This is a genomic window from Sphingomonas sp. NPDC019816 (assembly GCF_050274375.1).
GTDB lineage: Bacteria > Pseudomonadota > Alphaproteobacteria > Sphingomonadales > Sphingomonadaceae > Sphingomonas.
The window spans coordinates 1-43,959 of the sequence record NZ_JBNNOB010000013.1; the positions used below are offsets into that span (position 1 = coordinate 1).

Sequence of the window (43,959 nt, forward strand, 5' to 3'; positions counted from 1 at the left end):
CTTCCTCCTCGAATTCCTTCGTGAAACGTCGCTGCTTCGTCATCGAGTTCGCCTTTCACCTCAAGGGAACTCTCCACTTTTCCGGGGCAAGTCCAATCAGCATGTCGCCGCGTCGGTTAGTGAGGTTCTTCTGGAAATTGCGGGTGCGGCTGTCGCGGAAGTTGATCGTCTTGATCGATATGCCAAGCAGCAGGCCGGATTCTTCGGTCGCCCAGGTCACGTCGACTTTCTTGGCACCGATACCGCCAGCCATCCGACGTTCGGCGCCTGACCCGCCCAGCTCGCCCGGTTCGGCCGGACGGGCTTCCTTGCAACCGCGGCGTCGCAGCTCGGCACCGATCGTGTTGGCAACGGCGGCCGACATGGCTTCGCTGTATGCCTTCTTTTTGTCCGAAGAGGCTGTGTCGTCGGGTTTGGGCTGTAAGGATCGGAGCGCGGCGTCGATCGCCTTCTCAATCGGTGACACGTTCGCTCCTGCTACGGGTGACACGACGCTGGAACAGCAGATCGCGGGCACCACGGAGGCCGGCGACTTCCGCAGTGCTTAGGCCGAGGTGTCGCTCGAGGATGATGGTATCGACAAGATCGATCGCGCGCTGCGGCTTTGCACTGCGTAACGCTCGCCCAATCTGCGGCCGGATCGCGCGCAAATCGTCGGCGACGGCCTCGAGGGTGGCCGATGATGGCACCGGGAGCCGGTCAGCCTCTTTGGGTTCGTGCTTCAACATGCCGCCGCCATAGGCACGGCCGACAACTTCGGCGCCCAACAGCGTCGCCGAGTTAAGACAGGCGAGCGGCAGCAGCTCGCGGCCGATCGCGCGCACTGTGGGCTTCAGCTTCACGCCATATAGCGAGTTGAGGAGCTGGGCGTCGGCATCGTTTGTGATGAGACGTGGACGATCATGGTTCATGTAGGTGAACAGCAGATCGGGCCGTTCCACTATCGGCACCCGCCACCACGGCGAGCGGACACGGCATTTGTAAGCGTGATGGACGCCGGTGGCTTCGCCGTGCGCGATATAGGCGCGTGCCGCTGCGCTTGGCTTCGCACCAGGTGCGAACAGGAAGCAGCGCTTGCCCTCCTTGGCCAGCTCTTCCCACGCCGCCTGCCCGAAGGTCAGGCCACGTAGGTGCTTCGACCCCGGCGGTGAGATTGCCAGCAGCTCGCTGGCCTTCAGCTTGAGGCGAGCAATGTCGCTGCGGCTGAGCGAGAAGAAGTCGTTGTTGCCGGTGACCGCGCCCAGATAAGTTTCGCCCCAGTCGAGCAGCGTCGCGAAGCTCGATCCTTCTGTCAGGCGTGCATATATGTCGAGCGCCGCGGCCGGCAGGAGGGCTGGCGTCCATTTCTGATCGCCGGAAGGCGCATAGCCGATCCAGGAATTGGCGCAGATGCGCTCGAGGTCGGAGATATTGCGCGCCTGATAGACTTCGAAGCTGGGAGCCCCGCCCGTTCCTTCCGCAAGGAGCAGTACCACCTCCTCGAGCACGTCCGGGAACACCAGCTCTTCGAACAGGACCAGGCGTACCTTGGCGAAGCGGGACAGCAGGAAGCGGCGGACCTGTGCGGCATAATTGACGGTCAGCAATTCGGCCGGAAGCACCAGGCCGAGCCGGCCACCTTCGTTCAGGAAGTCGGAGGCGTGGATGGTGAACGCCGCCCAAGAGCTGGCGAGGCCGGTCAGTCGCACCCCCTGCGCGAGCGCCGCCTGGAGGCTTTTGGCTCGAGCGTCGCCGGTGAATTGCTGATACCGAACGTAGGGAGGGTTGCCGATCACGGCATCGAACTTCGCCGCTGGCGGTGCTTGGTCGAAGAAGTCGCCGACAGCGACCCTTCCCTCGACCTTGTGCCTCGAGAGCTGCGCGAGTGCGGCTTGAGCCGAAGCGTCATGGATTTCGATGCCGTGGAGCTGATCCGCTAGGTTTGGCGAGGCGCCGAGGCTACGCAGCCGTTCGATCGCTGGCAGCAGGAAAGCGGCATCGCCGCACGACGGTTCGAGCACGGTGTCTGTGTCGGTGCGGATCGCCCAATCGGCAATGAAGCGGGCGAGCGCCGGCGGGGTGAAGAATGCCCCTCGGGCCTTCCGCAGCGCCGGTGTGTCCATGCCTTCTTCAACCCCTCGTAACGTCGGCACCTAGCCGCGGTAATCAGATATGCCGGCTAGCATACGTTCTACTTGCGTTCCAATGGTGGTGAACAAATATACCCCACCTATGCGTGATGACAGCCGATCAGCTCGAGGCGCTGTGGGAGGCATGGGCGACCTATAGGAGGGTGCGATGGCAATGGACGTGCATATCAGCAACATCAGCGGGCACGGCGACGCCGAAAAGGAGTACGTCTATATCAAGGTCGATAATGACTGCGATATCGGCCACTATCTGCTTGGCGATACGACCTACACGGCTGAAGGCTCGGTTTCCAACAAGCTCCGCCATATCTACTGGTTTCCAGACAAGAAGGTGAAAGCTGGCGACGTTGTCGTGCTCAGGACCGGAAAGGGCACGAACACGTCAGAGAAGATGGACGATGGTCATACCAAGCATCGCTTCTACTGGCAGCTTGAATCTGCTGTTTGGAACAATGACGGCGATGCGGCAGTGCTTCTCCGAGCGCCGGAATGGAAGCACCGTAAGGTCAAATAACCCCAGAGAGAAACGCACATGCAGCCGACTACGAAGAGTGTTGAGGTTAAAACCCACTTTGGGCATCGCGTACAGGTCATTCAAGTGCAGCATTGGATCGATGCGTCATCAAAGGACGATCCTCATGGGCGTATGCCTGGACGCAAAGAGCTGCGGACCGCTGGAGGCCAAGGCATTGCGTTCGATGGATCGGTCTTCACCCTTCCGAATGGCGATACCTTCGACCCGCCTGCCTGACAAAGCGGTCTGCTGGACACTCGCAAGGCATGACGACAGGCAGGAATTATCCTCGCTTTCCGGGATCGATCCGTCGTTTTGACGATCAATTATTCTCGCTTTTGTTCAGGATTTATCGTCATTGAAGCTACTGTTTTGTTTGCTGATATTGCGGTCGGCACAGGAAAGGACCGGCAGATGAACAATGCAGCAAAGCGCGGACGCGGCCGACCAGAAGGATCGGGTCTGAACGATGAACCTGTCCTTGCCAAGATGGCGGACATGATGATCGCGGCACTGACGCTGAAACCGACCACGGCAGCCAAGCGGGTGCTGGACGCACCGGATGAGGCAACGATCCGTCGCCTTCAGGCCAAGTGGAAAAAGGCTGGCCAGCGGTATCTGGATCAGGCTCGCGCCCGGCGCGATGCGAAGATCAACCGGCAGGCGGAATCCGGCCCGGGTTTGCGGGTTGCCCGGAACATCGCGCTTGCGCAGCTCGCAGGCGAACCCATTTCGGGTGGTGCAATGTTGCTGGCTGGTATGGACACCCCTGCCCTTCGTGCGATCCGCGCGGCGCAGGAGAACCCAACGGTTCGCCTGATGCAGGAGATTTATAACAGGCCGGAGATGCGCCTGATGCGCGAGCTGTACGACAGTCCGCAGATGCGGCTGGCGCGGGAAATGGACAAGATGCGTCGGCTCGCCGGGAGGCTTTGATAACAAGACAGGATTATATGTCGGTAGTGGCTGCTTCCGGGCGGTCGCTCGCCGGGAACTGCCGGTAGAAGGTCGAGAGGCCGACGCCCAGAAGCCTTGCGATCCGGGCCGGCTTTTCGCCCACGGCAAGCAGCTTGCGCGCCGTGTCGATCCTTTCGGGGGTCATCACCAGCTTGCGCCCTCCCCCCGTGCTGCCCTTCTCGCGCGCTGCCGCCAGCCCGGCGATCGTCCGCTCCTTCACCAGCTCGCGTTCCATCTCGGCGACCGAGGCGAGGATGTGGAACAGCAGCCGGCCCGATGCCGTTGATGTGTCGAACCCGTCTGTCAGTGACCGAAAGTCGATCCCCCGCTCCGACAGGTCCGCGGCCAGCGCGATCAGACCATGGATCGAGCGGCCGAGCCGATCGAGTTTCCAGATCACCAGCGTGTCGCCGGCGCGTGCGAAGCCCAGCGCCTCGATCAGCCCCGGCCGGTCGATCTTCGCGCCGCTCGCCTTGTCGGTGAACACCTTCTCGCACCCGGCTTTCGTCAGTGCATCCAGTTGTAGCGTCAAATCCTGATCGGTCGTCGAGACACGCGCATAGCCGATCAGCATCTTTCCCGTTTCCCCGTCAAAATCGGCAGTTTTGGGAATTGTAAATCGGGAACAGGTTTTGGGAAAGCGGAACCCGCAGGCGGCCGTCAGCGCGATCGGCGCGGTGGGATTCTCGTCACAGGTTCCCAATCGGGAAGGCGTCGCAGCGGAAATCACTAATTCGGCATAACGACTGGTGTTTGGCGATCAGAACGTGCCACTGGTCGCGGGGCACAGGGGGGCTACAGATGCGCGCACTTATAATGGGATTGGTCTGCCTTTCGCTGGGAAGTGCAGCTATCGCGCGAGACCCGGCATTTGATCCGCGTGCCTGGAAGTCCAAGGTGGCCGGGGAGAAGACGCAGGTTTCGGTGCTGGGTTCGGTTCACCTCAAGAATCTGGGTGCGTTCAAGCCTGATGACCTGCTCCCCGGAAATCATGCCATTTGTAGGTTAGCTCGTCAGATGGAGACGAGCGATGCGGCGAGGCCGTTCTACCCTGCCAAGGCTATTGGCTATGGCAGTCACCACCGCGGTTACGAATCATGCCGTATGAAGAGCTTTGCCAAGGCCTTCATCCAATCCTCGCTGATAGGCTGATCTGACTCAGGAGCACGCAGCATGTTCTCCGCCCGACCGATCAGACATTGCAACAAAGCATGACGGAACGTCGCAAGATCGAGATTCGCTAGCGCGATCGCGGCTCCCGGATGTGCTAGCAAGGCATCAATTGCGCGCAGACCGACAGCATAGGTAGAGGTCCAGGCATCATGCCGCGCGTCCGGTAGTTCCGCCAGCACCGCTGCGATCGCCTGACGCTCCGCGCTGATCAAGAAGGCCAGGATACGCCTCCCGACGCTGCAGAATGCATCGCGAAAGTCTTCCGCATCCACGTCCTCATGAAGTCCGCTTTCTTCCAGTTCAAGCTTGCGCCGCAGAAGGCGCATCAAGAGATCACTGCGGCCATGAAAGCGTGTGTAGATCGTCTTCTTGCTGACAGCAGCCGCACGTGCGATCCGTTCGACCGAGAGTTCGCGGGCACCCTTTGCGAGCAGCAAGTCCCAAGTGGCGGCCAGGATCCGGTCTTCCAGACTGGCCGCCTCTTTGGCACTCGGCCGGCCTATCCGACCGCGTTGGCTTTTCGGCATTCTCTTTTCACCGACCATCGCGGCTCTTCCTTACATCGCTCCGAGCTTTGATCGGTCCCGGTCAGCGTCGGCGACGACCGCTCGAGCCGTTCCGACGATGCCCAGAGGCTGAGCATGATCGGCCGTGGCGCAGCTTGCTCGCGGGCTGCGCCGCACCATCCGACCCAAGCTGCTCGCCAGGGTTAACCGCCCCTCATAGGCCCGGCGTGTTACAGGCAGAACGGCTGCGCAAGGTCCGGAGTGATGCGGACGAGTTGACCCGAGCTCGCGTCGAGACAGCATAACGTCGAGTGCACCTCGGCGACCGTCTCGCCGTCCCTGCCGATATGCGTCGAGAACCATGCTCGCGACGCTGTGTGCTTGGTAATCTGAACCGTCGCGATGAGACTATCGCGGTGATAGGCCGGTTTTCGATAGAAGATCTCGTGACTAGCGACGATCCAGCGAAGCCGGTCGACATCTTCCTTCCTCGCCACCGCGCGCCAGTACGCGGTTATCGCCTGCTGCACCCACTGCAGGTACACAGCATTGTTGACGTGGCCCAGTTCGTCGATCGCGTCCGCCGAAACGGTGATGGCATGCCGATGCGAACGGTATTGCGAGCGCCCCTCAGGCCCGCTGGACGGATCAGTGCCAGCCTGCTTCACCGATCCACCGGAGCGCCGTCAGCGACGGCATGAAGAGATATTCGCCGCCCATCAGACGGTTGAAGGTGGTCACGCCGTTGACGCGCTTTCGCGCCGGCTCCTGCGGAATGGTGAAGGTCCCGGGCTCCTCGTGCAGCGCGACGATCGGGTCCTTTTCGGTGCCAAGATCGATGAAGTTGCCCCGGTTGATCCATTCCTGCTGGAGGAACTCGATCGTATCGTACGCCCGCGCGCTGATGAAGATGAAGAAGATGCCGCGATCGTCTTTCGCATCGTCGGCCGCCGTCACGTCCGGAGTCCACTTGGGGCCGAAGGTGGAAGAGCGCCGGATGATGCGGTGAATGTTGACGTCGGTCAGGATCGTCAACTGGCTGTCGCGCGGGTTCAGACGGCGCATGTGCGCTGAATGCGGACAGACCAGTCCCTTGGGATCTTCCGCGAAATTAAAGTCGTTGTTGCGTGATCGATCCGCCCCCAGCGCCTCGTCGTCATGATCCGGTGCCAGGATCAGCGGCGCGCCGCTGCGCCAGCGGCCGAACATCTTGGCCGCCAGCTTCTCCTGGTCGGCTTCGCTGTCGGCGTTTGCGCGGATGAAATCGTTGAAGGCGCCAACCGCGCTCTGATATTTGCGCAGGACCACGAACGATCCGTTGCGACCGAGCGGGGCCGGTTCGGGCATTGCGACTGGCGCGCCGGTCTCGCTGTTTTCGCCCAGGATGAACTCGCCCGCCGCGATCGCGCGCTCGTCGCCCCGCGGGTCCACCCCGCCGCCCGCCACTGTCGGCTGCGAGATGGAGTCGCGAAATCCGAAAGGGTTCTTGGCATCGGCATCCGCCCCGAAGCTGTGCGTGCCGACGAGCGTGACACCATGCGAGGCTTCCAACTCGGTCATGGCAACTTTGATCGCCTTTTCAAGCGCGTCTTCGTCGCGGGCATAGATCGTCAGCGCGATATGGCAGGTGCCGGGCCGAAAGGCATCTTCCCACCGGTCGGGTGCATTCTCGCCGAAGTCGCGCAGTTGCTCGGCTCGGGCCGCCATGCCCTGTTGAAATGGCAGGGGAAAGCTCTTCAGCGATGCCTCTGGCACGCCCAGCGCCTTCAGGCCGGCATGGCTGATCGCGACGCCGGTCCAGGAGTCCATGTCGTCCGTCCAATCGTCGGCCGAGGGGATGTGCGGCGCGAGCCGGCGGACCAGATCGCGACCGCCTTCCGCTTCATCGACGTGCAGCATCGCGTGCAGGCCGACATAGGGCTCGGGCCGCGATCGCAGGATCAGGGCCTGGATGTCGTCGAGCTGCAGCTTGACCCGCTCCCGGCTGAAGCGCGCCCTCAGGTCCGCCAGAACGCTCATGTCAGTAATCCACCCCTTCCGGCTTGGAGATGGCGTCGGTAAGTTGGCCGAGCGCCGCCTTGGTCGTCGGGTCGATGCCCATGTTGGCGGCCTCTGCATCGAGGAACGCGTTGAGCGCCTTCTCCATTCGCTGGAAACGGCGTACGTCGACCACCGTCACCTGCGGATTGGCAACGAACCAGCCGGCAGCGTCGATCTGGTGGTCGGCGATGAAATCCTTCACCTTGGGGCTGTCGATCCCCGGCCAGCCTTCGACGTTGGCGAACAGAAGGTCCATGAGCTCGGGAATTTTGGTCGCAAAGTCATTGATGTAGGCATCCCAGTCGCCGTCGTAAGCGGTCGCGAACAGAATGCGCGTATCATCGTCGAAAAAGACAAAGCGCATGTCGTGCAGGGTGGAGACGCGCTGGGCCCCGTCCATGTTGCCGCCGGTGAGATCGAAGATCCGCCGCAGGCGCTCTGCGCCGCCCGGCTTGAGCGTCGCGATGGCGGTGAGTTCGGACACGTTGCCGGATTGCTTGCCGGCGCGGCCGGCCGACCGGGCGCTGCCCTTCAGATCCGGATTATGTTTGCGGATCATCGCTTCAAGCGCGATCTTGGCGAGGTGGGGTGCATCGGCGGCGACTTCCTCCACCCGGCGACGGATTTCCTGAAGCGTGCTCTCATCCGCGAGGCGCGGATCCTTGTTGTCTGTGGTCATCACGACCTCCTGCTTGTTCAGTCGGGAATGTCATCAAGCTGGTCAGGCTCGATCCGGGCGCGCGCGTTCATCCGATGGCGGTAGCTGGTCGAGCGTTCGTAAGCCGCCCGGCGGATGCGCATGATCTGGCCAAGCGGGCGATGCGCCTCTACGCCGTTCCATGGATTGAAAGACAGGACGTCGTCGCCATACACCTGGCGTGCCGGGGCGTAAGCGTCCTGCGCTGCGAACCGCAGCGTCGCGATCGGGCGATGCGGCGACACCTTCTCGTCCCAGCGTACCGCCGCATCCTCGACCGGCATCTCCGCCAGATCGGTGCAGAGCTGCGCCGACAGGGCATATTCCGCGCCCTGGCCGGCGAAATGCTCCACCATAACATCCCGCATCGTGGAAAAATCCGCCTTGCCCACCGGCTGTCCCGTCAAGGCCCGGACGTTATCGGAAGCTGGGGACAGAGCCAGCTTGGCGACATGGTCACCGAAGCGGATAGCACCTTGCGTATGGTAGCTCTCGCCGAGCGGATGATGGTTGTCGCGCGCCAAACCTTCGAGTGTCGCCCCGGGCGTCATCCCCAACGCCTCCACTGTCTTCTTGGCACCCCGCGCAGTGCCCGCGATCAGCCGCTGGAAGGTGTCGGGCGCATGCGCATTCGCCTCAAGAAGGCTCAGCATCAGCTTGTATTTGGCGATGGTGCCAAAGGCGAGGACGGGAAAGTTCACCATCAGGAAATCCTGGTTGGCGCCCCCGATATCGGGCGACAACCGCTCTCCTTCGACGCCGATCACCTTGATCGCGAAGCCTCGCGGCGCAGGGATCGCGTCCGAATGAATGTCGCTGGGCGCCGAGGACAGCCGTGCGACCACGCCGTAGGTGCATGGGTGTACGAAGATGCCCTGCCGCAGTTCCGGCGCCAGATCGTCGTGAACCGTCAACGTGCCCCTCAGGACGGCATGGGACTTGGCATGCGCGTCGCGGATCGCATGGCGGTGATGCTCGAAAGCGCAGCGGTTCCCGGCCGCCATCTGCTCGACGATCTCGGCCGTCAGGCGCTCTTCATCTTCGGCGATCGTCTCGATGTCGGACGAATAGAGAAGCGGTGCTTTCAAAGCCTGACCTCGTCTGTTGCCCATGTCCCGACGCCGGTTGCGGCGCCGCTTGGCCCAGCCATTTCCCGGCAATTACCCACCAACAACACTAGGGGAACCGAATGGTTCCCTTTCTTGCTGACTCGACCAGGTCTCTACGTGAGGCAACTATCGATGTAGGTGGCAGCGATCAGCGACACGAAGTCTCGTGGCCATGCGAAGCGAGGTCGCAGCCACTACGAGCGGCTAGAATGAGTGCGCGATACACTACAGCCGCGGAAACGGTGGAGCTTGCGCTCCTTGGCGAGGATTGCCCTCCATTCAGGCCTCGGTGGCGGACGTCCCGACCATCGCGCCGAAGCCGACGAGGCGCGAATACGCCAGCATGGCATAGCCGATGGCAAGGCTTGCAAGGGTCAGGGCCGGGATCGTGACCTCGCCCAGGCTCGCATGCATCTGGTTCAACGGGACGAACGTGTGGACGCCGGCGGTGGACGGGATCAAGTGAGATAGGGCGGCGACGAAGCCCGGCATTTGATCGAGCGGATAGGCGGTCCCGGTGAGGAAGAAGAACGGCACCGAGGTCGGTGCCAGGATGTAGGTTGCCCGCTCGGCGCAATCGAACACGCTGCCGATGAGCAGCCCTAGGGCAGCAACCGCCGTGGCGAAGACAGGGACCATCACCATCATGCCGGTAATGTCGCCATCGACGGGCACAGCCTGGAGCCAGAAGATGAACCCGAAGAGGAAATAACACCCTAGAATGCCCACCGACGCGAACGCCGCCAGCGTTCCCCAGAACTCCGCGACACCCATCCGCCATGCGCCGGAGCGGCGTCGTCCGCCCATGAAGGTAGCGGCGCCGAAGAGCAGCGTCTGCTGAACGATGATTACCGCTACGGCCGGAAAGACATAGCCCTTGTAACCACCCGTCCGATTGAACAACGGTTCGGTGGTGACCGCGACGGGCAGCCCGCCGCGACTGAGTTGGGTTCCGGGGATCAGCCGTGAAGTGGCGATGTTCTGGATGACAGCCGTCACTGCTTCGCCGATGGTGCTGGCGCGCAGGAGGTAGGTTGCATTGACCCACACGGCGACGCCGGCGCCGGGCGTTCCGGTGCGAAGCTGACGCTCCAGATTATCGGAAATCAGGATGATCCCGTCAGCCTTGCCGATTCGCATGATCTGCCTGGCCGTGGCCACGTTCGGGACGACCTCGGCAACCCGGATGGCGCGCGTGGCGTCCAGGTCGACGATCATCGCTCTACTGAGGGCGCTGCCATCCTGGTCAACCACGACGACGGGCAGCTTCTGGGCAGCTTCGTGCGAGTAGGGCGCAGGATAGTAGAATGCGTAGAGGACGACGGCGAGCAGCGTTGTGCTGAGCAGCGTGCGCGACGTCAGAATGGTGCGCCACGTTGCGAGGAAGGCGAGATCGAAGCTCATGCTCGGCGAATCCTCGCCATGATCAGAGCGACCGATCCGCCCCAGGCGATGACGACATAGGCTGCCAACGTCATGGCCGGAGCGACCATTGCCGCAACTGACTGGCCACTGACCTCACCCATCTGGAGAGCGATGTAGTGGGTCAGCGGCAGCACGTTGCTCCAGATGTGGGCAAAGGCGTTGGCGCCGTTCAGCGGTAACGTCGCGCCCGAATAGGCAAGCGCCGAACCGGCATAGACGGCGCTCGCCGACAGAGCGGTCGCGGTTTCGCGTGTCACCGCGACGAGCAGGGCCGCAATTGCTGCGGTCGCCGCGTAGAACAGCGTCTGCCCTAATGCGATCAGCGGCAGGCTCCCCTCGATGCGCCATCCGCGCGCCAGAGTGAGATAAAGAAGCCAGACGATGCCCCACAGGCTGATGGCAGCGACATAGGGCAGCATCTTGCCCGCCAGAGCCGGCGCAACCCTGCCGCTGGCCGATGCCCAGTCGGACAGTGATCCGTTCCGCAGTTCGCGGCCGATCGCCATCGCACAGACGCAGGCGGCCACGAGGTGAAGAACCGCCGGAAAGATCAGCAGGCCCAGGAACCATTCGAAGCTGACCGGCGCGTTGCCGAGCGGCGTCGCCTCAACGGCGAGCCGACGGACACGGCTGGCCGGCACGGCATGGTTCATGAGCTGGTTCGCGGCAATCTCGGGGATGGCTTCGCGGATTGCTTCGGCGGCTGCACGGGACACCTGCCCACCGGCGCTCAGGAAGCTGCCGTTATAGAGGATGCGGACGACCGGTTCGCGATGACGCGCGACGCTCTCGCCAAGGCCAGCGGGAACATGCACGAAGCCTATGACGTTGCCCGCGCGGACCGCACGAACGGCCTCGACCTCGCCCGGATAGAGCCCCGTGAGATGAACGAGCGGTGATGCGTCGAGCGCGCGGATGATGGCCCGGCTAGCGGTGCTGCCGTCACTATCTACAACGGCCAGCGGCAGCTGACGCATCGGCCCTTGCCAGAAGGTGGCGGCGACGATGAAGATCAGGATGCCGGGCACCAGAGTCAGCCCCGCCAGGTCCCAGTATTCGTGACGAAGATGACGCAGCTCAAGCGTGAGAGCCTGCCGGAACGCGTTCATTGCGGCCAGTCGAACAGGACGCTCATTCCCGGGCGCAACTTCGCGATCGGCGCAACCGGACGCAGCCGGACCTCGAAGGTGCGCACGTCATAGCCCGATGCCTCGCGCGTCGCGCGCCAGGTCGCGAAATCCCCCCTTGGCGCGATCAGGTAGACCTTGAAGTCGGCATCGCGCCCCAGCGCCGGAACATGGCCGCGCAGTATCGTGCCGACACTGAGGCCGCGATAGTGATCCTCCCGCAGGTTCAGCGCGACCCACGGGTGATCGATGTCGATGACCTGATAGGCCGGGATGACGGGACTGACGACCTCGCCGGGCTGGACGAGCTTGCGCGCCACCTCGCCGGCTATCGGTGAGACCAGCCGCGTTTCCTGCCCGAGTGCCGTGGCGGTTCGCAGCCCGGCCTCGGCAATCCGGACCTGGGCGTTGACGGCCTGCTTGTTCTGCGGACGCGCGCCCGCCAATGCCTTCAGATACTGCTGGCGAGCTGCTTCGGCATTGCGCGCGCTGCTGTCTCGCGCCGCAGCCGCCTCGTCCCGGCGTTGGGCAGCGACCACGCCTTCGGCGTAAAGGTTGGCGGTGCGGCGGCTCGTGACGGCAGCAAGATCCGCTGCCGCCTGAGCCGCCTGCCATGTCGAACGCAGCGTCGCGACATCCTCGGTCCGCGCGCCCTCATTGGTTTCAGACGCGACCGCGCGCGCGGCGTCGAGAGCGCCCTGCGCCTGCGCCTGGCTGCCGGCGATCTCCGGGCTGGACAGGGTGGCAAGCAGCGTGCCCGCTTGCACGCGCTGGCCTTCCTCCGCAATCAGACGCTCGACGCGCGCCAGCGCCTTGGTGCCGACATTGACCTCGTCCGCATCGACCATACCCTGCAGCTGCTCAGGTGCCGGACGGCTCGCCAGCCAGAGGCCCGCCGCGACGACGGCGACGACGACCATAGCGACGAGGATCGCGATCGGTCGCGCGCGTCGCTTCGTCCGGGTGGCTGATCCCTCGCTCACTTATCATCCCCCAGACGTCTATCGGCGCGGGCCAGATAGGTGGTGAAGTCGTCAATGCGGTGACTGGCCGCGAGCAACCCGGCGAGGGCCAGATCATATTCATAGGCTGCCGCGATCCGCTGGGTCTGCGTGGTCGCAAGCGTGGCCTCGGCATCGACCAGCGAGGAGGATGGCGTCTCGCCCTCTCTGAAGGAGATGCGCTGAACCCTGAGGTTCTCCCGCGCTGCCGCCAGATTGCTGTCGAGCAGCAGAAAGGATCGGCGAGCCGTCTCGACCAGGTTCCAGGCCCGGACGATCTCGCCTGCGACATCCTTGCGCGCCTGGGCTGCCGCATCTGCCGCCGCTCGCTCCCGTTCACGCGCCGCGTCGAGCGACTTCCTGCGGTCAAAGTTGGACAGCAGGGTGTAGCGCAGGGTGACCCCTGCGACCCAGTCCGGTTCCGTGGGCAGAGCGTTGTCGCGGTTGGCGTTGTAGCTGCCGAACGCGAAGGCTTGCGGGCGGTAGCGCGATTTCGCCAAGCCGACGCCCGCACTGGCGATGTCGCGTGCTGCGTCGGCGCCGCGTGCCCGGGGCGTCGCGTCTATGCCTTCCAGGAACGTGCCGACGGGAGGCAGTGGCTGCGAATTGACGAACAGCGGCGTCGATGCGCCGACGCCGGCGGGTCGGTCCAGCAACCGCGACAGTGCGTCGGCAGCAGTCGCTTCCTCGAGTTGCGCGCGAATGAAGGCGCGTTCGGCGGCGTCGCGGGCGACCTGAACCTGGAGGACGCGCGCATGGGGAATGACCCCGTTCTGCTCGAGCTTCACGGCATCCGACAGATGCCGATCGAACCCTGCGAGCGTCTCGCGCGTCGACCGGGTCAGCTGGGCGGCCACCTGCTGACCGAAATAGGTGCGGACCAACCCGACGCGAGACAGGTCGCGACCACCCGCCTGCCTGGCGCGGGCCACCTCGACCGCGCCGTCCGCACCCGCCTGGATCGCCGGGATCGCACCGCCCGTGTAGAGCGGCATGGCAGCAGTGATGGCCGGCCGGAAGACAGTGTCGCTTGTCTGATACTGAAGCGTGTCGGGGATCGCGCCGAAGATCGTCGGCAGGGCGGCACCCACCCGCTGGCTCACCTCACCGACCACCTGCTGCAATCCCGCGGGGAACTGGCCGGGCAATTGCGACAGGAAGTTCGTCGCGGCTGCTGCGGCATTGTCCTTCGGTCCGGTCAGGTCGAGCGACAAGGTCTTCTGGTACTCGATGACGCTTGCCGACGTGGTGACCACCGGACGGTTCAGGCTGCGGGTGGCGCCGGCAATCAACTCGCTTGCCCGGACGGCGTGGTCCTCACCCGAAAGCCCGGGGGAGGCGTCATCGACCCGCGCCAGGGCCGCATCGAAGCTTAGCGTTTGCGGGACCTGCTCGCCCTGGGTTTGGGCATGCGCCGTCGCGGCGCAAAGCAGAGCGGCGATCGGGGCACTTTGCCATGCAGGGCGACGCATCATACGGTCGCCTCCGATCCGCTCAAGAACAGATTGCGCACGCTCCGAGCGAGCCGAACCGGCCGAAGCGAGGTGACATCGACGCTGCACCACACGCTCCTGACCTCGGCCAGCACGGTCTCGCCACGTCGTATCGTGGCATCGAAAGACTTTGCACCGACGACGCGTTCCAGGAGCATCTGAACGTCGAAACGCTCCTCGAGAAAAGCAGGGCAACTATAGCTGATCTCGTGCTTCAGGGCGATCCATGCGACCGAGCGCACCACGTCGCCAGGAGCGTTCTGCCTCCGGAAGGACGTCACCGCGTCCTGGATCCACCGCAGATAGACCGTGTTGTTCACGTGCCCCATGTGGTCGATGTCCGAGGCGTCCACCTCAAACGTGCAGATATGGCCTTTGCCGCCGTCGGGCATCTGATCCGTGTCCAGGGCATCGTTGACAACGATCAAACCCTTGCACATATTGTCATTAATGACAATAGCGACGGCCTCCCCGCGACGTCGTCGGCGACATCCGGACGAGCTTCGCGCCGAGGCAATCGCCGCAGCCCGGAAGATCCTCGTCGAGGATGGACCCGCCGCCATTACGCTCCAGGCTGTAGCCGCAGCGCTTGGCATGACGCACGGAAGCATCACTCATCACTTCGGCACCGCCGCCAACCTTCAGGCGGCCGTGGCGGACGTGCTGATCGAGCAGCTGCTGGCGGGCGTTCGAAGCGGTGCAGGTGCGCTGAAGGCCGGGACGATCGATGAGGCGGCCCTGGTCGATCTGGTGTTCGATGTGTTCGAGGAAACCGGCGTCGGCCGACTGATCGGCTTCCTCGCCGCCTTCGGCAGCCCGCTCCTGCGGCCGCTGTTCGAGAAGTTAGCGCGTCTCCCCCGCGACATCTCAACCGACGAGCAGCAAGGCTCGGCGTTCACCGAGCCGGAGTTGCTCGCCATCATCGAGAGCGTTGTTACGCCGGCGCTGAGCGCCTCCCTGATCGGCGCGGAGCTTCTGCAAGCGCTTAATCTCGAGCCATTCACGATCCGCCAACGTGTTTCCCGTAATCTCGCGGTTCACCGCAATATGCGAGTTGTCGAGTCTAAAGGCTCGGTCGGCGGCTAGCCAAACTTCTCTGTCAGTAGGACTGAACTGGGCGCCTGTGCAGATTAATCGGAACCTCTTACTGCGAGCCTGCTTGAGCTGCCGTCCTACGATGCCCTAGGTGTCGGACCCGCAGCCAGCCGTCGAGTGGATCCAGCGGTGTCGCTACCTAATCCAGCGCCCAGACCCATCCACCATCTCGCCACTACCGAGCCAGGCTGCGGATGGGGAAACGGAGTTCAGGCTGGGCGAACGTAGGAAAGTCGGCGCCCCCCACCCCCATTCTCACGCGACGGCTAGCGCAAGATAATCCGTGTATACTTCTGCGCCGCCTCCCGCATAGAATAGGGCGGGCCGCGCCGCGTTGAGCGGCGCGCCCGTGCGCAGACGCTCAATCAGATCCGGGTTGGCCAGCGCCATGACGCTTAGCGCTTCCATGTCGGCGCGCCCTGCCGCCACATCCGCGCCGACCTGCTCGCGCGGGCGGCCTGGGCGATTGAGGATGATCGGCCCGCGATACAGGACCCGCACGTCCGCCAGTATGTCATCGCGCCCGGCATTGAGGACGTGGAGATTGCAAGCCCGAGCGGATCAAGTTCGACGGCAAGGTAGTGGTACAGCTCGTCATTGTCGCGGCCCTCGACGATGCCGCCGGTCGCGAGCCCGGGCGATAGGCGAAGCGCCGTCCGCTCCGGGCCGATCGCGTCGGCAACGGCGCGGACCACCTCCAGCGCGAAGCGCGCAGTTCTCCATCGACCCGCCGGCCGCGACGAGGTTGGCGAATGCCTCAGGCGCGGCGGTCGGCATCATGCGTTGCCCGCCCTCACACATCGGCGTGGCGAGCGCGCGCTTCCGTCAGACGCCGCCGCGACGCGTGCCGCCTGCCCCGCCGTCTGATCCCCGATGGAAAAAGAGTCAGCGTCTACCGGGTTTTTCAACAGCCACGATCGATTTTGATCCGCGCCCATGTGAGAACGTCTAGCAGGCGCGGAGCGTGTATCAAAACACATTCTCGATTGCGGTTGGTCGTGTTAGGCACGTGAGATGAGTTTTGAGAAGGTGCCATGCTGATCGGCTATGCGCGGGTGTCGACCCCCGAACAGGATCTGACGCCGCAACTCGACGCACTACGCGAAGCGGGGTGTGAGCGGACCTTCAGCGACAAGGCGAGCGGTGCGAAGGCGAACCGGATCGGCTTGGCCGATGCCCTGTCACACGCTCGCGCCGGCGACGTGCTGGTGGTCTGGAAGCTCGACCGGCTCGGCCGGACGATGAAAGGCCTGGTCGATCTTGCGGCCGAGCTGGCGGAGCGGGGTATCGGCTTCCGCTCGCTGACGGACGGGATCGATACCGCCGGCACCGCCGGCAAGCTCGTCTTCCACATCATGGCGGCCATGGCGGAAATGGAGCGGGACCTGAACCGCGAGCGCACGACGGCCGCACTGATGGTGGCGAAGCGCGAGGGCAGGGTAGGCGGCCGCAAGACAGTGATGACGCCCAAGCGGCTCGAGGCCGCCCGCAAGCTCCTGGCCTCCGGAATGCCGATGCGCGAGATCGCGCCGGCGATCGGCGTCTCGGTCCCGACACTCTACCGCCACCTTCCCGCGCCGGAATAAGAGGCGATCAGCGCGGAAGGGGTATAGCACCGACCGGATCAGTCGGCGTCGAACGCGGTTAGAATGGGGCAGGGGCCTTCCGAGCCCGACCCACATTCATGAGCAAGCCGCTGGAGTGATGCGCGCACGCGCTTCAGCTCCTGGATCTTCGCATCCAGCGCCGCGATCCGCTCGTTGGCAAGCTGGCGTGCCCGAGCGCGATCGTCGGTCGCGTCCAGCGCCACCAGTTCTCCGATCTGCTCCAACGTGAAGCCAGCGGCCTGCGCCGATCGGATGAACCGGAGCCGGCGAACATCGTCTGCTGTGTAGCGGCGAATACCGCCATTCGAGCCCGATCCTTCAGGCCTCTCCGGCGTCTCGAGCAACCCTCTGCGCTGATAATAGCGGACCGTTTCTACACCGACGCCGCCCTCGCGCGCGAGCCCCGCAATTGTCACGTCGGCCATGCCTTGACTCCGTACCATAGTACGGCCCCTATATAGGTGTCGCGAACATGGTGGAGAAGAACATGGCGACCGCGGCGCCCAAGAAGGCAACGATCTACCGCATGGTGATGCCGACGCACACCTGCCCCTACGGCTTGAAGGCAAAGGACCTGCTGCACCGACGCGGCTACGAGGTCGAGGACCATTGGCTGACGACGCGCGAGGAAACCGACGCATTCAAAGCCGAGCACGGGGTCAAAACGACACCCCAGACCTTCATCGGTGGCGAGCGGGTAGGCGGCTACGACGATCTGCGCCGGTTTTTCGGCAAGACCGTGGCCGACCCCAAGGCGGTGACCTACCGGCCGGTCGCGGTTGTGTTCGCGATGACGGCATTAATGGCGCTGGCGGCCAGCTATGCCGTGCTCGGCACACCCTTCACGGTACGCGCCGGTGAGTGGTTCATCGCCTTCTCCATGTGTGTGCTGGCGCTGTTGAAGCTCCAGAACGTCGAGAAGTTCGCGACCATGTTCCTCAACTACGACTTGCTCGCGAAGCGCTGGGTGCCATACTCCTATATCTACCCCTACGCGGAAGGCGCGGCGGGCGTGCTGATGGCGGCCGGCGTATTGACCTGGTTGTCGGTGCCGATCGCGCTGGTGATCGGGACGATCGGGGCGGTCTCGGTCGTCAAGGCCGTGTATGTCGACAAGCGCGAGCTGAAATGCGCGTGCGTGGGCGGTGACAGCAATGTGCCGCTGGGCTTCCTGTCGCTCACCGAGAACGTGATGATGGTCGCCATGGCGATCTGGATGGTGCTGGGCGTCGCGCACTGATCTGGTGCAGCGTCCCGGCGCAGCCTAGAAGGGCCGCATGAGCTTCGGCCGCCTCGCCCGCACACTCGCGCTGCTCCTGCTGGGCGCGATGCTGTTCGTGCGGATGGGCCCAATGTGCGAGGCCATCGCGCAGGCTGCTCCGCCTGCGGAGGCGCATGCCGGAATGGCCGATTGCGATCGAGCGCCGCCCACGCCCGTGAAAAAGGCCCCTTCGGTGGACTGCGTAGGAGCCTGCATCGCGACGGTCCTCGACGTTCACACGTCTCCCGCGCCGCAGCTCGCCGTGCGGACGAACCTGCCCGCACCCGAGCCTCATGCCCTTGTTGGTCGCTCGGGCGGTCCTGCGCCGCCACCTCCTCGAACCGCCTGATCGACGTGGATTCCAATCAATCAGTGCATTCGAGGAAAATTACACATGAAGACCATCAAGTTCATCGGCGCGGCCATCGCGCTCGCTCTCGTTCCCGCCACGGCCTTTGCCGCCGCTGACTGCTGCGCCGGGAAGGAGTGCTGCAAGGATGGCGCCGACTGCTGCAAGGACAAGGACGGCGCGAAGAAGGATTGTTGCGCCGACATGAAGGACATGAAGCACGGCGAGCACGCCGGTCACGACATGTCGGGCATGCAGAAGAAGTAAGCGGAGAGGGAGGCGTTCGCGCCTCCCTTTTTCAATGGCGGGCGAACACTCTGCGGCCGCTCAGCCCAAACGCGATCACGTCATAGGCCTGGGCCTTCATGCCCGGCATTTCCATGCCGGGTGAGCCCATCGGCATTCCGACGACAGCGAGGCCGGTGACGCCCTTCGGATGCGTGGCAAGGGCGCGCTTCATGTCGGCGATCGGGACGTGGCCCTCGAAGGTCATACCGTCGATGATGGCAGTGTGACACGAGGCGAGGTCCTGAGGTACACCGCGTGCCTTCATGAACGCCGGCCGGTTCGCATCGTCGACGACGCGGACGGCGCGGCCGAACTGCGCCTTCACCTGCTGCGCCCATTTCTCGCAACAGGGGCAACCCGGGTCGCGATGCATCAGGACGGGACCTGCAGCGAGAGCCCCCGCAGGGGTAGCGCACGCCAGCGCGGCGGCGAGAAGGCGAAAGCGATCCATATCTGAGTTCCCGGGTGGCCATCCCCCCGCACGGTGACGGGGGGAGGGACGATAGTCGATTACTGGGCGCTCTTGCCATGCGCCCGCAGCCAGGCGTTCAACTCGCCGATCTCGCGGGTCTGCTCTGCGATCGTCTTGGTGGCCATCTGGCGAACCTTGGGATCCTTGGTTTCGCGCAGCACGATACGCGACATGGCGATGCCGCCACGGTGGTGCTCGACCATCTTGCGGACCCACGTCTCGGTGGCATCCGCACCCATCGCCGACATCATCTTCTGATGCATGTCCATCTCGGCCTGCGGGTACGGGTTCGCCGGCGTCGGCCGCATCATCTGCCCATGGTTCATGCCGGAATGGTCCATGCCCTGCATCTGGGCGACCGCGGGGACCGCGCCGAGGGCGGCCGCGACGGCCAAAATCATCATCTTCTTCATCGTGTCGCTCCTGCGTCAAAGCCCCCGCTCAACAGGGATACGGGCTTCAAACGATTAGCCCTCAAGCGATGTTGCTCAGCGGATCGGCTGAAGCGTGTTGATGCCGACGCTCTCGTCGGTTTCGGGGGGCGGGGGAGGCACCTGCTTGTCGCGATAGGAGGGGAGGTCGGGCGCATTATCGGGCGTCGGGTGCGCCTCGAGCCGAGCGATGTAGCGCTTCATCTGCGCGATCTCGCGGACCTGGGCGTCGATGATCCCGTCTGCGAGCTTGCGCACCTCGGGGTCTTTGATGTGCGCTCGCTCGCTGGTCATGATCGCGATCGAGTGATGCGGGATCATGGCCTTCATATACGCGACGTCGCCGACCGTCTCCTGGCTGCGGACAAGCCACAAGGCGCCGGCGAACACCACGATCGAGGCCGCCACGATGCCGAGATTGGCCTTCCGGTTGGGGTACATGCTCCACATGAAGCCGATCATGATGAGCGCCATCACGGCGCCCATAACGATCGCCATCCATGTCCTGGTCTGGCTGTATTCGACGTGGCTCAGCGCGTAAGTGTTGAGATACATGAGGCCGAACATCACGACCGTCGACGTCACGATCATCGCGGCGAAGCGCCCGTAGCTCATCCCCATAGCGCCGCCCTGTTTGGAATTGGGGTCGTGGTCCATGTCGCGCTCTCCTGTTCGGCCCCACCCACTGAAGGATACGCGGCTCTCTAGCGGACCCCTTGAGCTTTTCTGCGGCGTCGACGGGGCCAGCGCATGAAGAGCAGGATTGCCCCGGCGACGGCGAACACGAGTCCCCCCGCTGCGAAGGCGTTGAGCCACGGCGTGTTGAACCGTTCGTGCTCGGTCCAATCCATGATGTGGAGTCCCCAGAAGAAGTCGTAGAGCCGCCACGTGCCGGTTCGCACCGATGTCAGCCGGCCAGTCTCCGCCGCGACGTAGATGCGGGTTCCGTCGGTGTCGGGGAAGGAAGCACGCCAGGCGGGGAGGGCACCGCGGTACTCGGTGCTGGGGCGCTCGATCCGCTCGACGACGGGCGCCGAACCAGTTTCGCCGCGATACGCCTGCCTTGCGATCAGCGCTGCGGCCGGGCCGTCGACCGGGGGCAGCGGCTTTGCGGTGCGGGCGTCCAGCAAACGCACCTTGCCGTCGCCGAGCTGGGCTTCGACGATCGGCCGCCCCAGCAGCATCCGGTGCTGGAGCTGACGCACCGGCGCTCCGGCCGATGCGAGAAGGGCAGGGACGGGCGCGAAATCCTGAGTGGCGATCAGGGCCGGTTCGACGTTCCGGTCGATCCGGTGATCGCCATGCACGGTGTCGATCGGCAGCAGGCTCATGACGAGCCCGCTGGTGAACCAGACGATCGCCTGCGCCCCGATCAGGAGCGCAAGCCAGCGGTGAACCTTGCTTGCCCCGACATGGAGGCGGAGCCGCGGGCTCAGAACCAGGTCCTCACGCCCGCGACGAAGCTGAAGCCGCCCGTATTGTCACCGCGTGCGCGGGTGAAGCGCGCGGTGTCGCCGAACTGCCGCTCCCACGACACGCCGATGTAGGGCGCGAACTCGCGCCGGCCCTCGTAGCGAAGCCGAAGCCCGGCCTCGAGGTCCGTGAGCCCGGAGCCGGTGCCGGTTTCGGGCACGTCCTGCGCGGAGAAATTGGCCTCCACCCTAGGCTGGAGCACGAACCAGTTGGTGATGCGCTGGTCGTAATAGCCCTCCGCACGGCCAAGCACGTCGCCCTTGTCGGAGAGGAACAATGCGCCCTCCACCTCGAACCAACCGGGGGCCAGCCCCTCGATCCCTACCGTCGCGTAGGTGCGCGAGGGGTTGGGCTTGAAGTCGTAGCGAACGCCCGCCTGAAGGTTCCAGTATGGATCGAGCGCGCGGCTGTAGAGCGCCTGCACCTCGGCCTGTTCGAGCGGCTTGCCGAACGTGCCTTCGCCCTCGCTCTTTAGCGTAAAGCGATTGATGTCGCCCCCGATCCAGGCCTCGCCATCCCAGCGATAGCCGTCGCCACCCTTGCGAGCCTGATATTCGGCGAGATTGAAGAGGATCTGATAGACGGTCATTCCGCCATGCTCGCGGCGTAGATCGTTCTCGCGCGAGCTGGCCATGGCGTCCGCGCCCCAGAAACGATCGGCGAGGTGGTCCCCGGCCGGAGCGGGAGCGGGCTTGTTGCCGGGGGGAAGGTCGGTTCCGACCTTGGCAGCGGGCTGATCGCCGGGCATCGCCATGCCCGGCATCGTGCTCATGTCGTGGCCGGCATGCGGGTCCTGCCCCGCACCTGTCGATGCTGCCATGCCCGGCATAGCAGACATATCGTGACCGGCGTGCGGGTTCTGGGTGGGCGCAGCCTGCTGCTGACCGCTCATATCCATTCCCTGCATCCCGCTCATGTCATGCCCGGCATGAGGGTCGGCAGCCTGCGTCTTCGCCGGTTGCGCGCGCCGCGGCGCGGTGCATCGGACGGGAGCCTTACGCTTAGTCGCGGACTTGGCCGCGGCTTTCGCCTTCGGCTTGGCGGCCGGCTTTGCCGGCATCGTCATGCCCGGCATGTTGTGCATGGAATGGTCCATGGTCTGCCCGAATGCGGGTGTCGCAAGGCCGAGCGGCGCCATACCGGCGAGGAGGAGCGACCGGATCACGCCGCGGCCTCCCCGGCCTTGCGGACCTGGACAACGCGCATCATGCCCGCGTGCATGTGGTAGAGCATGTGGCAGTGGAAGGCCCAGTCGCCTTCCTCGCCGGTCACGTCCCAGCTCACCGTGCCTCCCGGCTGCACCAGCACCGTATGCTTTCGGGGGGCGTAGGCGCCCTTGCCGGTCACCAGGTCGAAGAAGTGGCCGTGGATGTGGATCGGATGTCCCATCATCGTGTCGTTGATGAGCGTCACCCGTACCCGCTCGCCGTGAAGCAGCGTGATCGGGTCGGGGTTCTCCGACAGCTTCTCGCCGTCGAAGCCCCACATATAGCGCTCCATGTTGCCGGTGAGGTGGAGCTTGATCTCCCGCTCCGGTGCGCGTGTGTCCGGGTTGCGGTCGAGCGCCATCAGGTCGCGATAGGTGAGAACGCGATGCCCGACATTCTCCAGCCCCTGCCCGGGATCGCCGGTCCGATCGACCGGCATCGGCGAGATGGTCTGCACGCCCGGTCCCTTTTTAACCTCGGGGGCATTGCTGAAATCGCGCATGGAATGGCTCATGCCGCCCATGTCCATCCCGCCCATCTGATCGCCGTTCATCGCCGGCATCGTGCCGGAGCCATGGTCCATACCGGCCATGGCGCCGCCCTGAGCCTGGCCGTGGTCCATGCCTGCCATGCCGCCTGCCGCGGTGCCGGCCGCGCCGTGGTTCATTTGGGAATGATCCATACCCGGCATTGCGCCGGTGCCCGCGCCATGCCCCATCGCAGCATGGTCCATGCCGGACATCGAACCCGCAGCGCCGCCCATGGCGCCATGATTCATGCCGCCGTGGTCCATCGTGCCATGATCCATGCCGCCCATGCCCATGTCCTTCATGGTCGCGAGCGGGCGCTTGCGGAGCGGGGGCACCTCGGCCGCCATGCCCTCGCGCGGAGCGAGCGTCGCGCGGGCCATGCCGGAGCGATCGATGCTCTCACCGACCAGCGTATAGGCGCGCAGGTCGGGCGGGGTGACGATCGCGTCATAGGTCTCGGCCGGGCCGAACTGGAACTCGTCGATCTCGACCGGGCGCACGTTCAAGCCGTCGGCCGCGACGATCGTCATCGGCAGGCCCGGAATGCGGACGTTGAAGGTGGTCATCGACGAGGCGTTGATGAAGCGCAGCCGCACCCGCTCGCCGGGGCGGAATAGCGCGGTCCAATTGTCCTTGGGGCCGTAGCCGTTGACCAGGTAGGTGTAGACCGAGCCCGTGACGTCGGCGACGTCGGCGGGGTCCATCCGCATCTTGCCCCACTCCAACCGCTCTTTCAGCGACTGATCCTTGCCGGCGAGAAGCCCGGCCAGGGTCTGGCGCTGGCGGTTGAAGTAGCCCGACTCCTTCTTCAACCGATCGAAGAGGTAGTGCGGGTGGTGGAAGCTGTGGTCGGACAGCACGATCACGTGCTCCCGGTCGAACTTCACCGGATCGGGATTCTTCGGATCGATCAGGATCGGGCCGTAGTGTCCCTCCTGCTCCTGAAGCCCGGAATGGCTGTGATACCAGTAGGTCCCGCTCTGGATGATCGGGAACTCGTAGGTGAAGGTCGAGCGCGCCGGAATGCCGGGGAAGGCGATCCCCGGCACCCCGTCCATCTGAAAGGGCAGCAGCAGCCCATGCCAGTGGATCGAGGTTTCCTCGTCGAGCTCGTTGACGACGTGGAGGCGGACGTTCTGTCCCTCGCGCAAGCGGATGAGCGGCGCGGGCACGGTGCCGTTGATGCCGATGGCGTGGCTCTGCCGCCCGTCGATCATCATCATCTGATGCGCGACCTTGAGCGTGATGTCCTCGCCCGACACCGTGGGCAACGGCTTGGCGATGCCGGCGGAGACGGGCTGTGCCCATGCCGGCATATAGGCCGACAAGGCGAGGCCGCCTCCTGCCAGACTGGCACCGCGCAGCACCTGGCGGCGGTCGAGAACGCGCGACATGCAAGCTCCTAAGAATGGGGCCGTGAAAGGGCCGTCGCTTCTTCTACGCGGCCGATCCGTCCAGCCCTCAGCGGTTCCCGAGTTTTTCGAGCAGCCGCGCCCGCGCGCGATACAGGCGGGTTTCGACCGCCTTCTGGCTGATCCCCAGCACCTCGGCCGTCTCGGCCTGGCTCAGGCCTTCGATCGTCCGAAGTACCAAAGGCTCCTTCAGGTTCGCGGGCAAGGTCGAGATGGCGCGGGTCACACGATCGAGTTCCTGCCGATCGCCGGCTGCGTCGTCGATCGGCACCTGTTCGTCGACGATGCTCTGGACCTGTTCGTCGTTCGGCAGCGCGAACGACAGAAACCGGCGCACGGCACGCTTACGCGCCCAATCGCGGCATTTGTTGACGGCGATGGTCGTTAGCCACGCCTGCATCGATCGGTTGGGGTCGTAGCGCGACAAGGCCTGATGCGCGGCCACAAACGCTTCCTGCGTCACGTCCAGCGCTTCGTCGGCATCGCCGAGGAAGGCGCGCGAAAGCCGGAACATCGGCTGCCGATAGCGTCGCACGATCTCGGCGAAAGCGGCTTGTCGGCCGGCGATGCTGAGCGTCGCCAGTTCGCCATCCGACAGCGCGGTCCAATCGAGGCTCACCCCTGGCCGTCGGTGAGCGCCTTCACCACCGCGTCATCGAATTGAGAGGTCTGATCGGGCCGGAGAAGCTGACGCATGGCGAAGATGTGCGCCAGCGTCGCCTTCTGCAGCTCGCCCATCGCGGCATGGCTCTGGTCGACCGCAGCGGCCACCCGCGGACCATTGCCGTGCTCGGCCTCGATCGCCTCGGCAAGGCGGGCATTGGCGGCACGCATCTCCAGCTCGAGGGCGCGGCGTTGCACCGCGAACCGGTCTTCGAGCACCTTCAATCGGGCCTGCTGGTCGCCATCGAGCGCGAGCTTGTGGTGCAGCACCTCGTGGAGCGCCGCACCGGGTTGCTTGGGCTGCGGCAGCAGCGCGCGCCCGATAAAGACACCACCAATCGCTGCCAGGAAGGCGAGCAAGGCGCACAGGACAACCCGCTTGGTCGAGGTCATGGCTCGCCGATCAGCAACGCGGAAGGAGCGAGGGGGGAGGCTCCGCCGAGCGGCGCGAGCGAGACAGCAGGGCTTGCCGTCGCGGGCAGCTCGGCACCGACGATCCCGATACCGAGCGCCGCGGCGGTTATCACACCGATCCCGAGCCCGGCCCCGCGCACGGCGGGGCGGCTGCCGATCCGTGCGAGGATCTGGTCCTCGATACCCTCCAACGCGGCCGGGGCGGGTGCGCCCGCTAGTCGCGCCAATGCTCTGTCTAGATCGTCCATGCTTTCCACTCCGCCCCTCTATCACCGGATACGCATCGCTGCCCATCATCCCTCAACAGCTGGTGAGGGGTCGGGCAGCGCGCCGCGTAGAAGGGTGCACGAACCTCGTCGGAGTACCTCATGCGTAGTCTCGCCCTTCCTGCCGCCCTCGCTCTCCTGAGCCTCGCCAGTGCGGCGCAGGCTCACCCGAAGCTCGTTGTGGCCTCACCCGCGCCCAACGCGACCGTTGCCAAGCCCGCGCGTGTCGCTTTGCAGTTCAGCGAGAAGCTGATGCCGAAATTCTCTGGCGCGGACCTGATGATGACGGGCCATGGCGGCGCCACGCACCCGCCGATGAAGGTTGCAGCCACCACCCAGGTTGCACCCGACGGTCGAACGCTGGTCGTGGTGCCCAAGTCGCCGCTCGGTGCGGGCCGCTACAGCGTCGCATGGCACGTCGTCTCGGCCGACACGCATCGGGTGTCCGGCAACTTCGCCTTCGCGGTGAAGTGAGGTGGACGCCGACTGGCCGCTGATCGGGGTCCGCTTCGCGCTTTATGCGACGTTGAGCGGGCTGTTCGGCCTGTCGGCGTTCAGCCTCTACGGGCTCAAGGCCGGGGAGCGCGCAGACGCACTCGCCTTGCGCCCCTGGCTGGTGGGGACCGGGCTGCTCGGCCTTCTGTTTTCCGGCATCGCGCTCGTCCTCCTCGCAGCGGCGATGGCAGGTGCGCCGGCGTGGCCGATCGATTGGGAAGCGATCGGGATGCTGCTTACCGGGTCCGCGACGGGCACGGCGTGGGAAGCGCGCATGGTCGCGCTGATCGTTGCCGTGATCGCCGCGCTGATCGCGGCGGGACGTACCGCGCCGCTCGGCCTGGTGGTGCTCGCGGCGGGCATTGCGCTCGCGACGCTCGCTTGGACGGGCCATGGCGCGATGGATGAGGGCGCGACGGGCTGGGTCCATCTATTGGCCGATATTCTGCACCTGTTGGCGGCCGGCGCCTGGGTCGGTGCACTGCTCGGGTTGACGCTGCTCGTGGTGCGGCCGGCAGCTCGCGTCGACGTCGCGCATCTCAGACTGACCCACCGGGCGCTGCACGGCTTCGGTATGGTCGGCACGATCGTTGTCGGCACGATCGTTGTGACGGGTCTGGTGAATGGCTGGCTGCTGGTCGGTGCCAGCAATCTGCCAAGACTTCCCACCTCCCTGTACGGCCAGCTCCTCCTCGCCAAGCTGGCGCTGTTCGGCGCGATGCTGGGGCTGGCCTCCCTCAATCGCTTTCGGCTGACGCCGGCGTTCGAGCGCTCAGTTGCCGCGCGCGATCATCGGGCTGCGCTCGGTGCTCTGCGGCGCAGCCTCGCGATCGAGGCGAGCTGTGCCGTCACGATCCTGGCGCTGGTTGCTTGGCTGGGGATGCTCGAGCCTCCCGCAACGGCGATGTAAGGAGCGGGCGGCCGATCGCCGCCCGCCCATCGCCGATCAGGCGGCCATCTTCTCGCATGCGTCGGCGCAGCGCTCGCACGCGGCGACACAGTCTTCCATGCCGTCGAGACCCCGGCAGCTCTCCGCGCAAGCTCGGCAGATCCGGGCGCAGATGCCGCAAACGAGCTTATGCTGGTCGGACCCGCGCGCCATAAAATCGAGCGAGGTGGCGCAAATCTGCGCGCAATCGAGCATGATCTTGATGTGGTCGGGCGCGGCGTGGGCCCCGCCCACCTCGAGGCAGTGTTGGGTGGTCATCGACAGGCAGGTGACATGGCAGTGGTGGCAGGCGTCCATGCAAGCCTGCATCTCGGCGCTCATATGATCGTGCATCGGTGATCTCCGCGTGAGCCCCCGCTCAAGGGGGAATACGCGCCTCGTCGCCTCGGCCCTCACCGGGAGTCCGATCGACCGATGCGCCGAACGGCGCATGTAACCCGTTCACTTTTCGTTCCTTCACGCGTTACAAGGGCGCGAAGGGAATCATATGCTGCCACTGATGCAGCCGGTCCCGCTCGCCGACGTGCCGCAGGGAACCGTTCTCCGCATCGTCGGCGCAGCAGGAGCCGGCTTTCCGAGCCCCGCCCAGGATTGGGAAGATGACGGGATAAGCCTGATCGAACTGCTCCGGCTCGATCGGGCGGCCAGTTTCGTGTTCCGGATCAGCGGCAGCAGCATGATCGAGGCCGGCATCCACGACAACGACGTGGTGGTCGTCGACCGCGATACCCGCCCCGTCGAGGGCCATATCGTGATCGCGATCGTCGATGGTGGCTTTGTCTGCCGCCAGCTCGTCCGGCGCTCCGGGGCCATGTTCCTGGAGGCGCGCAATAGCCGGCAATGCTATGAGGCGACCTCGGCCGAGGGTGTCGAAATCTGGGGTGTGGTGCGGACCGGCGTCCGCGACTACCGGCGCTAGCCGGTGTCGTGGGCAATCGTCGACGTCGCGAACTTCTACGTCAGCGCGGAGCGGCTGTTCGACCCCTCGCTGCGCGGCGTGCCGGTCATCGTGCTGTCCAACAACGACGGGTGCGCCGTTGCGCGGAGCGAGGAAGCCAAGGCGCTGCACGTCCGAATGGGCGAGCCCGTTTTCAAAATCCGGGATCGGATCAAGCGTCACGGCATCCAGCTGCGATCCAGCAATTATGAGCTGTATGCAGACCTCAACCGCCGCTTCAACGCGGTCATCGCCGATCATTCCGACCTGGTGGAGATCTACTCGATCGACGAGAGCTTCTTCCGCTTGCCGGCACTGGCGAACGGGCTCGGCGATGTGGGAACGGCCCATCGGGTTCGCGAGGACATCGCCCGATCGGTCGGCCTGCCGACGAGGATCGGGCTCGGCCCGACCCGCACGCTGTCCAAGGTGGCAAACGCCCTCGCCAAGGCGACCGAGAAGGTCTGGGGCGGCGTGGTCGACTTGCACGACCTCGAACTGCGCCGGCGGCTGTTCGAGCATTGGCCGGTGGGTGAGGTGTGGGGGATCGGGAGCGCACTCGAAGCGCGGCTTCGCCCCCTCGGCGTGAAAACCACGGCGGACCTGGCGGCGCTGCCGCCCGCGGTCGCGCGCGATATCGGAACGGTGGTGCTCGAACGCCTCGTGCGCGAACTGGGCGGGATCGAATGCGACGACTTCAAGGTTGCCCCCGAACCGCTCAAGGCGACGGCGGTTACGCGGCAGTTCGGGGAGCCTGTAACCGCGCTGCCCGAACTGCGCGAAGCCATGGCGCGACGCGCGGCGCGTGCGGCGGAGAAAATCCGTGCGCAAGGGTTGGCGGCGAGCCGCCTGATCGCCTTCGCGCATGGCTCCCGATACAAGCCGAACCCGCCCTCCGCGTCGCGATCGGCACGCCTGTCGCCTCCGACCAACGACCCCCGTGTTATCGTCGGCATCGCGGGAAAGATGATGGAGACGATGTTCCAGCCCGGCGGGGTTTACACCAAGTGCGGCGTCCTGCTCGAAGACCTGTCCCCGGAAGGGCAGGGGCAAGCGGACCTGTTCGCGACGGCTGACCCCAAGGCACCCGGGCTTCTCGCCGCAATGGACGGGTTGAACGCCCGTTACGGTCGCAACACAGTCATCCTTGCGGCGCAGGGCTGTGGGGGGCGATCGTTCGACACCAAGCGGTCGCAGAAGAGCCCGGCCTGGACGACGCGCATCGGGGAGATCCCGGTAGCTCGCTAGTCGGCGCGGACCGGATCGGTATATCGGGACGCCATGTGTAATCGCGCCCGCATGTCGAATGAGCCCGAAACCCTATGGGGATCGGCCGCGAAGCTGTTTAGCGAGCGGCCCCGCGACAACCGGTTTGACCCGCGCGAGCTGCGCCCCAAGAGCCGCAACTATGTCATCCGCGAACAGGGCGGGGAGCGAGCCTGGGACGTGATGACCTGGGACGTGCTCGGCGGGAAGGCGGCGTGGCCGATGACCAACGTGCGCCAGCTCGGCCTCCCGCAATGGCGCAGGCTGGCAGAGAAGCCGGAGAACCGCTGTCTGGTGCCGTTGACCGAGTTCTGCGAGTTCACGCCCGACAAGCATGATCTGGGTGACGGCAAACCACCGCTGAAGGGGGAGATGTGGTTCGGCGTGACCGATCAGCCTGTGTTCGCGGTCGCCGGTTTCTGGCAGCGTACCGAGGGCGGCAACGGCTTCACGATGGTGACGTGCAACCCCAATTCGCTGGTGGCGCCGATCCACCCCAAGGCGATGATCACGATCCTTGAGCCGAGCGACATCGATACGTGGCTGCGCGGCTCCTATGACGAAATCGTTGGCCTGCAAAAACCCTACGATCCCGACCGGATGACGGTGCGCGGACCGGTGTTCCCGACCCGTCGTAACGAACGCTAACCGCTCGCGTTAGGGGCGAAAGCTTCCAGGATACGGCAGTCAGCCATCGTACCGCCGGCGCAGCTCGCGATCGCGCTGGCCAGTTCGCGACGGAGTGCGGTCAGGTCCGCGATCTTGCGGTCGATCTCTTCCAGGTGATGCGTGGCGAGCTTGTCTACGGTGCCGCAATCACGATCGCGCTGCGCGGCCAGGTTCAACAGCGCTCGCACCTCGTCTAGTGAGAAGCCAAGATCGCGCGTGCGGCGGATGAAGCGCAGTCGCTCCAGATCCTCCGGACGGTAAGAGCGGTAGTTTCCATCCGTCCGCGCAGGGGGAGCGATGAGTCCAGCACGCTCGTAATAGCGGACGGTCTCCACCTTCGTGCCCGTTGCGGCCGCGAGCTTGCCGATCGTCAGTGCATTCATCTCTTGACCCTGTACCAACTACAGGGTCCATATAGGCCGTCGCATCGAATACTCGAAGGGCGACGACGCATGGCTTGCAGCGATTGCTGCTCAGTTCCGGATCGCAGTGCGATCAACGATCCCGCGTATCGTCGCGCCCTCTGGATCGTCGTTCTACTCAACCTGGGTTTCGGCCTCATCGAGATCGTCGGCGGGTTTGTCGCCGACAGCCAAGCGCTCAAGGCCGATGCCCTCGACTTCATCGGTGATGGGACGATCTCGCTCTTCGGCCTGATCGCACTAGGGTGGACCGCGCAGGCCCGGTCGAGGATCGCGCTAGCACAGGGACTCTTTCTCGGCGCGCTCGGCTTAGGAGTGATCGGGTTCGCCGCTTGGCGCGCGCTCAACGCAGTGGCGCCAGAGGCCGAGCTGATGGGCGGGATCGGGGTGGTTGCCCTGATCGTCAATGTCAGTGCAGCGCTGGTTCTCTCTCGCTTCCGTGAAGGCGATGCCAATGTTCGGGCAATCTGGCTGTTCAGCCGCAACGATGCGGTCGCGAACATCGCGGTGATCGCGGCGGCCGCTTTGGTCGCGTGGACGGGGCAGGCGTGGCCCGACCTCGCCGTTGCCGGCGTTATCGCACTGCTGTTTCTACACTCGGCCTGGGAAATCACGCGCGGTGCCCTCGCCGAGATGGGTGAAAAAGGGTGACGGCGCTCGATCGGACCTCCGAGATCGCACGGGCACGCCGCAAGAGTGGATCTCGACGGCCGCGTCACCTCGGCACCGGAAAGGTGGGGCGGAAGGGCTGGCTTCGCGCGATGCTGCCCTTCGTCGCATGTCTGATGCTGGTGCTCGTCGGCTGGACCGGCACGGCGAACGCCGGCGGGAACGGCACGTGCATCGATGTCCCGCAGACCGAGATGGCGATGCATGTCGCGGTAGACTGCGATCAGGTCCCCGCCGACGCGGACAAGAATTTCCCGCATCATCACGCCGCCTGCCACGGTCACTGTGTGGCGACGCCGGGCGAGAGCCGCGTGGCCATCGCGCTGCCTCCAAGACCGGTCGGATTTACGCATGAAACGGCGCCGCTCTGGTTGTCGCACCAGGGCGATGCGGCGCTGCGACCACCACAGGCCTGACGCGCGGGCGCTCAGGCGCCCTGACCCCCGTTCGTCAGGAGCATTTGGAATGAAACGCGTGATGGCGGCCGTCCTGGCCGCGACAGCCTGTGCGGCGATCTCGTCGGCACAGGCACAGGACACCGAGGCGGCGGCACCGTCATTGACCCTCGACGAAGCGCTTGCCGCGGCAGGCGCCGTGTCGCCCGCGATCGAGGCCTCCCGATCCGGGATCAAGGCGGCCGAGGCGCAGCGTGCGGTCGCGGGCCTGCGGCCCAATCCCTCGCTCGACGCCATGACCGAGAATGTCGCCGGGACCGGCATGTACCGTGGGCTGCGCTCGTCCGAAACAACGGTCGGGCTCTCCCTGCCGCTCGAACTTGGCGGCAAGCGATCGGCCCGGGTCGCCGTCGCCGAAGCGCAGCTCGACCGCGCATCGCTCGATGCGGCGATCGCTCAAGCCGACCTTCGGCTGCGCGTGACGCAAGCTTATAACGATGCCGTGGCAGGCCAGCGCCGCGCCGCGACAGCCCGCGAGCAGGTGGGGATCGCGGCCGAGGTGCTGCGCGCCGCCCGGGTCCGCGTCGCGGCAGGGCGCGCGTCACCGCTCGAAGAGCAGCGCGCCGACGTCGCCCGGCTCAATGCCGAAGGGGCGGCCGAGCGGGCAGAACGCTCGGCGCAGGTCGCGCTCGGCAACCTCGCCCGGCTGATCGGGCGCGGTGCCTCGACCCTCGACGCCGCCTGGTTCGCGCGGATCGAAGGCGCGGGGCCACGTCTGCCGGTCCGCAGTGAAGGCAGCCTGGCCGCTGCGGCCGCACAGGCGGACCTCACGACCGCTACGGCGCAGGTTCGGCTCGCCCGAAGCCAGCGCATACCCGATGTGACGGTCAGCGCGTCGGCGCGCCGGCTGGAAGCGACCAACGACACGGCTGCGGTATTCGGCGTCTCCGTCCCGCTGCCGCTGTTCAACAACGGCCGCGCCGCGGTAGACCTGGCCTCGGCACAGCGCAGCCAAGCCGATGCACAACGCCGGGTCGCGCTGCTCGACGCCGAACAGGCCATCGCATCCGCTGAAGCCGACGTTGCCAACGCCGCCACCACCGCGCGCAACGCTACGGGGCCGACGCTCGCCGCGGCGCAGGAAGCCGCCCGGATCGCCCGGATCGGCTACCGTGAGGGCAAATTCGGGCAGTTGGACCTCCTCGAGGCGGAGCGCACGCTCGCCGACACCCGCGCGGCCGCGATCGACGCACTCGCAGCCTACCATGACGCACAGGCCCGGCTCGAGCGGCTCGCCGCCCCGGCGCCTACCGACGCGAAGGACGCACGATGAAGAACAATCACGCGCGGATGCTGCTGTCCGCATTGCTTCCACTCGCGCTCGTCGCCTGCGGCGGGGGCGAGAAGAAGGCCGACGACATGGCCGACATGGAAGGGGTGGAGAAGGGCGAGGGGGGCGAGAAGAAGGCCGACAAGGACGCGGTGACGCTCTCCGCGCGACAGATTGCCGATGCTGGCATCGAGGTCGGGCGTCCCACCATTGGCGGCGTCGCGGGCGCAATTGAGCTGCCCGCGCTCGTCCAAGGCGATCCTCAGGGCGTCCAAGTGGTCTCCGCGACGATTGGCGGGCGCCTCGTCGCGCTCACCCGCAATCTCGGCCAGTCCGTCAGGCAGGGCGATCCCATCGCGGTGATCGAGAGCCGCGAAGCCGCCTCGCTGAAGGCGGAGGTGGAAGCTGCCCGCGCGCGCGCCGCGCTCGCGCAATCGAACCTCCGGCGCGAGCAGCGACTGTTCGCCGAGCGCGTGTCGCCCGAGCAGGATCTGGTCGCGGCCCGCACCGCGGCGACCGAAGCCAATATCGCGCTGCGCCTGGCGCAGCAGCAGCTCGGCGCGACGGGGGGCGGGGGTGGTGCGCTCAATCGCATCGCCATGCGCTCGCCGATCTCGGGGCAGGTGATCGCGCGTCCCGCGGTGCTCGGCCAGACGGTCGATGCAAATGCCGAGCTATACCGGGTGGCGAACCTGTCGCGCGTGACGATCGCGGCATCGGTGTCGCCGGCGGATGCCGGTCGCATCCGGCCCGGGACGCGCGTCGAGGTGACGGCTGCCGGTCGTCGGCAGGAAGGCCGGGTCTCGTTCGTCTCGCCGGCGCTCGATGAGAGCACCCGCCTCGTCCAGGTCATCGCCACGCTCGACAATGGCGGGGGTACGTGGCGCGTGGGCGAACCGGTCACCGCGAGCTTCATGCTCCCCGCGACCGGAGACCGGAGCATCGCGGTGCCGTCGACGGCGGTGCAGAGCGTCGAGAACCGCACGGTCGTCTTCGTCCGAACGCCGACCGGCTTTCGCGCCGTGCCGGTTACGACGGGTCGCCGCAACGGCGACCAGGTCATCATCAGCTCCGGCCTGACCGGCCAGGAGCAGATCGCCACCACGAACTCGTTCACCCTGAAAGCCGAACTCGGCAAGGGTGGCGAGATGGACATGGACTGAGCCCATGATCTCCCGCCTCGTCACCTTCTCGGTCGAGCGGCGCTGGCTCGTCCTGCTGCTCACCCTCGTCGCCGCGCTTGCGGGCGTTTTCGCTCTTCAGCGCCTTCCCATCGACGCCGTGCCCGACATCACCAACAACCAGGTTCAGGTGAATGTGCTGGCGCCCTCGCTGTCGCCCGATCAGATCGAGCGGCAGGTCTCCTTCACCATCGAAACCTCGCTGAAGGGCATTCCGGGGCTCGCCTATACGCGCTCGCTCAACCGCAATGGCTTTGCCCAGATCACGGCCGTCTTCACCGATGCGACCGATATCTATTTCGCCCGCCAGCAGGTCGCGGAGCGGATGCGGATGGCCGAGGATCGCCTCCCGCAGGGTGTCATGCCCGAGATGGGTCCGATCGCCACTGGTCTCGGCGACATCTTCATGTGGACGGTGGAGTTTCAGGAACGCAACCATGTGAAGCACCGCGATGGTGAGCCGGGGCTCCAGCGCGACGGCAGCTACATCACGCCGGCAGGCGAGCACCTTGTCGATGAGCGGGATAAGGCGACCTTCCTCCACACCGTCCAGGAATGGATCGTCGCGCCGCAGCTCCGCGGCACGGAAGGCGTCGCGGGCGTCGACTCGCTAGGTGGTTTCGACCGTGAATACCTGGTCACTCCGGACCTGCAGCGCCTGGCCTCGATGCGGCTCAGCGTCCAGGACCTCGCAACCGCACTCGAACGCAGCAACACGAGTATCGGCGCGGGCACAATCAATCGAAACGGCGAAGGGCTGTTCGTCCGCTCGGATGCGCGGGTGCGGACGGCCGACGAGCTGTCGCGCACCGTGGTCGCGACACGCGAGGGGGTGCCCGTCCTGCTCAGCCAGGTTGCGACCGTGAAGGCGGGCCAGGGTATCCGCACCGGCTCGGCATCCGAAAACGGCCACGAGGTCGTGGTCGGTACTGCCGTGATGCGGATCGGTGGGAACAGCCGCACCGTCGCGACCGATGTCGGCGAACGACTACAGGAAGTCGGCCGGTCGCTGCCGACCGACATCGTGGTCAAGCCGGTGCTGGACCGCACCCGCCTCGTCGACTCCACGATCACGACCGTGGCGCGCAATCTCGCCGAAGGGGCGGTGCTGGTCATCGTGGTGCTGTTCGCGCTGCTCGGCAACTTCCGGGCGGCGCTCATCGCGGCCATGGTAATCCCCATCACCATGCTGCTCACCGCCACCGGCATGCTGCGCGCTGGTGTGTCCGCCAATCTGATGAGCCTCGGCGCACTCGACTTCGGCCTGATCGTCGACGGTGCGGTCATCATCGTCGAGAATGCGCTGCGTCATCTCGGTCACCGGCAGCACGAGGCTGGTGGGCTTCTGCCGCTCAAGGAGCGGCTGGCGATCGTCGCGGCTTCGGCCAGGGAGATGATCCGCCCGTCGGTCTACGGCCAAGCGATCATCATCCTCGTCTACGCGCCGCTGCTCACCTTCTCGGGGGTCGAGGGCAAGATGTTCGAGCCGATGGCGCTCACCGTCATCATCGCGCTCATCTTCGCGTTCGTGCTGTCGCTCACCTTCGTGCCGGCCGCCATCGCGGCGTTCCTGGCGGGCAAGGTCGAGGAGAAGGAGAGCCAGATCGTGGTCTGGCTGAGGCGCCGCTACGAACCGGGCCTCGATGCCGCGATGCGCCGCCCGAGCATCACCGTGGGCGGTGCGCTCGGGGCGGTCGCGCTGGCCGCGCTCGCGTTCACGACCTTGGGGCAGGAGTTCCTGCCGCAGCTCGACGAGGGGAACATCCTCGTTCAGGCCTGGCGCCCGCCCGGCACGTCGGTCGAGCAGAGCCAGCGCATGCAATTCGCGGTCGAGAAGACGATCAGCCGAGAACCCGAAGTGCAGTACGCCTTCTCGCGGACGGGTACGTCCGAGATCGCCAGCGATCCGATGCCGCCCAACGCGACCGATACCTTCGTGATGCTCAAGCCGCGCAATGAGTGGCCTGACCCGAACTTGCCCAAGGAGGACCTGGTCGAGCGGATCGAGAAGAAGGTCTCGACCATTCCGGGGAACGGCTACGAGATCACCCAGCCGATCCAGATGCGCTTCAACGAGCTGATCGCCGGCGTGCGTGGCGACATCGCGGTGAAGGTGTTCGGCGACGACTTCGGCAGCATGAACGCGACCGCACAGCAGATCGCCGAGGTGCTCCGCAAGGTGCCCGGCGCGGCCGATGTCCGCGTCGAGCAAACCGAGGGGCTGCCGCTCCTCGACATCCGCCCCAACCGGGACGCGATGGCCCGGGTCGGGGTCTCGGCCGGCGACGTCCAGGACGTCGTCGCGGCGACGGTCGGCGGCAAACAGGCGGGCATGATCTTCGAAGGCGACGCCCGCTTTCCCGTCGTTATCCGTCTCGGCGAGACCGCGCGCGCCGATCTGCAAACACTCGGCCAGATCCCCGTGCCGACCGCCAACGGGTCGTTCGTGCCGCTGTCGTCCGTGGCCGACATCGGCATCGGCGACGGGCCGAACCAGATCAGCCGCGAGAACGGCAAGCGCCGTGTCGTCGTCCAGGCCAATGTACGCGGACGCGACGTCGCCGGTGTGGTTGAGGAGGCCCAGGCCAAGATCGCGGCACAGGTCGCGTTGCCGGCCGGCACCTACCTGACCTGGGGCGGCCAGTTCGAGAACCTTGCCAGCGCCCGGTCGCGGCTCGCGATCGTGGTGCCGATCTGCTTCGCGGTCATCATGCTGCTGCTCTACGGGGCGCTCGGCTCCGTGCGGGATGCTGCGCTGGTCTTTACCGGCGTGCCGCTGGCGCTGGTCGGCGGCATCCTGGCGCTGGTGCTCAGGGGCATGCCATTCTCAATCTCCGCCGCGGTGGGCTTCATCGCCTTGTCCGGGGTCGCGGTGCTGAACGGGCTGGTGATGGTCTCATCCATCCACGACCTGATGCGCCAAGGCATGGACCGCGCCCGGGCCGCGCGAGAAGGGGCGCTCCTCCGGTTGCGGCCCGTTGCCATGACCGCACTCGTCGCGAGCCTCGGCTTCGTACCGATGGCGCTCGGGCACGGCGCAGGGGCGGAGGTCCAGAAGCCGCTTGCTACGGTGGTGATCGGCGGGCTGATCTCGGCGACGCTGCTGACGCTGTTCGTGCTGCCGACGCTCTATGCCCGCTTCGGTGGGTGGCGTGCGACCGACATGGCCTCCGAGACGGCGGGCACGTTGTCCCCGACCGCGCACGCATGAGCCACGCCCGCGATCGCGGGCGGACGCACCCTCTCTAGCGGCCGCGTTCCTGCCCGCGCTCGGGATGCGTGGGGCCGTGATCGGGAAGCTGCCCGGCAGCGCTGTCGATCACGGCGCCGGTTCTGATCCGGTCGGCGACGAGCTGTCGAGCGGATTCCCCGACCGTGTTGACCGTGCGCGCGCTTTCGCCGCGCTCGCGTGCCTTCTGCATCGCCGCGTCGACGATTGCTTGGGCAGGCGCGAGGCGCGGGTCAGCGTGGTTCTTCTCGGCGGTGTTCTTCAGGAACAGCTCGGCAAGCCGCTCCTGACCTGGCGAAGCACCGGGCGGCAAGATTGGTCGCTCCAGTGAGCGGACGGCGCGCTGGAGCTGAGCGGGCGACTGCGAGTTGATCTGAACCCCGAGCGCCGCGCCGATCTCGCGCACGCGCTCAAGCGGGGTCTGCTGCGGCGTGATGACGGCATCGACCTGACGCACACCGAGATAGGTGAGAAGGTGCGATTGGTAGATCGGACCTTTGGCATGGCGGACATAGGCCAGCTCGGTGCGCGCGTTGGCGATGACAGGGGAGGACGCACCATCCCTGACGAGGCTGCGCAGCCGGTCGGCCGCCTGCTGGCGGGCGGCCGGGAGATAGCGATCCAGCTCCTCGCGTGCCTTGGTCAGCGTCACTCGGTAACGCTGCCCTTCGGGCGGCGCGCGCTGGGGCAGCAAGGCGATCCCGGCGGGACCGATGCGCGCCTCGGGTGCGAGGTCGCGGCGGATCGCCGCCTCGGCGAGCACCGCGGCCATAGGCCGATGATCGCCGGTGAGGAAGCCATGCCGGGACGCGTCCATCCACGCGATCTTGTCGATCGAGGCGATCCTGATGGGATGGCCGGCATCGCGGGCGAGCTGCGCCGCGTGGTGGCGCATCGTCCGCCCGTTTCCCTCGCGGAAAGGGTGGATGGCATTGATCTCGTTGATGTGGTTGCCGAGCCGGTCGAAAAACTCGTCGCGGGCGAGGCCCTTCAGCGCATCGCCCGCCCGCGTATCGGCAAACCGCTTATCGAGCTCGCGCGCGATGTAAGGCACGTGCGCGAAACTGGAGCCGCCCTTGGCGATATTGACGGTGCGATCCTGACCCGCCCAGTCGTAAAGGTCCTGGAAGAGGTGCCGATGTAGGGCGCGATAGCCGTCCGCCGTCGCTGGAAAGGTGAGGCGCGCGGCTTCTGCGCCGCGCGCCAAGGTCAACCTCCGCTCGGCCTCCATGAGGGTCTTGTCGTCCGTGATCCCAAGCCGGTTCCGGAGCGTGTCGGTCCCCGGATAGGTGTAGGGATCGTCTGCCAAGGTCAGGCCGCGATCTGGTGGGTTCCTGGCTTGTAGAGGCCGAGGATGATGGACGGCATGAGCGAAGGGGGAACACCCTCATCGAGCATCATGGCGAACATGGCATCCTCGTCGCCGGTCGGCGTCATGTCCTCGATGACGAGGTTGGCGCGCGCCTCTGCTACGTCCTCGCGCCAGAGCGCGATCTGCTCGGGGGTGCCACGCTCAAAGTCCATGGAGCGGATGCGCTCGCGCAGCGTGTCGAGATTGATCTGGGCCATCGCGTCATCCTTTCGCCGTTAACCCTACGCGCTCCCCCGCGATTTCTCAACAAATCACGTTGGCGCAGGTCCGTTTCGGCACGGTTGATCCGCGCTCAATCGAGCGCGGATCGCTACGCCACAGGCGTTAGTATTCGCTGGCCAGCATGATCGTCAGCACCCGTTTAGTCTGCTCGGGATTCCACGGAGCGTCACTGCCGTAGGTGAGGCTCGTGTCGTAGCAGTCGATCTTCCAGAACACCGTCTGCACAACCGCCTTTGCATCGTCCGGACGGTCCTGCGTCCACGCGCCGGTTGCGAGCTTATAGATCGCGCCGAAATCGTGCTCGCCATGAGGGTCGTTGTTGCCATCGAACTTCGTGAACCGGGTGATCGCGACCAACGCGGCGAAACGGTCCAGCTCGGGGAGGGCCTGGAATCCCATCGTAACGTTGGCGAGGCTCGCGAGGCCAGGGTGGGTACGCGCCGCATCGTTGAGACGCCGGATGGTGTCGATCTGCTCGGGGGTCGGCATGGGTGATCCTCCTTGTTGGCATGGGCCGCAAGGCCGTTCGGCCTCACGGCCCTGCCTGTCCGGCGAGGACGGGATGGGGAGGGGAACGAGAATCTTGGTAAGCTGGCGCGGGCGAGCCGCCCTAGCGCGGCCGGCACCGACGGGGCCGGGCGCCGCGCTTGGCGGCTTACACGGGCGGCAAGATTGTCGTTCGGGAACGAAAGGGCGGCGCCCTTGGCGTTCCCCGGCGCGGGTCGCCCCGCGCCAGACAAACGGATAAGGTTCGGGAGGGGACTTCGGGGGGAAGCGCGAATGTCGAACTGGGCGGAGCGGGCGTCGGCGTCGTTGCTACCGCTCAGCCGCGCGAGCACCCTTGGCGCCGCGCTCAAGGAGTGGACCTATACGGGGCGCTTCTTCGACCTCGAAGCGGCGGACGGCACCTGCGAGCTGTGCGGGCAGCAGGAGCTTCGCTACCATTTCGAGATCGAGAACGACGGCACGTCCGCGTCGTTGCTGGTCGGCTCCGAGTGCATCAAGCGCTTCGAGATCGCCGGCATTGACGAGCAAGGGCGACGGCTCGATGCACGCGATACGGGAAAGCTGGTGGACCGTCACCGCCGCGGCCTGGTGGAGGACGCGCGCAAGCAACGCGTCATGACCGCGCTGCTCAAGCTCGGTCGCAAGGCACCCGACTTCGACGCGCAGAACTTCATCGCCTTCGTCGACGACAAAGGTGCGTTCACCCCCAACCAGGTGGCGATGATCTTCTGGCGGCTCGGCTCGGCCGGGGTGGAGTATCGCCCGGCCGACTGGAAGGTGCGGCTGCGCCGCGACAGCGATATCGGCCAGCTCCGAACGATGAAGCCGGCCGCTTTCAAGCGAGTCATGGCGGCGCTCACCGCGGCGCAGCGGCGCCGGATCGACGAAATCGAGGCTCGCTTAGCTCAGTATGGGCAGCGCTGGCGCGAGTGATGTGCCGCCCGCGGTGCGGACCGTGATTTTCTGCTTTCGTTCCGCTCGGCCCTGACTCATAGAATCGTCATGCCGATCATGCCGGAACATCGCTGGCTGTACCCGATCGACTGGCCCGAGCTGTCCAGGCTGATCCGGTTCGGCCGCGCTAAAGGCCGCTGCGAGCATTGCCGACGGCCGCACGGTGCGCGCGTCTTCCATCTTGGCGATGGTCGCTGGTGGGATGCCGATCGCCGACAGTGGCGCGACGGGCGGGGACGGCGCATCCGTGTCGTCGGGGCAGACGTCGCCGCGATCGTCCGGCTCACGCGGGTGTATATCGCCTGCGCGCACCTCAATCACGACCCGACCGACAATGCGCCGCGCAATCTCGCCGCGCTCTGCCAGCGCTGCCACATGATCCACGACGCGGCCGAGCATCGCCGGCGCCGGTGGTACAACGCCTATCGCAGGCGTGCGCTGGGCGATCTTTTGGCTCTGCTCGATGGGCTGCCGACGATCGGGGCGGGGCAGGGTGTGCCACGTGGCACACCTGCGCGTCACACCGCCTAAGCCCCCCATTCACTCGAACCGCGGTAAGGGAGAAGGCCTATCGCTCTATGATATATCTGCTATGCTGGATATATGGAAAACGAGTTAGCGATCGCGGCACTGGGGGCGTTGGCGCAGGGCACGCGCCTCGACGTGTTTCGTCTGCTGGTGCGGCACGAGCCTGACGGGTTGGCTGCAGGCGAGATCGCCCGCCGGCTGGATGTGCCGCAGAACACGATGTCGGCGCACCTTGGTATTCTGGCCCGTGCCGGCCTCGTTCGCTCCGAACGGCACAGCCGGTCGATCATCTACCGCGCCGACCTCGACGGGCTGCGCGCGCTAACGCTGTTCCTCGTCAAGGATTGCTGTGCCGGCAACGCCGAATTGTGCGGGCCGCTCATCGCCGAACTCGCTCCCTGCTGCTGAAAGGACGCCCCATGAGCCGGACTGACTCGGTCGTCGACATCGTCATCTACCACAATCCCGAGTGCGGCACGTCGCGCAACGCGCTCGCCATGATCCGCAATGCCGGCATCGAGCCGCACGTGGTCGAATATCTGAAGACCCCGCCGTCGCGCGCGCTGCTGGTCGAGCTGATTGAGCGGGCGGGCATCTCGCCGCGCGAGCTGCTGCGCGAGAAAGGCACGCCCTATGCGGAGCTGGGGCTCGGCGACACCACACTGTCCGACGAGGCGCTGGTGGACGCGATGATGGCGCACCCGATCCTCATCAACCGCCCGCTGGTCGTCTCACCCTTGGGCGTGAAGCTCTGCCGCCCGTCCGAAGCCGTCCTCGATCTGTTGCCGAGCGGGCAGCTCGGCGCGTTCGCCAAGGAGGACGGCGAACAGGTGGTGGACGCGTCCGGCGAGCGGGTCGGCTGAGCCCATGTCGACGATCGCCCCTGTCGCCGGACCTGCGCCGGCGCGCGCCGGCATCGGCACCTTCGAGCGCTACCTGACGCTCTGGGTGGCGCTCTGCATCGTTGCCGGCATCGGCTTGGGGCACCTTTTGCCCGGCCTGTTCGCGCGCGTTGCCTCGGCCGAGGTAGCGCGCGTCAACCTCATCGTCGCGGTGCTGATCTGGCTGATGATCGTACCGATGCTGCTCAAGATCGACTTCGGCGCGCTCGGGTCGGTCCGCCAGCATTGGAAGGGGGTGGGCGTCACACTGTTCATCAACTGGGCGGTGAAGCCCTTCTCGATGGCAGCGCTTGGCACATTGTTCATCGGTTGGCTGTTCGCGCCGCTTCTGCCCGCAGGGGAGGGGCCGTCCTACATCGCTGGCCTGATCCTGCTCGCTGCGGCACCGTGCACGGCCATGGTGTTCGTGTGGTCGAACCTGTGCGAGGGCGAGCCGACCTACACGCTGTCCCAGGTCGCGCTGAACGACGTCATCATGGTGTTCCTGTTCGCGCCGCTCGTCGGGCTGCTGCTCGGCGTCGCTTCGGTGACGGTGCCGTGGGACACGCTGCTGATCTCGGTGATGCTCTACATCGTCGTGCCGGTCATCGCCGCCCAGCTCGTGCGCCGTGTCGTGCTGACGAACGGCGGACAAGCCGCGCTCGACCGGCTGCTCGGTCGCTTGGGGCCGGTGTCGCTCGTCTCGCTGCTGGCGACGCTCGTCCTGCTGTTCGGCTTCCAGGGTGAGGCGATCGTGGCGCAGCCGTTGGTGATCGCACTGCTTGCGGTGCCGATCCTCATCCAAGTCTATTTCAATGCAGGTCTAGCCTACTGGCTCTCGCGCCGCTTCGGCGTTGCCTGGTGCGTGGCGGCGCCTGCGGCGCTGATCGGCGCATCCAACTTCTTCGAATTGGCCGTGGCGGCCGCGATCTCGCTGTTCGGGCTCAAGTCGGGCGCGGCGCTGGCCACGGTCGTCGGCGTGCTGGTCGAGGTGCCCGTGATGCTGTCGGTCGTCTCGATCGTGAAAGCATCCCGGGGCTGGTACGAGCGCGGGGCGCACGCATGACCGGCCTCCGCGTCACGTGTCTCGCGCCGGGCGAGCTGGATGATCTGGCCGGCGCGCTGGCAGCCGCCAAGCTGCCGACCGCCGATCTCGCCGAACCCGGCCGCGCCTTCGTCCGCTTCGACGACGACGCTGGGTTGGTCGGGTTCGGCGGGATCGAGGGCGAAGGGTCGGACCGCCTGCTCCGCTCGCTGGTGGTCTTGGCCGATCGCCGGGGCGCCGGCATCGGCGGTGCGATGCTGGCGCTGCTCGAGGGCGAGGCGCGCCGGCTCGGCGCCGAGCGGCTCCACCTTCTGACCGACACCGCGGCGCCATTTTTCCGGGTGAACGGCTATGCAGAGGCCGATCGCGCTGCGGCGCCGCCTGCGGTTGCCGCCTCGCGCGAGTTCACCGCGCTCTGCCCGGCGTCGGCCACCTTTCTCGTGAAAGCTCTTTGATGCCGCTTCGTACGCTCACCGATCCCGACCTCCTGCCGGCACTCGATCCAGCCTATATCCGCGCGCGGCCCGCCACAGGGCTCGGGCCGCTTGATCCGGCACCTCGGATACTCCTGCTCTACGGCAGCTTGCGTGAGCGCTCCTTCTCGCGGCTCGCCACGGAGGAAGCGGCACGCCTGCTGCAGTTATTCGGCGCGGAAACGCGGATCTTCGATCCCTCGACACTGCCGCTCCCCGACCAAGTGGCCGGAGACGATCACCCGGCCGTCCATGAGCTGCGCGAACTGGCGCTGTGGTCCGAGGGCCAAGTCTGGTGCAGCCCGGAACGTCACGGCCAGATCACCGGCATCATGAAAGCGCAGATCGATCACCTGCCGCTCGAGATGAAGGGCATGCGCCCGACCCAGGGCCGTACGCTCGCGGTGATGCAGGTGTCTGGCGGATCGCAGTCGTTCAACGCCGTCAACACGCTGCGGCTGCTCGGCCGCTGGATGCGGATGTTCACGATCCCGAACCAGTCGTCGGTCGCGATGGCCTACAAGGAGTTCGACGAGGCCGGACGCATGAAGCCGTCGAGCTATTATGACCGCATCGTCGACGTGATGGAGGAGCTGGTCCGCTTCACGGTCCTGCTACGGCCACACGCGACGCAGCTCGTAGAACGCTACTCGGAGCGCAAACAGGCCGGCGTGCCGGTCGACACGACGACGGACCTGTCGAGCATCGCGACCGCGCCACAAGGCCGCTGGCGGTGAGCCGCACCACCCGATCGGCAAGGAAGTCGCCACGGCGCCGCCCGACCTCGTGTCGGGC

At 65.9% G+C, this 43,959-nt stretch carries 52 protein-coding genes; 23 read left to right on the forward strand and 29 right to left on the reverse strand.

The genetic code is table 11. From position 1 onward, the window contains the following. Positions 1–55 precede the first annotated feature (55 nt). Entirely contained in the window at positions 56–466 is a 411-nt protein-coding gene (locus tag ACQKJZ_RS03270; protein ID WP_427729978.1) for a hypothetical protein, read from the reverse strand. Next, a complete protein-coding gene (locus ACQKJZ_RS03275; RefSeq protein WP_427729979.1) occupies positions 453–2,102 on the reverse strand; it encodes an N-6 DNA methylase in 1,650 nt (549 codons plus the stop codon). The genes ACQKJZ_RS03270 and ACQKJZ_RS03275 overlap by 14 nt, the downstream gene beginning before the upstream one ends. A gap of 175 nt (positions 2,103–2,277) precedes the next feature. Here ACQKJZ_RS03275 and ACQKJZ_RS03280 point away from each other — a divergent pair, with 175 nt between their 5' ends. Together ACQKJZ_RS03280 and ACQKJZ_RS03285 are read left to right on the forward strand one after the other, a co-directional pair. Continuing rightward, positions 2,278–2,643, forward strand: coding sequence for a hypothetical protein (locus ACQKJZ_RS03280; RefSeq protein WP_300501322.1), 366 nt, complete (start codon positions 2,278–2,280; stop codon positions 2,641–2,643). A gap of 315 nt (positions 2,644–2,958) precedes the next feature. Then, positions 2,959–3,579 (forward strand): hypothetical protein, encoded by a 621-nt coding sequence (locus ACQKJZ_RS03285; RefSeq protein WP_191864902.1) that lies wholly within the window; start codon positions 2,959–2,961, stop codon positions 3,577–3,579. A 13-nt stretch (positions 3,580–3,592) separates the two neighbouring features. Here the strand turns inward: ACQKJZ_RS03285 and ACQKJZ_RS03290 are convergent, their stop codons facing one another. The 11 genes from ACQKJZ_RS03290 to ACQKJZ_RS03340 form a co-directional block, all read right to left on the reverse strand. Then, positions 3,593–4,174 (reverse strand): recombinase family protein, encoded by a 582-nt coding sequence (locus tag ACQKJZ_RS03290; protein ID WP_191864903.1) that lies wholly within the window; start codon positions 4,172–4,174, stop codon positions 3,593–3,595. Between the two features lie 514 nt (positions 4,175–4,688). Further along, entirely contained in the window at positions 4,689–5,318 is a 630-nt protein-coding gene (locus tag ACQKJZ_RS03295; protein ID WP_082442114.1) for a TetR/AcrR family transcriptional regulator, read from the reverse strand. Positions 5,319–5,509: 191 nt separating this feature from the next. Next, on the reverse strand, positions 5,510–5,947 hold the full coding sequence (locus ACQKJZ_RS03300; protein WP_056433095.1) for an acyl-CoA thioesterase: 438 nt from the start codon (positions 5,945–5,947) through the stop codon (positions 5,510–5,512). Continuing rightward, positions 5,928–7,298 carry a Dyp-type peroxidase gene (locus tag ACQKJZ_RS03305; RefSeq protein WP_427729980.1) on the reverse strand — a complete coding sequence of 457 codons (1,371 nt, stop codon included), beginning with the start codon at positions 7,296–7,298 and terminating at the stop codon, positions 5,928–5,930. Before ACQKJZ_RS03305 ends, ACQKJZ_RS03300 begins: the two co-directional genes overlap by 20 nt. A gap of 1 nt (position 7,299) precedes the next feature. After that, positions 7,300–7,998, reverse strand: coding sequence for a hypothetical protein (locus ACQKJZ_RS03310; RefSeq protein WP_312488871.1), 699 nt, complete (start codon positions 7,996–7,998; stop codon positions 7,300–7,302). A gap of 17 nt (positions 7,999–8,015) precedes the next feature. Continuing rightward, positions 8,016–9,104: a catalase family protein gene (locus ACQKJZ_RS03315; protein ID WP_427729981.1), complete on the reverse strand. Its 1,089-nt coding sequence runs from the start codon at positions 9,102–9,104 to the stop codon at positions 8,016–8,018. A 300-nt stretch (positions 9,105–9,404) separates the two neighbouring features. Further along, positions 9,405–10,529, reverse strand: coding sequence for an ABC transporter permease (locus tag ACQKJZ_RS03320; protein ID WP_387425285.1), 1,125 nt, complete (start codon positions 10,527–10,529; stop codon positions 9,405–9,407). After that, the gene (locus tag ACQKJZ_RS03325; RefSeq protein ID WP_387425286.1) at positions 10,526–11,659 is read right to left on the reverse strand and encodes an ABC transporter permease; all 1,134 of its coding nucleotides are present in this window, start codon (positions 11,657–11,659) and stop codon (positions 10,526–10,528) included. The genes ACQKJZ_RS03320 and ACQKJZ_RS03325 overlap by 4 nt, the downstream gene beginning before the upstream one ends. After that, entirely contained in the window at positions 11,656–12,660 is a 1,005-nt protein-coding gene (locus ACQKJZ_RS03330) for an HlyD family secretion protein (protein ID WP_387425287.1), read from the reverse strand. Before ACQKJZ_RS03330 ends, ACQKJZ_RS03325 begins: the two co-directional genes overlap by 4 nt. Next, positions 12,657–14,153, reverse strand: coding sequence for a TolC family protein (locus ACQKJZ_RS03335; protein WP_387425288.1), 1,497 nt, complete (start codon positions 14,151–14,153; stop codon positions 12,657–12,659). Before ACQKJZ_RS03335 ends, ACQKJZ_RS03330 begins: the two co-directional genes overlap by 4 nt. Continuing rightward, positions 14,150–14,563 (reverse strand): acyl-CoA thioesterase, encoded by a 414-nt coding sequence (locus ACQKJZ_RS03340; RefSeq protein ID WP_387425289.1) that lies wholly within the window; start codon positions 14,561–14,563, stop codon positions 14,150–14,152. Before ACQKJZ_RS03340 ends, ACQKJZ_RS03335 begins: the two co-directional genes overlap by 4 nt. A gap of 22 nt (positions 14,564–14,585) precedes the next feature. Between ACQKJZ_RS03340 and ACQKJZ_RS03345 the strand changes: the two genes are divergently transcribed. Next, complete coding sequence (locus ACQKJZ_RS03345) at positions 14,586–15,257, forward strand: TetR/AcrR family transcriptional regulator (protein ID WP_427729982.1); 672 nt, start codon at positions 14,586–14,588, stop codon at positions 15,255–15,257. Positions 15,258–15,521: 264 nt separating this feature from the next. On the opposite strand, the gene ACQKJZ_RS03350 is transcribed toward ACQKJZ_RS03345, so the two are convergent. Further along, positions 15,522–15,767 (reverse strand): hypothetical protein, encoded by a 246-nt coding sequence (locus ACQKJZ_RS03350; RefSeq protein ID WP_427729983.1) that lies wholly within the window; start codon positions 15,765–15,767, stop codon positions 15,522–15,524. Positions 15,768–16,300: 533 nt separating this feature from the next. Here ACQKJZ_RS03350 and ACQKJZ_RS03355 point away from each other — a divergent pair. Further along, entirely contained in the window at positions 16,301–16,852 is a 552-nt protein-coding gene (locus ACQKJZ_RS03355; protein ID WP_114688837.1) for a recombinase family protein, read from the forward strand. A 38-nt stretch (positions 16,853–16,890) separates the two neighbouring features. Here the strand turns inward: ACQKJZ_RS03355 and ACQKJZ_RS03360 are convergent, their stop codons facing one another. Then, complete coding sequence (locus tag ACQKJZ_RS03360; protein ID WP_041043303.1) at positions 16,891–17,298, reverse strand: MerR family transcriptional regulator; 408 nt, start codon at positions 17,296–17,298, stop codon at positions 16,891–16,893. A gap of 62 nt (positions 17,299–17,360) precedes the next feature. Between ACQKJZ_RS03360 and ACQKJZ_RS03365 the strand changes: the two genes are divergently transcribed. Both ACQKJZ_RS03365 and ACQKJZ_RS03370 read left to right on the forward strand, forming a co-directional pair. After that, complete coding sequence (locus ACQKJZ_RS03365; protein WP_114688884.1) at positions 17,361–18,113, forward strand: MauE/DoxX family redox-associated membrane protein; 753 nt, start codon at positions 17,361–17,363, stop codon at positions 18,111–18,113. Between the two features lie 415 nt (positions 18,114–18,528). Continuing rightward, positions 18,529–18,750 carry a hypothetical protein gene (locus ACQKJZ_RS03370; protein WP_058733717.1) on the forward strand — a complete coding sequence of 74 codons (222 nt, stop codon included), beginning with the start codon at positions 18,529–18,531 and terminating at the stop codon, positions 18,748–18,750. Positions 18,751–18,781: 31 nt separating this feature from the next. Here the strand turns inward: ACQKJZ_RS03370 and ACQKJZ_RS03375 are convergent, their stop codons facing one another. The 9 genes from ACQKJZ_RS03375 to ACQKJZ_RS03415 all read right to left on the reverse strand — a co-directional run bounded on the left by ACQKJZ_RS03375 (position 18,782) and on the right by ACQKJZ_RS03415 (position 25,622). Next, positions 18,782–19,222: a DUF411 domain-containing protein gene (locus tag ACQKJZ_RS03375; protein ID WP_246360703.1), complete on the reverse strand. Its 441-nt coding sequence runs from the start codon at positions 19,220–19,222 to the stop codon at positions 18,782–18,784. 59 nt (positions 19,223–19,281) lie between these two features. Further along, positions 19,282–19,656 (reverse strand): DUF305 domain-containing protein, encoded by a 375-nt coding sequence (locus ACQKJZ_RS03380; RefSeq protein WP_066779343.1) that lies wholly within the window; start codon positions 19,654–19,656, stop codon positions 19,282–19,284. Positions 19,657–19,731: 75 nt separating this feature from the next. After that, positions 19,732–20,331, reverse strand: coding sequence for a DUF305 domain-containing protein (locus ACQKJZ_RS03385; RefSeq protein ID WP_197420567.1), 600 nt, complete (start codon positions 20,329–20,331; stop codon positions 19,732–19,734). Positions 20,332–20,378: 47 nt separating this feature from the next. Beyond that, positions 20,379–21,116 (reverse strand): PepSY domain-containing protein, encoded by a 738-nt coding sequence (locus ACQKJZ_RS03390; RefSeq protein ID WP_066779346.1) that lies wholly within the window; start codon positions 21,114–21,116, stop codon positions 20,379–20,381. Then, entirely contained in the window at positions 21,107–22,285 is a 1,179-nt protein-coding gene (locus ACQKJZ_RS03395; RefSeq protein ID WP_184116743.1) for a copper resistance protein B, read from the reverse strand. Before ACQKJZ_RS03395 ends, ACQKJZ_RS03390 begins: the two co-directional genes overlap by 10 nt. Before the next feature lie 23 nt (positions 22,286–22,308). After that, a complete protein-coding gene (locus ACQKJZ_RS03400) occupies positions 22,309–24,279 on the reverse strand; it encodes a copper resistance system multicopper oxidase (RefSeq protein WP_066779353.1) in 1,971 nt (656 codons plus the stop codon). A 67-nt stretch (positions 24,280–24,346) separates the two neighbouring features. Further along, complete coding sequence (locus tag ACQKJZ_RS03405; RefSeq protein WP_041043254.1) at positions 24,347–24,916, reverse strand: RNA polymerase sigma factor; 570 nt, start codon at positions 24,914–24,916, stop codon at positions 24,347–24,349. Then, a complete protein-coding gene (locus ACQKJZ_RS03410; RefSeq protein ID WP_041043253.1) occupies positions 24,913–25,353 on the reverse strand; it encodes a periplasmic heavy metal sensor in 441 nt (146 codons plus the stop codon). Before ACQKJZ_RS03410 ends, ACQKJZ_RS03405 begins: the two co-directional genes overlap by 4 nt. Continuing rightward, positions 25,350–25,622, reverse strand: a complete 273-nt coding sequence (locus tag ACQKJZ_RS03415; RefSeq protein WP_093008121.1) for a hypothetical protein — start codon at positions 25,620–25,622, stop codon at positions 25,350–25,352. The genes ACQKJZ_RS03410 and ACQKJZ_RS03415 overlap by 4 nt, the downstream gene beginning before the upstream one ends. A gap of 120 nt (positions 25,623–25,742) precedes the next feature. On the opposite strand from ACQKJZ_RS03415, the gene copC reads away from it, so the two are divergent. Both copC and copD read left to right on the forward strand, forming a co-directional pair. Then, on the forward strand, positions 25,743–26,114 hold the full coding sequence (gene copC / locus ACQKJZ_RS03420; protein ID WP_093008123.1) for a copper homeostasis periplasmic binding protein CopC: 372 nt from the start codon (positions 25,743–25,745) through the stop codon (positions 26,112–26,114). 1 nt (position 26,115) lies between these two features. After that, entirely contained in the window at positions 26,116–27,045 is a 930-nt protein-coding gene (copD, locus tag ACQKJZ_RS03425) for a copper homeostasis membrane protein CopD (RefSeq protein WP_188660883.1), read from the forward strand. 36 nt (positions 27,046–27,081) lie between these two features. Here the strand turns inward: copD and ACQKJZ_RS03430 are convergent, their stop codons facing one another. Further along, positions 27,082–27,417, reverse strand: a complete 336-nt coding sequence (locus ACQKJZ_RS03430) for a four-helix bundle copper-binding protein (RefSeq protein ID WP_116462784.1) — start codon at positions 27,415–27,417, stop codon at positions 27,082–27,084. A gap of 154 nt (positions 27,418–27,571) precedes the next feature. On the opposite strand from ACQKJZ_RS03430, the gene ACQKJZ_RS03435 reads away from it, so the two are divergent. From ACQKJZ_RS03435 to ACQKJZ_RS03445, 3 genes are read left to right on the forward strand one after another with little or no spacing between them, the layout of a single operon-like run. After that, a complete protein-coding gene (locus ACQKJZ_RS03435; RefSeq protein WP_116462783.1) occupies positions 27,572–28,003 on the forward strand; it encodes a LexA family protein in 432 nt (143 codons plus the stop codon). A gap of 3 nt (positions 28,004–28,006) precedes the next feature. Then, positions 28,007–29,269 carry a Y-family DNA polymerase gene (locus ACQKJZ_RS03440; protein WP_188660886.1) on the forward strand — a complete coding sequence of 421 codons (1,263 nt, stop codon included), beginning with the start codon at positions 28,007–28,009 and terminating at the stop codon, positions 29,267–29,269. A gap of 33 nt (positions 29,270–29,302) precedes the next feature. Beyond that, the gene (locus ACQKJZ_RS03445; protein ID WP_116462782.1) at positions 29,303–29,935 is read left to right on the forward strand and encodes an SOS response-associated peptidase family protein; all 633 of its coding nucleotides are present in this window, start codon (positions 29,303–29,305) and stop codon (positions 29,933–29,935) included. Here the strand turns inward: ACQKJZ_RS03445 and ACQKJZ_RS03450 are convergent. Continuing rightward, positions 29,932–30,339 (reverse strand): MerR family transcriptional regulator, encoded by a 408-nt coding sequence (locus tag ACQKJZ_RS03450; RefSeq protein WP_116462781.1) that lies wholly within the window; start codon positions 30,337–30,339, stop codon positions 29,932–29,934. The two genes, ACQKJZ_RS03445 and ACQKJZ_RS03450, sit on opposite strands and share 4 nt — an antisense overlap. A 69-nt stretch (positions 30,340–30,408) precedes the next feature. Between ACQKJZ_RS03450 and ACQKJZ_RS03455 the strand changes: the two genes are divergently transcribed. From ACQKJZ_RS03455 to ACQKJZ_RS03475, 5 genes are read left to right on the forward strand one after another with little or no spacing between them, the layout of a single operon-like run. Further along, entirely contained in the window at positions 30,409–31,029 is a 621-nt protein-coding gene (locus tag ACQKJZ_RS03455; protein ID WP_116462780.1) for a cation transporter, read from the forward strand. Continuing rightward, the gene (locus tag ACQKJZ_RS03460; protein ID WP_427729984.1) at positions 31,026–31,463 is read left to right on the forward strand and encodes a hypothetical protein; all 438 of its coding nucleotides are present in this window, start codon (positions 31,026–31,028) and stop codon (positions 31,461–31,463) included. The genes ACQKJZ_RS03455 and ACQKJZ_RS03460 overlap by 4 nt, the downstream gene beginning before the upstream one ends. Positions 31,464–31,512: 49 nt before the next feature. After that, positions 31,513–32,775, forward strand: a complete 1,263-nt coding sequence (locus tag ACQKJZ_RS03465) for a TolC family protein (protein ID WP_188660889.1) — start codon at positions 31,513–31,515, stop codon at positions 32,773–32,775. Continuing rightward, positions 32,772–33,935, forward strand: coding sequence for an efflux RND transporter periplasmic adaptor subunit (locus ACQKJZ_RS03470; RefSeq protein WP_188660892.1), 1,164 nt, complete (start codon positions 32,772–32,774; stop codon positions 33,933–33,935). The genes ACQKJZ_RS03465 and ACQKJZ_RS03470 overlap by 4 nt, the downstream gene beginning before the upstream one ends. 4 nt (positions 33,936–33,939) lie before the next feature. Further along, positions 33,940–37,164, forward strand: a complete 3,225-nt coding sequence (locus ACQKJZ_RS03475) for an efflux RND transporter permease subunit (protein ID WP_116462776.1) — start codon at positions 33,940–33,942, stop codon at positions 37,162–37,164. Between the two features lie 34 nt (positions 37,165–37,198). Here ACQKJZ_RS03475 and ACQKJZ_RS03480 read toward each other — a convergent pair whose 3' ends face one another. From ACQKJZ_RS03480 to ACQKJZ_RS03490, 3 genes are all read right to left on the reverse strand, one after another. Beyond that, on the reverse strand, positions 37,199–38,491 hold the full coding sequence (locus ACQKJZ_RS03480; RefSeq protein WP_116462775.1) for a Fic/DOC family protein: 1,293 nt from the start codon (positions 38,489–38,491) through the stop codon (positions 37,199–37,201). A gap of 2 nt (positions 38,492–38,493) precedes the next feature. Then, entirely contained in the window at positions 38,494–38,751 is a 258-nt protein-coding gene (locus ACQKJZ_RS03485; protein ID WP_041043231.1) for a hypothetical protein, read from the reverse strand. A gap of 127 nt (positions 38,752–38,878) precedes the next feature. Next, positions 38,879–39,265, reverse strand: coding sequence for a DUF3768 domain-containing protein (locus ACQKJZ_RS03490; protein WP_041043230.1), 387 nt, complete (start codon positions 39,263–39,265; stop codon positions 38,879–38,881). 291 nt (positions 39,266–39,556) lie between these two features. Here ACQKJZ_RS03490 and ACQKJZ_RS03495 point away from each other — a divergent pair, with 291 nt between their 5' ends. The 7 genes from ACQKJZ_RS03495 to arsH all read left to right on the forward strand — a co-directional run bounded on the left by ACQKJZ_RS03495 (position 39,557) and on the right by arsH (position 43,901). After that, complete coding sequence (locus tag ACQKJZ_RS03495) at positions 39,557–40,216, forward strand: hypothetical protein (protein ID WP_058733676.1); 660 nt, start codon at positions 39,557–39,559, stop codon at positions 40,214–40,216. A 69-nt stretch (positions 40,217–40,285) separates the two neighbouring features. After that, on the forward strand, positions 40,286–40,768 hold the full coding sequence (locus ACQKJZ_RS03500; protein WP_058733677.1) for a hypothetical protein: 483 nt from the start codon (positions 40,286–40,288) through the stop codon (positions 40,766–40,768). A gap of 72 nt (positions 40,769–40,840) precedes the next feature. After that, on the forward strand, positions 40,841–41,173 hold the full coding sequence (locus ACQKJZ_RS03505) for an ArsR/SmtB family transcription factor (protein ID WP_041043227.1): 333 nt from the start codon (positions 40,841–40,843) through the stop codon (positions 41,171–41,173). Positions 41,174–41,184: 11 nt separating this feature from the next. Next, on the forward strand, positions 41,185–41,628 hold the full coding sequence (arsC, locus tag ACQKJZ_RS03510; protein ID WP_058733678.1) for an arsenate reductase (glutaredoxin): 444 nt from the start codon (positions 41,185–41,187) through the stop codon (positions 41,626–41,628). 4 nt (positions 41,629–41,632) lie between these two features. Next, entirely contained in the window at positions 41,633–42,712 is a 1,080-nt protein-coding gene (gene arsB / locus ACQKJZ_RS03515; RefSeq protein WP_058733679.1) for an ACR3 family arsenite efflux transporter, read from the forward strand. Continuing rightward, a complete protein-coding gene (gene arsN2 / locus ACQKJZ_RS03520) occupies positions 42,709–43,146 on the forward strand; it encodes an arsenic resistance N-acetyltransferase ArsN2 (RefSeq protein ID WP_052490788.1) in 438 nt (145 codons plus the stop codon). The genes arsB and arsN2 overlap by 4 nt, the downstream gene beginning before the upstream one ends. Then, positions 43,146–43,901 carry an arsenical resistance protein ArsH gene (gene arsH, locus ACQKJZ_RS03525; protein ID WP_041043294.1) on the forward strand — a complete coding sequence of 252 codons (756 nt, stop codon included), beginning with the start codon at positions 43,146–43,148 and terminating at the stop codon, positions 43,899–43,901. The genes arsN2 and arsH overlap by 1 nt, the downstream gene beginning before the upstream one ends. Positions 43,902–43,959 lie beyond the last annotated feature (58 nt).

Coding starts and splice junctions, on each gene's coding strand:
- ACQKJZ_RS03505 (WP_041043227.1), top strand. CDS start 40,841: ATGGAAAACGAGTTAGCGATCGCGGCACTGGGGGCGTTGGCGCAGGGC.
- arsB (WP_058733679.1), top strand. CDS start 41,633: ATGTCGACGATCGCCCCTGTCGCCGGACCTGCGCCGGCGCGCGCCGGC.
- ACQKJZ_RS03490 (WP_041043230.1), bottom strand. CDS start 39,265: ATGCCGACCCCCGAGCAGATCGACACCATCCGGCGTCTCAACGATGCG.
- ACQKJZ_RS03320 (WP_387425285.1), bottom strand. CDS start 10,529: ATGAGCTTCGATCTCGCCTTCCTCGCAACGTGGCGCACCATTCTGACG.
- ACQKJZ_RS03410 (WP_041043253.1), bottom strand. CDS start 25,353: ATGACCTCGACCAAGCGGGTTGTCCTGTGCGCCTTGCTCGCCTTCCTG.
- arsH (WP_041043294.1), top strand. CDS start 43,146: ATGCCGCTTCGTACGCTCACCGATCCCGACCTCCTGCCGGCACTCGAT.
- ACQKJZ_RS03400 (WP_066779353.1), bottom strand. CDS start 24,279: ATGTCGCGCGTTCTCGACCGCCGCCAGGTGCTGCGCGGTGCCAGTCTG.
- ACQKJZ_RS03500 (WP_058733677.1), top strand. CDS start 40,286: ATGCCGATCATGCCGGAACATCGCTGGCTGTACCCGATCGACTGGCCC.
- ACQKJZ_RS03445 (WP_116462782.1), top strand. CDS start 29,303: ATGTGTAATCGCGCCCGCATGTCGAATGAGCCCGAAACCCTATGGGGA.
- ACQKJZ_RS03295 (WP_082442114.1), bottom strand. CDS start 5,318: ATGGTCGGTGAAAAGAGAATGCCGAAAAGCCAACGCGGTCGGATAGGC.
- ACQKJZ_RS03375 (WP_246360703.1), bottom strand. CDS start 19,222: ATGGATCGCTTTCGCCTTCTCGCCGCCGCGCTGGCGTGCGCTACCCCT.
- ACQKJZ_RS03435 (WP_116462783.1), top strand. CDS start 27,572: ATGCTGCCACTGATGCAGCCGGTCCCGCTCGCCGACGTGCCGCAGGGA.
- arsC (WP_058733678.1), top strand. CDS start 41,185: ATGAGCCGGACTGACTCGGTCGTCGACATCGTCATCTACCACAATCCC.
- ACQKJZ_RS03340 (WP_387425289.1), bottom strand. CDS start 14,563: ATGCCCGACGGCGGCAAAGGCCATATCTGCACGTTTGAGGTGGACGCC.
- ACQKJZ_RS03305 (WP_427729980.1), bottom strand. CDS start 7,298: ATGAGCGTTCTGGCGGACCTGAGGGCGCGCTTCAGCCGGGAGCGGGTC.
- ACQKJZ_RS03380 (WP_066779343.1), bottom strand. CDS start 19,656: ATGAAGAAGATGATGATTTTGGCCGTCGCGGCCGCCCTCGGCGCGGTC.
- ACQKJZ_RS03310 (WP_312488871.1), bottom strand. CDS start 7,998: ATGACCACAGACAACAAGGATCCGCGCCTCGCGGATGAGAGCACGCTT.
- ACQKJZ_RS03355 (WP_114688837.1), top strand. CDS start 16,301: ATGCTGATCGGCTATGCGCGGGTGTCGACCCCCGAACAGGATCTGACG.
- ACQKJZ_RS03475 (WP_116462776.1), top strand. CDS start 33,940: ATGATCTCCCGCCTCGTCACCTTCTCGGTCGAGCGGCGCTGGCTCGTC.
- ACQKJZ_RS03395 (WP_184116743.1), bottom strand. CDS start 22,285: ATGGCGCCGCTCGGCCTTGCGACACCCGCATTCGGGCAGACCATGGAC.
- ACQKJZ_RS03455 (WP_116462780.1), top strand. CDS start 30,409: ATGGCTTGCAGCGATTGCTGCTCAGTTCCGGATCGCAGTGCGATCAAC.
- ACQKJZ_RS03485 (WP_041043231.1), bottom strand. CDS start 38,751: ATGGCCCAGATCAATCTCGACACGCTGCGCGAGCGCATCCGCTCCATG.
- ACQKJZ_RS03385 (WP_197420567.1), bottom strand. CDS start 20,331: ATGGACCACGACCCCAATTCCAAACAGGGCGGCGCTATGGGGATGAGC.
- ACQKJZ_RS03470 (WP_188660892.1), top strand. CDS start 32,772: ATGAAGAACAATCACGCGCGGATGCTGCTGTCCGCATTGCTTCCACTC.
- ACQKJZ_RS03495 (WP_058733676.1), top strand. CDS start 39,557: ATGTCGAACTGGGCGGAGCGGGCGTCGGCGTCGTTGCTACCGCTCAGC.
- ACQKJZ_RS03465 (WP_188660889.1), top strand. CDS start 31,513: ATGAAACGCGTGATGGCGGCCGTCCTGGCCGCGACAGCCTGTGCGGCG.
- ACQKJZ_RS03360 (WP_041043303.1), bottom strand. CDS start 17,298: ATGGCCGACGTGACAATTGCGGGGCTCGCGCGCGAGGGCGGCGTCGGT.
- ACQKJZ_RS03290 (WP_191864903.1), bottom strand. CDS start 4,174: ATGCTGATCGGCTATGCGCGTGTCTCGACGACCGATCAGGATTTGACG.
- arsN2 (WP_052490788.1), top strand. CDS start 42,709: ATGACCGGCCTCCGCGTCACGTGTCTCGCGCCGGGCGAGCTGGATGAT.
- ACQKJZ_RS03275 (WP_427729979.1), bottom strand. CDS start 2,102: ATGGACACACCGGCGCTGCGGAAGGCCCGAGGGGCATTCTTCACCCCG.
- ACQKJZ_RS03280 (WP_300501322.1), top strand. CDS start 2,278: ATGGCAATGGACGTGCATATCAGCAACATCAGCGGGCACGGCGACGCC.
- ACQKJZ_RS03365 (WP_114688884.1), top strand. CDS start 17,361: ATGGCGACCGCGGCGCCCAAGAAGGCAACGATCTACCGCATGGTGATG.
- ACQKJZ_RS03335 (WP_387425288.1), bottom strand. CDS start 14,153: ATGATGCGTCGCCCTGCATGGCAAAGTGCCCCGATCGCCGCTCTGCTT.
- ACQKJZ_RS03430 (WP_116462784.1), bottom strand. CDS start 27,417: ATGCACGATCATATGAGCGCCGAGATGCAGGCTTGCATGGACGCCTGC.
- ACQKJZ_RS03370 (WP_058733717.1), top strand. CDS start 18,529: ATGAAGACCATCAAGTTCATCGGCGCGGCCATCGCGCTCGCTCTCGTT.
- ACQKJZ_RS03415 (WP_093008121.1), bottom strand. CDS start 25,622: ATGGACGATCTAGACAGAGCATTGGCGCGACTAGCGGGCGCACCCGCC.
- copC (WP_093008123.1), top strand. CDS start 25,743: ATGCGTAGTCTCGCCCTTCCTGCCGCCCTCGCTCTCCTGAGCCTCGCC.
- ACQKJZ_RS03325 (WP_387425286.1), bottom strand. CDS start 11,659: ATGAACGCGTTCCGGCAGGCTCTCACGCTTGAGCTGCGTCATCTTCGT.
- ACQKJZ_RS03450 (WP_116462781.1), bottom strand. CDS start 30,339: ATGAATGCACTGACGATCGGCAAGCTCGCGGCCGCAACGGGCACGAAG.